Below are 55,187 nucleotides of genomic sequence, written 5' to 3'. Positions count from 1 at the left end.
GGGTATCATGCTACGTAGGAAGGCCTGGGACGCCTCCGCGCCGGGGCGGGGAAGCTCCGCCCCCCTGGGCGGGATGTGCAGGACGGGCGTGCCGAGGGTCGTTGTGGGGAGAGCGAGCATGGCTTCCACGGGGTGCGCGACGCGCCTTGCGCAATCCCGCCGCCACCGGACTGGGGCGGCCTATCTCGTAAGGCTGCCCAAGCTAGACCATACTGGTTGAACCATAGCTGAAGGGAGCCGGTGGCCTTGCCGCTTCATCGTGGTTCTGCCGTCCAACGAGGGCGAGCGGCTGAGATGAGGGGATGCCATTCCGGAATTCCGGGAACAGGACGACGGATTCCGCGAAGCTGCCGCCGATCCGGGATCAGGATCAGATGTAGTGGCGGAAGACGACCTGACTCTGAGCATCCTTCGCCTTGCCGCGTTCACATCCGTCGACCGGAGGCCGAGCCTGGATCAGCGATGCCGGCAGGACCAGCGTGACGAGGGCGAGCAGCCAGCGGAAGGGACGTGCAACTGTCATGTCGGATTCCTGGGGCTGCGTCGCGGTCGGATCGTCACCTTGAGATCATGCGCCTATGGCGGCTGAATGGTTCATAGCTGGCCGCGATCCGTTTCGCTGTGCCGGCGCGCACATCGGCTTGGCCGTTCTAAGACAGAAACGGCTTCAGCAGCGGTGCGGTCGCCGCGCCCAAGGCGCCGAGCGCGATGAAGAGCCGCCAGACGTGAAGATCCGTGATCATGGAAGCCTCGATCTTGCCGCCGTTCGGCGCGTGAATGCCACATCATGGCGGCGATACGTTGCGGCGTGGTTTCGAGACAGGGTGAACGATGTCTTCTACCGTTCCGAGGCCATGGCGCCTCGGTCCCCGCCTCCCCGGGGAGCCCGGGGCAATCCCCAGACCGGGCAGTTTCATGCCGCCGGGTGTCGGCGCGTGGCTCTTATGAAATCGGGCTCCCGCCCCGTTCCGCGTGACCCCGATCGTCAGCGGGAGGCCCGTCAGGTGTCCTAGACCATGAGGATATCTTGGAATGTCAGGACTGGGCGCGAGGTGAGGAGGGCGAACTGGAGGGCGTCGGCCGATCCGCTGCCGTCCACGTCGTAGGAGACGGCGCCCGTCCGCGAATCGTAGAGGATCCGGTCGTCCGCATCGAGGATGGCACCGGCCGCGCCGAGATCCTTGAAGGCACCCGTCGCCAGGGTTCCGGTCTTGGTCAGTGCCGTGAAGATTCCGTTCTCGAGTCGGAGCGTGTCGTCGATGGCGGCGAAGTCGACGATGCTGTCGACATTGCCCGAGCCGAGCGCCGTTTTGAAGAAGAAGATGTCGGCACCGGCTCCGCCCTTCAGGATGTCGTCGCCCAGACCGCCATTGAGCATGTTGGCACCGCTATTGCCGGTGAGCGTGTTGGCGAGGGCGTTGCCATTCCCGATGATGTCCGCGCTGCCGGTGAGGAGAAGGCTCTCGAGCTCGTTGCCGAGGCTGAACGCCACCGAACTCCGCACGAGATCGATGCCGCCCCCCGCCACCTCGAAGATCTTGTCGCCACCATCGGTGATGTAGGTGTCGTTGCCCAATCCACCGGTGAGCCTGTCGGTACCGGTCCCGCCATTGAGGACGCTGGCGGCATCGTTGCCCAAAAGCACGTTGTCGAGGGCGTTGCCCGTCGCCTTGATCGCCCCCGTTCCGGTGAGGGTGAGGTTCTCCAGATTTCCGCCAAGGGTCAGGGTCGCCGAACTCCGAACGAGATCGGTTCCGGCGCCGAGCGCCTCGACGATCGTGTCGCCGCCATCGGTGACGTAGATGTCGTTGCCGAGGCCACCGATGAGGGTATCGCGGCCAGTGCCGCCGTCGAGGACGTTGGCGGCGGCATTGCCGGTGATCCGGTTGGCCAGGGCGTTGCCGGTGCCGTCGAGGGCGATCGCGCCCGTCAGGGTCAGGTTTTCGACATTGTCGCCGAGGGTTAGGGAGACCGAGCTCAGGACGAGGTCGGTGCCGCCGTCCAGGGCCTCGGTGACGTAGGTGTCGTTGCCGAGGCCACCGATGAGGGTGTCGTTCCTGGCCGATCCGATGGTGGTGACACCAGCGGTCAGGCCGGCATTGGAAACCAGCACCGAATCCGTGCCGGTAACGCTGGAGGGGGAGCTGAAACGAAGGTCGTCGACCGTCACGGTAGCCGTCTCATTCCCGCCATATGCAGCGGAGGCCGCGATCGTATCTCCGGGATCCGAAGCCGCGATGGCATCGGCGATCGTTGCGTAGGTGCCCGGAACGTTGCGCGTCGCCGTGATGGTCATCTTCCCCTGGAAAGGCGTCGTGACCGTCTCGAATCTCGAACATCACGACGGTCATTCGTTTGCCCGGCGCGGTTAGAGCACCCGATTGCATGCCGCACATCCCCCAAACGGAGTATGTCGAGTCAACGATTCGCTTGTGGACTGTGCTGGTGGGCTCAAGCCATGATAAGCCATGCCTTAAAATCAAGCATTTCGGCATTCATGCGGAGTCCGCCGCGGCCGGCCCATCGATGCGGACTACATAATGATGTCGATCTTCATCATAACGTGTGCTGGATCTGGTTTAGACGATGCCAATGATCGTCAGTTCCGAAGTCCTGATCGACCATATCTACGAAGCCGCCGTCATTCCGGAGATGTGGCCTAGTGTACTGGCCGAACTGGTGCGGGTCGGCGAGGGACAAGGCGCGCTTTTGTTCACGACGGTGGGCAGCGAGTTCAGATACGTCACGTCCCCGGGCTTCGAGGCGGGGATCGCCGAATATGTCGCCGGGGGCTGGCCGGCGCGGACCGACAGGCCGGCGCGGTTGTTCGCCAGGGAACATGCCGGCTTCCTCACCGACCTCGACGTCTACACCGCCGCCGAGATGGAGGTGGAGCCGGTCTTTCGGGACTTTCTGCGGTCGAGGGGCCTGGGTTGGGGCGTCGCCAGCGCCATCGCGGTGCCGAGCGGGGATCGGCTCATCCTCAACGTGGAGCGGGAATTCGCGCGCGGTCCCGTCCCCGGCGAGATCGTCGCCCGCCTCGATGCCCTGCGCCCTCACCTCGCCCGGGCAGCCACCATGTCGGCGAGGCTGCGGCTGCAGACCGTCAGGGTGGCGGCTCAGGCGCTCGATGTCGTCGACATTCCCGCCGCGATCCTCGGCAGGCAATCCCAGATCCTGGCCATCAATGCCGGCTGCGCGGCGTTCCTCGGAAGCACCATCCGGGAGGCGCATCGCCTGACCCTGTCCAACCCGGAGGCGGACCGCCTGCTGGAGCGGGCCCTCGAAGGACTGGCGACGGAGCGGCGGACCTCGACCCGGTCCATCCCGATCCCGGCCACGGACGAGCGCGGCCCGGTGATCCTGCATCTCCTGACGATCCGGCGGGCGGCGGCGGACCTGTTCAACGCCGCCTCCGCCATCGCGATCTTCACGCCCGTGGCGCAAGGCGCCGCGCCCGACCTCACTGTTTTGTCCGGCCTGTTCGACCTGACCGTGGCCGAAGCGCGGGTGGCGCGCGAGATCGCCCTGTGCAGGACGGTGGAGGACATCGCCCTGCGGACCGGCGTCGCCACCAGCACGGTCCGGACGCAGCTGCGATCCGTCCTGTCCAAGACCGGAACCAACCGCCAAGCCGAACTCGTCGGGCTCCTCGCGGGAACGACCCCGCCGGACTGGCGGACATCGTAAGACGATCGGACGAGCCGATCCGTGTCCTGTTGTCCCGTGGAGTTGCCTGTATGAAAAGCGCCGCCCACTCGGGTTCGTCGGATCGCCATGACCAATCCTGACCCGCTGCGTCTCGTCGATGCCTGCTACGCGGCCGCCCTCGATGCCTCGCTCTGGCCGGGTGTTCTCGAGCAGGTGAGCGCCTGCCTCGGAGCGCGGGGGACGGTGATCGTCTCCTACGATCCTCGCCGGACGGCGGACACACTCCATTCGGACAGCCTGCGGGAGGTGCACGACGCGTATAGCGGCGGGTGGTGGGAGCATGACAGCCGTATCGCCCGCGCGCGGGGGCTCGGGATGCGGCCCGGCCTCGTCGTGGCGGATGCGATGCTGTTCACGCCGGAGGACAAGCGCAAGGATCCCTTCTTTCAGGATTTCTGCGCCAAGCACGGGCTCGACGAACTCGTGGCCTTCTTCGCCCCCGATCCCGGCGGCGGGCTGATGACGGTGAGCGCCCTGCGCGAGGCCGGCAAAGGGTATTTCGAAGCCGGGGAGATCGCCCTGCTCACGCTGTTGGGGCCGCATGTCGCGCGGGCCTTCGACCTCACGGCGCGGCTCGGCGTCGCCCACCGGCAGGCGGCCGATCTCGGCTCGGCCCTGGCGCGGGCAGAGATCGGCGTCGTCCTGCTCGATCGGGGTGGCGCCGTGCGGTTCGTCAATCCCGGTTCCGAGAGGATGGTTGCCGGCTGTCTCAAGATCGCCCCGGGCCAGCCCGTGAGGACCGTCGTGGCGGCCGATGGCCCGAGACTCGACCGCCTCGTCGCCTCCGCCCTGGCGGAGAACAGGCCCTGCGCGGCCGAACCCATCATCCTGCGTTCGTCGGATGGGTCCCCCCGGCTGCTGGCGGAGGCGATGCCCCTGCGCACCGGTGAGCCCGGTCTCGAATTGATCGGCTCGGCCAAGGGCGGGGTCCTGCTCCTGCTCCATCCCGTCACGCCGCCGGTGTTGGTTTCCGTCGCCCCGCAGCTCGAGCAACTGGGCCTGACGCGGATGCAGGCTCTTGTGGCGATGGAGATCGGCCGGGGAAGCTCGCCCCGGGAGGCGGCGGAATTGCTCGCGGTCCGGGAGGGCACGGTGCGGGTTCACCTGAAAGCGATCTTCGGCAAGCTCGGCGTCAGGCGTCAGAGCGAACTCGCCATTATCGTCGCGCGCCTCGATGCCATCCTGAGCCGACGGCGCGAGCGCGAAACCGATACCAAACCCTGAACGGTGCAGGCGTCACCCAGTATCATGAACGCAAAAAGCCGCCCGAAGGCGGCTTCTCGCGGAGACCTTGGTCTCGCTCTATCAGTGGGAAGCGTAGACGCTTCCGGCCGACTTAGTTGAAGGTGTCGATCTCAGCCGACTCGTAGCTGGTGACTTCCATGCCGACACACACTTCCTGAACGACGGGGGCAGTCCAAGCCATGATGTTTCTCCTGCGTTGCAAGTCTTCTTTAGAAGACATCTCAGATGCGCGGCACGACCGCGCTTGAGCAATACCTATTGTCCGCCCTGCCCCATAGCAAGCAGAAAGACGGAAATATTCTGCAGGATTCCCTTAGTTTTCTCTCATGGAACAGAGGGGGAAGCCGCATGCGGACGGACCGTTTCCGTCATGTCCGGGCGAAGGCCGCGGCCTCGGCCACTTGATCCTCGCCGGGAGTTCGGCCCGTATAGAGAACGAACTGCTCGAGAGCCTGCAGTACCACCACGTCGTGGCCGGTGATGACGCGCTTTCCCATGCTTTCGGCCGCCCGTAGGAAGGGCGTCGTCGAGGGCAGCGCCACCACGTCGAAGGCGACGGCGCAGGCAGCGATCTGAGGGGGCGGAAAGGCGAGGGCTTCGGCCTCCGGCCCTTCCATGCCGAGGGGCGTGACGTTGACGAGGAGCGGGGCCTGCGCCTCGCCGATCTCGGGGCGCCAGCCATAGCCATGGCTTTCCGCCAGGGCGCGCCCGGCCGGTTCATTACGGGCGACGACCGTACCATCCACGAAGCCCGCATCGCGCAGGGCCGCGACGACGGCCTTGGCCATGCCGCCAGACCCGCGCAGGAGGAACGGTGTCTGCGGATCGATGCCGTGCTTCTCGAGGAGCAGGCGGACCGCGATGTAATCGGTGTTGTAGCCGGTGAGGCAGCCGGCCTCGTTCACCACCGTGTTGACGCTGTCGATGGCCGCGGCCGAAGCTTCGAGGCGATCGAGAAGCGGGATCACGGTCTCCTTGAACGGCATCGAGACGGCGCAGCCACGAATGCCCAGAGCCCGTATGCCGCCGATCGCAGCCGGCAGGTCGGTCGTGGTGAAGGCCTTGTAGACGTAGTCGAGCCCCATGAGCTCGTAGAGCCGGTTGTGGAAACGCGACCCGAAATGACCCGGCCGTCCCGACAGGGACATGCAGAGCGTGGTCTCGCGTCCGATCGGGGGCTTCATCGCGGTCTCCGGTCGCTCGGAGACGCGGCATGCCCCGCACTCCGGCACCGGAGCGATATCACGTCCCGCGATACGTCGCGCCCGTCAGGCCTTGCGGTTGCGCCCGTCGTCCAGGATCGCCTCGGCGTGGTACCAGCCGTCGCAGAAATCCATCCTCGGCAGTTCCATGGGGCGCGAGATGCGTGAAGCGAGGTCCACCACGGCGTTGCTGCCCATGCGTGTGCCTGTCGAATGGGCACGCGCCGATGCTGCAACCTTCCTGGGCACGAAAGCAAAGATTTCGGCTGAATTCCGAGGTGAGCTCAAAGTCATGATCCAACGTCTCCAAAAGCTGCTGGGCCTTCATGCCCCCGACGTCTCGTTATGATATGAGCGGTATCTGATATTTGCACTGGCTAAACGTGAGAAAGGCACGCCATGCCGGTAATTCGAGCATGCCTGAATTTGTTTCATGAGTGAATGTATGGTGCGCTGCCGCGGCCGGACTCCTCTTTCGCTCCTGCTCATGCCGATGACGGACGGCTTTGTGGCGATTGTGCTTCGTCATCGGCGCGCTGCCCTCGAGCAGCCGAGCGTATCGTCTTGCTCCCATGTGAGGACGGATCAAATCCAGACCTCCCGCGCATCAGGTTGTTCGGAACCATGACGGCGTAAATATCTTGATCAAGCCTAGCAAGCGCACGCCGATATCATCGCTTAACTTTGGTCAAGCTTTGCCGTGTGCGCATGGATGCGGGAGAACGATCCGGTTCATATTGTGTCCGCCGGATCGATCCCGTTTGGCCTGTCACGACGTCATTCAAACTAAGGAGGAACGAGCCATGGGTCTTTTCAGCAAGGACATCCAGACTCTCGACGATCTGTTCGTCCATACCCTGCAGGACATTTATTACGCCGAGAACCAGATCACCAAGGCGCTGCCGAAGATGATCGCCAAGGCGACCGATCCCGAACTCAAGAGCGGGTTCGAGAAGCACCTTTCGGAGACCGAGGGTCAGATCAAGCGCCTGGAGCAGGTGTTTCAGATGCATGGTCATACGCCGAAGGCGGTGACTTGCCCGGCCATCGACGGGATCATCAAGGAGACCAACGAGGTCTCCGGAGAGATCGGCGACAAGCAGGTCCTCGATGCCGCCCTCATCGCCTCCGCGCAGGCGGTGGAGCATTATGAGATCACGCGCTATGGCACCCTCGTGGCCTGGGCCAAGCAGCTCGGCCGGGACGATTGCGCCAGCGTGCTGCAGCAGACCCTGGACGAGGAGCGCGCCACCGACGAGCGCCTGACGCGGATGGCCGAGAGCCAGGTCAACCGCCGCGCCGCCTGACCCGAGAAAGCCGCCCTCCCCGGTCGGAGGGCGGCCCGTTCGTCAGGTTGGGAAGAATTGGTTGGCCGGGCGCGGCAGGCCGAGATGGTCGCGTAGGGTCGTGCCTTCGTATTCGGTGCGGAACAGGCCCCGGCGCTGGAGTTCCGGCACCAGGGTGTCGACCACGTCGTCGAGACCTTCCGGCACGTAGGGGAACATGACGTTGAACCCGTCGCAGGCCCGCGTCACGAGCCATTCCTCCATCTGGTCGGCCACCTCGGCCGGCGTCCCCACCATGGTGAGGCCGCCATAGCCGCCGACCCGCTGGGCGAGCGCGCGCACCGTGGCCCCGGTCTTCCGGGCATAGCCGACGATCTGGGCCTGGGCGCTCTTGCTGGCATTGGTCTCCGGGAGATCGGGCAGGGGCGCGTCGAGGTCGAACTCCGAAGCATCGACGCCGAGGCGCACCGAGAGGTTGGCGATGCCGCTGTCCGTGGGCACGAGCGCATCGAGCCGGGCCTTCTTGGCCTCGGCTTCGTCGCGCGTCTCGCCGAGGACGATGAAGGCGCCGGGCAGGATCTTGAGATGGTCGGGGTCGCGGCCGGCGACGGGCATCCTGCCTTTCACGTCGGCGTAGAAGTCCTGGGCGGCGGCGAGTTTCGAGCCGGCGCCGAACACCATCTCGGCGGTCTCGGCGGCGATCTGGCGTCCGGCCTCCGATGCCCCCGCCTGCACGATCACCGGCCAGCCCTGGACGGGGCGGGCGATGTTGAGGGGGCCCTTCACCTTCAGGAATTCGCCGGAATGGTCGAGGACATGGAGTTTGTCGGGGTCGAAATAGACCCCCTCCTCCACGTCGCGGATGAAGGCGTCGTCGGCCCAGGAATCCCACAGGCCGGTGACCACATCGAAGAACTCGCGGGCGCGGGCATACCGGACCGCGTGGTCGAGATGAGCGTCCCGGCCGAAATTCAGGGCCTCGTCCGGGTTGCCGGAGGTGACGAGGTTCCAGCCGGCGCGGCCGTTCGAGATATGGTCGAGGGAGGCGAACTTCCGGGCCACATGGTACGGCTCGTTATAGGTCGTGGAGGCCGTGGCGATGAGCCCGATCCGTTCGGTAACGGCAGCGAGCGCTGGCAGCAGGGTCATCGGGTCGAAGGACGTCACGGTGGCGCTGCGTTTCAGCGCGGCCATGGGCATGTTCATCACCGCCAGATGGTCGGCCATGAAGAATGCATCGAACTTGGCCGCCTCCAGTCGCTGGGCGAAGCGCTTGAGATGGGGAAAGCTGAAATTCGCATCCGGATATCCACCGGGATAGCGCCACCAGGCGGTGTGGATGCCGATCGGCCGCATGAAGGCGCCGAGATGGAGGCGACGAGGCTGGGTCATCCGAGGCTATCTCCGTCCGGTGCGTGAAAGTACGACTTCGGAATAGAGCAGCGGGCAGAAAAAAGGCTCCCGGATTTCGAGGGAAATGGCCGGGAAAATCTCAGAGACGGCTCGCCGTCACGGGCGTCGTTCTCGCCACAGGATGGCGGCCCGGCGTGCGACGTCCCGCATCCGCCGGTCGAGGGCGGGATAGCGGCGGAGGGTCGAGACCAGCCGTGCCCGCGCCGCGCTCTTCAGGCCACGCCAGCCGAGGGAAACGGTGAAATCGACCAGCGGCAGGGGCTCGACGTTGAAACGGCGCTTGTAATCGTAATCGCCGATGCTGAAGTCGAACGAGCGGCAACCCTCTTGATGAAGTGCCTCCATGGTCTTGTCGATGACGAGGCGCCCGGGCGAGCAATGGGACCATTCCCCCCCGGCATTGCTGATGCGGATCATGACGTAGGTGTCGGCATTGCGGATGCCGAGCAACGCCGCGACGACCTCGTCGCCCGATGTCAGGGCGCTAACGACGGCGTAGCCGTGGCCGAGGCCCCGTCCGACGAGGCGACGGTAGAAGGCGTCGAACTCGGCCTCGTCGAGGCGGTAATCGGCGCCGATGCTGCGCATGCGCGCCTCCTGCTGGCGCGCCATCACCTCGAGAACCCGCTGGGCCTCGCCCTGGTCGGTGACGATGCGGAAGGCCGTCTCGGACTCGCGGGAAAACACCCTCCAGCTTCGCTCCAGCTCCTTGCGCACGGTCTTGGCGAGGCTGCGATGATAGGCCTCCCAATCCTCGCCCGTCCTGACCTCGTTGCCGTTGAGCGGGCACGGGGACACACCTCTGAGGAGGGACAGCGGATTGGGCCCGTCGGCGAAGGTCGCCGGCATTTTGCGCAGGGAGAGAAGGTCGGCGCGCGGCAGCGCGGAGCGGATCGCCTGCCATAGCTCCAGGGCGCCGGCATGGTCTCTCGGAGCCGCTGGGCCGAGGAGCGGCGCGTTGTAATCGGTGAGGCCGAGATCGGCGAAGGCGATGATGCGGCGGGTCCCCGTCTCGTCGATCACGAGGGGAAGATGCAGCGCGAGCGCGCCCGTCGCCCTGTCCCGCGCCGTCACCAGGAGGGGCGTCAGCCCCACGCGGTCTTGGAGCGATTCATACCAGGTCTCGATCCAGACCGGATCCTGAAACGGCGTCGGCGCACCCGTCCATCCGGGCACGCACTCCGTCCAGTCAAATGCGATCGCCACTTCGTAGCTCCGCGCTCCGGAGGCTCCCTTTCCCGATGGCGCGATGCTCCGGCGATGGGCCGGCAGCGCCGTCCCGCTCACGCCGGAGCGGAGAGTTCGAGGATCTGGCCCGGTCGGGCCGCATCGAGGCGGAAATCGACGGCACGGCGGGCCGCGCGCTCCTTCTTCACCCAATCACTGTTGCGCAGCAGCTTCTGCATCACCGCCTTGGACCAGTAGCCCGGCCCGGTGATGGCGTGGCTCGCCGGCTCGCGGCCGAAGCGATGGCGCAGCATGCCGTTGGCGAGGTTGACGATCTGCTTGCGGCGGATCGGCTCGTCCACGAAGGAGACCGTCATCGACACGTTGAGGCAGTCGAGATTCTCGACCCGGTGCGGGGCATTGAGCGGCCAGCTCAGCATCTGGCCGGGCGACAGCTCCATCACCTGGGCATGGGAATCGTACCAGGGCGCATAGGGCATATCGACCTCAACATCGAAGAGGGCGATGTCCTCGAGATGCTTCGGCGTCACGAAGGGCGGGGTCGAGGGATAGACGTAGACTCGCTTGGCGCCGATGATCTGCCACAGGTGCTGCCCCGGCAGGTCGGCATGATAATAGACCTGGGCGTTGGGCGACGAGATCAGGATGCCGCAGGTGGATTTCGCCGGAGAGAAGCCGGGTACTCGCTGGGCCAACTCCTCGAACATGGCGTCGAGCGTGTCGCGGTAGCGCCGGTCCACGGTCTCGATATTGCGCAGGTTGAGCCACATCCGCCCCTGGGCGATGGACTCGATCACCTGCGCGCCGGGAAGTCCCCCGGTCTCGCCCTCGCGCCAGAACTTGCGCTGTCCGGCGGCGCCCATATGGACGAGGCTGTACTGGCCGCTTGGATAGGTGTCGATCAGATCGGCCAAGGCCTCCCGCGAGAACAGGGGAGACTGGTGCAGCCGATGCTCGAGCCGCAGCGGCTGATGCCCCCAAAGGGCGCTGTGGGGCTCGTCCCAGGAGGTGAAGATCGGGTCGTTCATGGCTACGGTCAATCCGTATCGTGTCCCGCTGTTCTTCAGATGAGGTGGGTCGGTCCCCCTGCGGGACAGGGCCGATCCATTTCCGGACATCATATCCGACGTTGATAAAATCTTTGCATTCGCGGTGCCGACTGAAAAAGATTCCTGCGTGGGCCGCGTGAATACGGTGTCATGCTCTTCGTAGAAGGGCCGTTGGCGGGTGGATCGAGCGTTTTAAACTGCTCGGCCGAAAGTCTTTCGCAAGCGACGGCCTGCTAGGACGGGCCGGTTACATCCTTCTCCGGAACCTCACCGCATGACGCAACGCCCTGGACCGGGAGAGACGCGGGTACCCTCCCCCTGGCTGCATCTCGTCGGTACGGGGCATCCGCCCTGCGGAGTCGGCGATTTCGCCGGACAGTTGATCGAGGCCCTCAGGCGTCAGGGTCAGCCACAGGAGACCCTCCCCTTGGAGCCGGGCCGCGTGCCGCTCGGCGAAATCTGGCGCGCCGTGGGGAATGCCCGCGCCGTCATCGCCAATCTGCCGCTGGTGCCCTGGAAGCGGGCGCTGATCGGCCCCCCTTCGGCCTTCGCCATCGCGTTCCTGCGGCGTCGGCGACGGGTCGCGATCCTGCATGAATGGGGCAGCATGCACCGCCTGCGCCGGCTCGTCCTCCGGCCGCTTCTCCTCTTCGCGGACACAATCGTCCTGCTGTCGCCCCAGGTCCGGGACGAGCTCGCCGCCGATCCCGTGATCGGCCGTCTCGCGCGGCGGGCGGTGATGATGCCCCTGCCCCCGAACATCACGCGGCCCGAAACCACCGTGCCGAGCGCCCTGTCCGCGCGGATGCGCGCCGCCCGCGAGGGAGGGCGTCTCGTGGTCGGTCATTTCGGCTCGATCTATCCGGGCAAGCAGCCGGAGGCGATCCTCGACATTGCCGCCAGCCTGAAGGCGCGCGGCGCCGACCCGCTCGTCGTCTTCATCGGTTCGTTCATCCGCGCCTCCGACGGGATCGAAGAGATATTCCGGGCCAAGGTCGCGGCGCTCGACCTCTCCGAGACGGTGGTGGTCTCCGGCTATGTCGCCTCGCCGGAGGAGCTGTTCGGCCTGTTCGACGAAGTGGACGCCTTCGTCTACGTCCTCCCCGAGGGGCTCACCGCGCGCCGCGCCAGCATCCTGGCCTGCGTCCAGGCCGGCCGGCCGGTCATCGTTACCGAGCCGGTGCGCGCGGACGAATTCGATCACCATCCGCGCTTCCAGGCGCTCCTGTCCGGTGGGGCCATCGTCCTCGCCCCGGGCGGAGCCGGACCCGAGGCCTATGTCGACCTCGCCCTTGCAGCGTCGACACGGCCGACGCTGCCCCCCGCCATCGATCGCCACGTCTGGTTCGCCGATGCCGCCGGCAGCCTGAGGGACGCCCTCGGCCGAGGCGCGACCAAGCTTGGGAGGTACGACGCTTGGGAGGTGTGAACTTTGGGAGGTGTGAACTTTGCCCTCTCCCTGGGATCGAAGGGCTGAAGAGGCATGCCATGACCCAATCTGATCCAGGCACCGTGCCGTATGAGAACAAGACCGGCTGGTCCGCGCATTGGGCGGTCGGAGGGCTGGTCGTCGGCTGCGTCGCGACCCTGCTCTGGTTCGGCGCGCTGATGACTCTCGGCGGCTGGGCCGTCGGCATCATCGAGTTCTGAGACTGCCGGACAGGGCGTCCCACTTTCGGGATGAGACGCCTCCGGGGCGTCTCACGCGCTGCGGAAACGGGCGAGGTAGCGCAGACCGAAGACGGAGATCAGGAAGGTGACCCAGACCGGGTCTCCTCCATCGAAGAAGAAGCTCTCCATGCAGGAGAGCAGCAGGCCGAAGAGCCAGACCTGCACGAACATCGTCACCAGCGGGTCGGCCCGGCCGTTCGCCTCGATCCTCATCACGTCCCGCAGGGGGGCGGCGACGAAGATCGCGAGAACGAGAACGAGGCCGGGCAGGCCCAGGGTGACGGCGGTGTCGAGGTAGCTGTTGTGGCTGTGCGAGGCGTATCCGGCCCAGCTCGACCCGTCATCGGACGCGGCGCGCACGGTGACGTTGTTCCAGAATGCCGAGAAGCCGTAGCCGGTGAGCGGACGCGCCGTGAGGGCCTCGATGGCGAACTGCCACACATCGGTCCGGCCGGTGAAGGTGGAATCCACGGGCAGAGCCCGCACGATGGCGGCCAGGGGCTCGCTCACCACCGTGCCGACGCTGAACAGGTTGATCGTGAAGATCGGAACCAGCGTGAGGAGGATTCGGCCCGCGAGGGAACGGATGACGCCGAACAGGCCCGTGATCGCCAGCGAAGCCACCAGGAGCGCCGTCGCGCTCTTGCCTTCCGAGCCGAGGAGGAACAGCCCCGACAGGGCGACGATGACGAGGCCCACCGTCACGAGCCCCGAACGCGCCACGGCGATGCCGATGAAGACCAGCATGGCCATGACCGCCGCCGCACTGTTCTTATGGCCGAACACGCCGCGCCAATTGCCCGCGAGCATGGGCTCGCCCACGTCCTTCGCCTGATGGATGGCAAGGTCCGGCGCGAGCAGCATGCCGAGATAGCATGCGCCCAGCAGCAGCAGGGAGGCGATGGCGAGGAGGTTGCGCAGATCGTTCCGCGACCGCGCCAGCAAGGGCAGGCAGGCGGCCGCCAGCATCACGGAGCCCGCCAGGGTCAGGCGCTTGACCGACGTCACGGGATCCTGTGACAGAACGACATTGACGGCGAGCCAGGCTCCGAGCGCCAGGAACCAGGGCGAGGCGAAGCCGCGCAAGGCTTTGGCGTGAGCCGGGAGAGTCAGGGCGAGGCACAGCAGCGCGAAAAGGCCGAAGCTCGCATAGGTGAGCCCCTCCCGCCCCGTGGCGAGTTCCAGAACGTCCGGATTGCTGAGATCCTGGAACGGTTTGAGAGAGATCCAGCTGAGCAGCAGGACAGCGAGGAAGACGACCTTGCGTGCGATGAGGATGGCGGGCGTGTCGGCGAGTACCGCCTGCAGGCGGCGCCATCCCCCGGGCGCTGCCTCCGATGCCGGCACTCCGATCGCCCCCGTCTTCATCGATCCGCCTCCTTCATCTCCCGCGAGTCCGCAGGCGCGGGGTGCTGGCACGGTAGGGCTGCGGTTCGATGCCCAGGGCCGCGAAGCAGCGCCCGAGGGCCACGAGGATCGGGTGCAGGGCGATGGTGGGCTCCCGTGTCCGGACCAGATTGAGGATGGCGCGTCCGAACGAGACCCCGAGGATGGCAAAGGATTTGCCGGCCAGGGTCACGAGACCAAGACTGCCCTGCGCATGCTTGCGCTCGATCCGGTAATTGACGGCCCCGATCCGCAGGCCGCGTGCGGCGAGCCATCCCGTCCGCGTGCGGGCGAGAGGCACCGTCTCGGTGATGACCGCATCCGCCTCCCAGTAGAAGGTCACACCGGAGCGGCGGGCACGGGTGAAGAAGTCGGTGTCGCCGCCGCCGAGGAAATTGTAGCTCGTGTCGAAGGGTGGAGCTCCCATCAGCGCGAAGGTGCGCCGCGTAATCACGCAATTGCCGCTGCCGTAGATCACCGGAACCGGCCCGCTCTTGTCGTAGGCGGGGGCGAAGGCGGGGTGGTTGTCGAGGCCGGGCCGTGTTCCCGGTTCGAAGCGCGGGATCACCGGGCCGCCGACGATGCCGACCCCCGTGCGCTGCGCCGTGGCCACCATGCGCTCCAGCCAGTCGGGCTGTGCCAGCTCGTCGTCGTCGATCATCAGGAAATAACGGGTGTCGGGATAGGCCGCGAGGGCAGTGGTGAAGGCCCGGTTGATCGCCGAGCAATTGCCCTGGCGCTGCTCGACCACGCATTGGCCCTGGAGCGGTCCCTTCGCGAACACCGCCTCGGCGGCCGCCAAGCCGGCCTGCGACGCGCCGTCGTTGTCCACCACCACGACGGCGAAGCGGAAGCCGGTCCGCTGACGCGCCAGGGAGGCGAGGGTCTGGACGAGGTGCTCCGGCCGTTTGAAGGTCGGGACGCAGACCACCGCGTCGAATGGATTGGCGCGCGCCTTCACGACGCGCTTCCGGTGAAGCGCTCAATCACGGTCATCAGCGGCTTGGGCCTCAGGTCGGAATCCAGTGGGAGCGGCCGGTTCGCCGTGCCGTCGGGTCGGGTGAAGTATATCGGTACCCAGGTATAACGATCCGTAATACCCCAGGTAAGGACCGCGCTCGGCGGCGTCACCTCGTCCACCGCGTGGAGGAAATCGGCCGCCTTGCGCGCGATCATCGCATCTCGGGTGGCGGCGTCGGTCGGCAGTCCCACGTCGATCACATCGAGTTCGGTGACCAGAACGTCGAGCTTCAGCGCCTTGATCTCCCGCAGGAAAGCCTGGAGGCCGTCGCGGTCGATCTCCCGATCCGCGAACAGATGGGCCTGCAATCCGATGGCATGAATCGGGATACCTCGATCGACGAGGGAGCGTGCGATGGCGAGGATGCCGGCTCGGCGCATGGCGAAGCGCGGTCCGACGAATTCGATGTCGTATTCGTTGAGGACGAGCTGGGCGGCCGGATCGGCGGCATGAGCCGCCTTGAAGGCGATGGGGATGTACTCGGCGCCGAGGGTTTTCGTCCAGACGAAGGAGCGCAAGTCCCGTGGCGAGACCGGATTTTCGGGCATCGGCTCGTTCACCACATCCCAGGATCCGATGAAGCCGCGATAGCGGGAGACCACCGCTTCGATATGGCTGGTCAGCACCCATTCGGCCTCGACGGGGCTCGTGATCGCCTCCGCCCAGGCGGGCATGCCGCCGTACCAGGCCAGGGTGTGACCCCGCAGGCCGAGTCCGTTGCTACGGGCGAAGGCGGCGATCGTGTCGGCATCCCCGAAATCGAACGTTTCCCGGTTGGGCCGCAGGACCGGCCATTTCAGGCTGCCCTCCGGGACCAGCAAGCGGCACCTCTCCGCCAGGGCGGCGCGATAGCTCGCATCCGCCGCGAGAGCGTCCCCGCGAACCGCCGCCCCGAATGGGATTTTGCGCGGAGAGGCGACGGCGGCGCGATGGGCGAGCGCGCCTCCCAGCCCAAGGATGCCGCCCAGCGCTCCCTTGAGGACGGACCGGCGATGGGGAGGGCCCTGTTTCATGCCGAGATCCTGGGAAGAGTGAGAAGTCGCCCAAAACGGCACATCCCGCCGGGAGATAGTGGGGAGTTCTGCAAGTTCAGGTCCGTACACAGGTTCTGAGCCGAACAGGGAATGGTATCCGTCACGGATGACCCTGCGATGCATCCATCCTTGTGGGATGCCTCCCGCGATCCGACAGCCGAGACCTATGGGTCCATCAGGACGTGGTGTTCACCAGGACTTGTGCCCTCGGCAGGAATACGCCGATCACCAGGGTATGACGGCGCCCCGTTCTCCAGGATAGGACATCTCTCCAGCCCGACCGCTCCGGACGGAGCCTGCCCTTCTCTTTCCCGCGCCATGGCACGGGCCCTGCGGAAGCCTCGGCCATGACCGCCCAACTGTCCCGAAATCCGACGCCCGTCGCGCCGGCGCTCCCTGCCGGGCGACCCGGTGTGGGACGCCGCATCGGAGAGTTGCATCGCACGCCCATGCGTCTCGTCGCCGGCGCGTGGGCGACCCACCGCACCGTGCTGATCGGTTACGGCCAGCTTCTGGCCGGGGCGGGTGGGCGCCTCGTGCTTCAGATGGTCTATTTCCTTGTTCTCGCCAACACCTTGAGCCTCGCCGAAATGGGGGTCTTCGCCTCCGTCTCGGCGGCGGGCGTGATGATCGGCTGTCTGGCGGGGTTCGGCTTCCAATCCTTCGTGATGCGGTCGGCGGCCGGAAGGCGTTCGTCGATGGGGGGATATCTCGCCGTCTACTATGCCTGTTTCGGACTCGCCCTGCCGATCATGTTCGGCCTCTCGCTGGCTCTCTACGCGTTTCTGTTCCGGGACGTGATCGCCCTGCCCGGCTACCTGGCGATCATCGTGGTCGAGGTGGCGCTCTGGCGCCAGATCGAGCTCCTAGTCCAGGTCAATAACGGGCTCGGCCGCTACGCCGCGGCGGCGACGGTGATGTCGCTTCCCATCGGCTTCCGCGCCGCCGCCGCCGTGGCGTTCTGGGCTGCGGGCGGCGGCAACGCCGAAACCTGGGCCGTATACTATCTCGTCGGTAACGCGGTCTCGGTCGTCGTCCTCGCCATCCGCTTCCATCCGCGCACGCGGATGCGGTTCCGCGCGGCGCTGCTCAAGGGCCGGCTGCGCGACGGGCTGCTCTTTGCCGCCTCCTATTTCATGTTCCTCGCTCAGGGCGAGATCGACAAACTCATCGTCCTGACGCTGGCCGGCGAGCGCATGGCGGGTATCTACGCGATCTCGATGCGGCTCATCGATTTCACCGGTGTGCCATTGCGGCCGATGTTCATGATGTATTCGCGTAAGCTCATCCAGGCCGGCCGCGCCACCCGGGCGAGCCTGCGCGAATCTCTGAAGGTGGAAGCGATGGTGGCGGTCGTCTCGACCGGTGCCCTCGTCTTCATGGTCGCGGTCCTGCACATCCGCCCCGACCTTCTCGGTCCTAACGTATCGGCGGCCTACGGCATGCTCGCCGTCATCGTCGCCGTGCCGGCGGTGCGCAATCTTCTGGAATTTCATGGCGAGTTGTTCTTCGCCTTCGGTCGGATGGGGTTGCGCGCGGGCGTCACCGCGACCCTCATCGCCCTCAAGGCCCTGGGCTTCGCCCTGCTTCTCACGGCACTTCCCGATCCGGCGCAGTGGAGCCTGTGGCTGAACGCGATCTATGTCGCGATCTACGCGTTCTCCTTCTTTACCCTCTACGGTCTTTTGTGGCGGAACACGGCACCGTGATCGCGACATCCCATGACAGGCGCGGTCCGATGACGGAAGCCTTCACCCTTCCCGGCGCATCGGTCCCCCCGATGAAGGGCGGCGGATCGGAGGAGGTGCGCATGAAGGCCGAGACCGGAGATCGTGCCTTCGCAGCCGCGGAGCAGGGCCGGGCCGAGCAGGACCGAGCCGAGACGGTGGGCCTGATCACCCTCAGCCACCGGGGCGATCTGGAACGATGCGCCCTGCTGTTCGAGAGCATCGATCGGCACGCGGCGTCGCGCGGCTGCCATTACGTCCTCGTCGACGACAGGGACGTGGCGCTGTTTGCGCGCTTTGCCCGTCCCGACCGGCGGATCCTGCCGCAGTCGCAGTTCCTGCCCTGGTGGATCAGGCCGATCCCGTTCCTGCGTCGGCGCCGGCTCCGCTACTGGCTCACGCCGTTCGGTAAGCCGGTCAGCGGCTGGCACATCCAGCAGTTCGTCAAGATCGAGGCCACGCGCAGGCTGCCGGAGGCACGCTACTGCCTGATCGATTCCGACGTCTGCTTCTTCCGGGACTTCGACCTCGCCGCCTTGGCCGAGCCCAATCCGACGCCGTTCCACGTCCATCCCGGCGGTGTCGGAGCCAACCGGCCACGCCACATCCAATGGCTCGGCACCGCGAGCCGGCTCCTCGCCACCAAGCCGCAAAGCGTACCCGCCGACGATTACATCGACCAGATCATCATCTGGGACCAGGCAACGACACGGGCGATGACCGACCGGATCGAGGCGGTGACCGGCCGTGGCTGGGTCGCCGCCCTGTGCCGGGACCGCCACTTTTCAGAATACATGATCTACGGCACCTTCGTCACCAACACGCCCTCGGTGATGGCGCGGCATGCGGTGACGACGCAGAGCTTCTGCCGGACCCATTGGGACGACGACGCCCTGAGCGAGGCCGATATCCTGGCGATGCTGGACGTCGCCACGCCGACGGAGCGAGCCTTCTGCATCCAGTCCTTCGGATCGACGCCGCTCTCCACCATCCGCGCCAGTATCGACGCGTTCCGTGCCGAGGGTGGAGAAGAGCGTTCCAAGCTGCGGACGGAAGCGGCCTGAGGCTTCATTCCGCCTGCGCCTCGACTTGCTGAGGCATATCGCACGCCGAGGCAAATCCCTCGCGGGTGATGAATGATGAAAGGGACCGACAGGCGCGCGAACACGTTTCCCCGCGCCCGGTACTTGGAAAAGTAAGATTTGCCGTGTCATGTGCGAGAGCACGGTCGACGCACTTTCCGGAAGGCGGATTCTCTCCCATGCCCTCGCAGAAGTCTTCGCTTCCGTCTCGCCCCATCACGACGGAATAGAGACGGAGCATGAAGGCCACGGCACAGGACGACACCGCCTCCATGGCGGGGCAGGTCGGGCGGGAGGACCTCCACCAGGACACGGAGATGCCGGCGGGCGAGGCCGGGTTCAGCCTCGCGAAGGTCCACGAAATTCTCGAGGAACTGCTTCCGGCGGGCGAGGTCTCGGTCTACGAGGCCGGCGGCGGAGCATCCTCCTATCTTCCGGTCTCGGTGCTGCGCCGCTCCCGCGTGACCGTGGTCGATATCGACCCGACCCAGGTGAGCAACAACGGCTATGCCGATACGGTGATCTGCGGCGACGTCCAGACCCACCGTTTCACGCCCCTGACCTTCGACCTCGTGACGAGCTACAACGTCATCGAGCATCTGCCCGATGTCGGCGCGGCGATGGAGCGCTTCGCCGAATGCCTGAAGCCCGGCGGTCTCCTGCTGATCGGCGCACCGCATCCGCGGTCGCTCTCCGGCCTCGTGACGAAATATTCGCCGCATTGGTTCCACGTCTGGTTTTATCGCCATATCCGCGGTCACGAGCGGGCGGGCGAGCCGGGCGAACCTCCATTTCCAGTCCATTATCACCCGCTCGTCCTGCCGGCCCGGCTGAAGCCGTTCCTCGATCGCCTCGGGCTCGAGCCGATCTACGAACATGTCTACGAGAGCCCGCGCTATGCGGAGATGCGGATATGCCGTCCGCGCCTCGCCGCCTTCACCGACGGCGTGACCGATGTGGTGAACAGGGTGACGGGGCGGCGCTTCAACCTGCAGCGCGGTGATTATCACCTGATGCTGCGCAAGCGGTCCGGGCATCCGACACCGCAATGACCCCCGACGCCATCCTCGATCGCGACGTGACCGAACTCAAGGCGCAGCTCTCCTTCCGGGCGCGGCTCTCGCATCGTCTGTCGCGGCATATCCCGACCGCTCCCTTACTTCCCCGCCTGCCTGGCCCGATGGTGAGCGTCACGTTCGACGACGTGCCGGACAGTGCCTGCGAGACGGGCGCTGCCCTCCTCGACGCGCATGGCGTGAAAGGCACGTTCTACGTCTCCCGCACCCTCCTCGGCACCGCCACCGAGCATTGGCGGGTCGCAGGCGTCGAGGCCTTGGCGGAGATCCATCGCCGCGGGCACGAAATCGGTTGCCATACCCATGATCACCGCCTCGTGCCCACCCTCGACGCACCGCGCTTCGCCGCGGATCTCCGGCGTAACCGGGATGCGCTCGCTTCCCTCGTGCCGGGACTGGTGCTGGAGAATTTCGCCTTTCCCTACGGCTATGCGTCGCTGGCCGCAAAGCGCGTGCTGAGCCGGACCTATGGATCCGGCCGCAGCATCATGCCGGGCCTGAATGCCGGACGCATCGACCGCTATTTCCTGCGCGCCAACCCGCTCTTCGACCGCTGCCTCGACGCCGTTCTCCTCGCGCGTCTGATGGACGAGGCGGTGGCCCGTAACGGCTGGGTGATCTTTTTCGGCCATGACGTGACCGAGGGGGCAAGCCCCTACGGCTGCTCCCCCGCCTTGCTCGAGGCCACTCTCCTGGCCGCGAACCGGCGCGGCATCCCGGTGGTCTCGATGGCGGAGGGGATGGCGCGGGCCCTTGGCGTCGCTGGGGAACGGCGCCCGGTGGAAGAGGCATCCCGCCTTTCGGGCTAGACCTCGATGCAGCTCTCGAAGAACGGCCCACGCGACGCGTGAGCCCGCCCGCATCCGAGGCTTCTTGTCCTGTCCGGTGCCATGACGAAGGCGTGTCTTCAGGCGTCCCATCCAATTCCGGCGGGAGGTGTAAAGACGTGATTCATCATCGTTCCGCGTTGTTGCGCATTCGTTGAGGGCCGCCTGAGAATTTAATCTAATTTGGACTCGCAGTTGCTATTCCCTCGTGCATTCGGCCGCGCGCTCTACGGACTGTGCCGGCTCGGGACACGAACGGACCGAAGCGGGATCGTCACACCAGCAATCCCGGGGCGCGCCGGGGCTCGTGTCTTCTCGGAACTCCGTGATGGTGGGAGGCGATTGATGTTGGTCTACGACGATCCCCCTGCATCCGGCAGGCCCGGCCCGGCCGAGCCGGTACGCGACGGCTATCGCCTCTCCGTCGGGGGTGTCTTCTCGGCCTTGCGCCGACGCATCGTCTGGATCTTCGCCTGCGCGCTCGTCCTGGCCGGGATCGGCCTCGTCGGGGGAAAGCTGCTGAGCCCGCGCTACACCGCCGAGGCGCAGATCTATATCGACCCGCGCGACCTGAACCTCGTCTCCCGCGAACTGACCACCGGCGGCCAGGATTCCAACGCCTATCAGAGCGTGGTGGAGAGCCAGACCCGTCTCATCACCTCGAGCAGCGTGCTGCGCCGGGTCGTCGATGCCACCGGCCTCACCAGGGACGACGAATTCACGGCCGCGTCGGGCGGGATGGTCTCGAAGGTCGTCGCTGCCCTGGGGTTCGGAAGTCAGGATGCGCCTTCGGATGACGAGGGCGACGCGAATGCGGCGGTCGGGCTCCTGCAGCAGCGCATCTCCGTGCGCCGAACGGGGCGGACCTACGTGATCGACGTCTCGGTCTGGGCGCGGGATGCGGCGAAGGCTGCGCGCCTCGCCAACGCGGTGGTGGCCGCCTATCTCGCCGAGGATGCCGCCGCCCGGACGGAGGCCGCCAACCGCGCCAATTCCGGACTCACGGCGCGGCTCGGCGAATTGCGCACCGCGCTCAACGCCGCGGAGAATCGGGTTCAGGCCTATCGGGCCGAGACCGGGCTCGTCGGCACCCGCGACGCCCTCGTGAGCGATCAGCAGCTGACGCAGATCAACGCGCAACTCGCCGCCGCCCGCGCTCGGGTGGTCGAGGCGCAGGCCCGCGTCGAACAGAGCCAGCGCATTGCCCGCGCCGGGCTGGATGCCGGGGCGACGGACGATATCCTCTCCTCGCAGACCGTGGCTGCCCTGCGCAGCCAATACGCGGACCTCACCCGGCGTCAGGCCGAGCTCACCAACGAGCTCGGGCCGCGCCATCCTTCCGTCTCCTCCATGGTCAAGCAGGTCACCCAGGCACGCCGCTCCATCGATCAGGAGGTCTCCCGTTTCACACAGGCGGCGCAGACCGACCTCGCCAAGGCGCGCGCCACCGCATCGGCCCTGGAGAAGAACTTCGATCAAGCCAAGGGCCGAACGGTCGGTCTCGCCCAGGCGTCGATCCGCCTGCGGGAACTCGAACGGGAGGCCGAGGCCAGCCGCTCGGTCTACGAAGCCTTCCTCACCCGCTCGCGCGAGACCGGCCAGCAGGCCTATCTCGACATGGGCAATGCCCGGGTCGTCTCTCCGGCGACGAAGCCGATCATGCGCAGCTTCCCGCCCCCGGCGCGGACGCTGATTGCGATGGGTCTCCTGGCGGGGCTCGGGCTCGGCATTCTCCTCGCCCTGCTCGACGATTGGGCCCGGTTCGGCCGGTCGGACCCTGTCCGTGGGCCCAGGGTCGCTGAGCCCCCCATGGCGGTGAAGGCCGCCAGTCCGGCACGAGAGCCGGAGCCGGCTCCCAAGATGGCCCAGGCTTTCAAGCGGGCTCCCGTGTCGGAGCCGGTCCAAGCCTTCAATCCGGCGCAGGTTGCGGGGCCAGCCCCCGCTCCCATTCCCGCCCGGCCGCCCGAGCCGCGCCGCGAAACCGAGCCGCGCCGCGAATCCAAGCCGGTCGAGATGTCCCGTTCGGCCGATGCACCGGTTCCGGCGGGTATTCCGAAGGATAGACGCATCCCGGTGAGCCCGCCCGCCTTCCGCGCGCCAGATCTGCCAGATCCGCGGCGGTCGGCGATGGCTTTCATCCGTGGCAAAGCCAGGGACCCGGAGAACAGGCCGGCCATCGAGCCCCCCGTCCGAGTGGAGCCAAGGCGTCCGTCGGAGCCGGTGCCGCCGCCTAGAACCGTCTCCCGTCCCGAGCCCGAGCAGGCCCCGAAGAAGCCTTTCGACAAACCCGATCCGGGACAACGTCCATCGGTCAAGCGTGCCTCTGCCGCATCGTTCAGCGTGTCCGGCGCTGCCGCGCTGATCGGAGGGGCACGATGACGACACCGTCTCCGGTTCTGCCCGAACCGGTTCCCCTGACCTCTCTCGGCGGCGTATCGATCGCGGCTCTGGGAATGCGGGAGACCGTGAATCTGATGACCGAGGCCGTGCGCCGTCATCCGCGCCCCGGAACGCCCCTCTACTTCACCTCGGCCAATGGCGAGGTGATGTCACGGCACGCACGCGACATTGAGTTCGCCCGGCTGATGGACATGGCGGATGTCATCAGCGCCGACGGACAGCCGATGGTGACCATGTCCCGCTTCGTCGGGGACCGGGCCCTGCCCGAACGGGTCGCCACCACCGACCTCTATCACGAGGTCGCCCGCAAGGCCCTGGCGGAAGGCGTGACCTTCTATCTCTATGGCGCCACCGAGAACGAGAACCGCGCGGCGGTGGCGACGACACAGCGCCTGTATCCAGGGCTGCGCATCGTCGGTCACCACCATGGCTACCTCGTGGGCGACGCGTTGGCCGCAAAGGTCGCCGAAATCGACGCCCTGGCGCCGGACATTCTCTGGATCGCCCTCGGGGTACCGCGCGAGCAGGCCTTCGTGCGCGATCACGGTCCGCTCCTGCGGAACGTCGCCCTCATCAAGACGTCGGGCGGCCTGTTCAACTTTCTCTCCGGAAGCCGCAGCCGGGCGCCGGCCTGGGTCCAGCGGACCGGTTTCGAATGGCTCTGGCGGTTGCTGCAGGAGCCCCGGCGCCTGTTCTGGCGCTACTTCCTCACCAATCCGCACTCGCTCTACCTCATGCTCACACGCAGCGGCGACCGCTGGCGGACGCGTCGAGACAAGGCACGAGACAGCCGGGCGAGTGATGGCCAAGTCGATCACGGCCAGACGATCGTCCGGACTGCGACCGATGACGGCGATCGTGTCGCGACACGGGTGAAGGGGTCCTGACCCCCTTCGAGGTTCACTGCTGGGCGAAGCCCGCGGCCATGTTCACCGCCAGAGCCAGGACGCTGGTGTTGAACAGGTAGGCGTAGATCGTCTGCGCCGTCACGATCCGGCGGAACGCCTTACTGGTGATGTCGGTATCGGAGGTCTGTGAGGTCGCCCCGATGGTGACGGAGAAGTAGAGGAAGTCCCAGAAATCCGGCTCCTCTCCGCCGGGAAAGTCGATTCCGCCACGGTTCCGACCCTCGTCGACCTCACCGTAATAGAGATGGGCGTAATGCACGGTGAAGATCACCTGCACGAAGACCCAGGCGCAGAGCATCGTCATGATCGCCAGGGCAAGGTGGGCAAGGCGCGGAGCGTCTGGCTCCCGTCCTCCGATCACCAGCATCGCCACGGCGCCGCAACTCGCGAGCCCTGCCAGGATGGCGAAGAGCGAGATCACCGGTGCGCTGTCGTCGAGCCGCGAGGCTTCCTGGCGCAGGGCGTCCCGCGACAGGGACGAGGTCCGCCAGATGACGAGGGCGGTGTAGACGACGACGCCGACGCACCAGCCGACGAGGAGGCGCGTCCAGAGCGACGCGAAGGGCAGGGCCACCGACAGCACCACTGCGAACACGATCGCCCCGAGAAGCCGCGGGCGCAGCAGGAAGGCCTGGATGGGGTTCTGCATCGATGGGACTCGCGCTACGGCACCCGGCTATAACGCCGGATCGCGCCAAGCGGTCATCGCATCCCCGTGAAGAGAGTTGCGCTCACCGAGGCCCGGCGGACGGCCGGGTATCACGCCTTGGGTGGGCGGCAGGCGGTGTCGCAGGAGGTCCCCGAGAACCGGGAGAACAGTTTGGCGAGATGAGGGCGCAGGGGCAGGAACCCGCGATAGGCGGCCTCGGCCAGGATCGGCATGCCGGGCAGACTCGCGAAGGCTGCGAGCCAGCCCCAGCCGGGCAACTCGCGCCAGAGCCGGATGAAGCCCGACGCCCCGGAGGCGAGACGCCCCTGATCGTCCCGGACGTGGAAACGTGCTTGCGCGGCTTCGCGGCTGAGATCGGGGCCGAGCGTGGCGGGGGCGTCGTCGCCGCTGACATCGACGAAGGCGAGGCGTTCGGCCCCGCGACTACGCCGGTAGGTCCGGATCTCGGCGGAACAGAGCGGACAGGCCCCGTCGTAATAGACGGTCAGTGCGGCGGGTGGGGTCATGGTGGGCGGTTATGTCCCTCTTCATCGGCTCCAGAGAGGGAGGCCGTGTCCGGGGACAACGCCGATACAAGCGAAACGGCCACACCCCCGATGGAAGCGGAGGTGTGGCCGTCTTTCAATGTGATGACGGAGGAGCACCCGTGTTTCGGGACGCCCCCCGCGCGTCAGCGGGAGGCGAAGGCCTTGAGGGCGGCCTTGCCGGCGTAGCGGCCCTGAGCGCCGAGGCCTTCCTCGATGCGGATGAGCTGGTTGTACTTGGCCAATCTGTCCGAGCGGGCGAGCGAGCCGGTCTTGATCTGCCCGCAATTGGTGGCGACGGCCAGATCCGCGATGGTGGAATCCTCGGTCTCGCCTGAACGATGCGACATCACGGCGGTGTAGCCGGCGCGTTGCGCCATATCGACGGCGGCCAGCGTCTCGGTGAGGGTGCCGATCTGGTTGACCTTCACGAGGATCGAATTGGCGGTGTTCTCGGCGATGCCGCGCGACAGGCGGGTGACGTTGGTGACGAAGAGATCGTCGCCCACGAGCTGGCAGCGGTTGCCGACCTTCTCGGTCAGGAGCTTCCAGCCGGCCCAGTCGTCTTCCGACATCCCGTCCTCGATGGAGAGGATCGGGTAGGAATCCACGAGCTTGGCGAGGTAATCGACCTGGGCCTCGATCGAGCGGGTCTGGCCCTCGCCTTCGTAATGGTAGGCACCGTCCTTGAAGAACTCGGTGGCGGCGCAGTCCAGGGCGAGCACGATGTCGGTGCCGGGCTTGAAGCCCGCCGCCTGGATCGATTCCATCACGAAGTCGAGCCCGGCCTCGGCCGAGGGGAGGTTGGGGGCGAAACCACCCTCATCGCCGACATTGGTGTTGTGACCGGCCTTCTTGAGGGCGCTCTTAAGGGTGTGGAACACTTCGGCGCCCATGCGGACGGCCTCGGCCAGCGAGGACGCACCCACCGGCATGATCATGAATTCTTGGAAGTCGATCGGGTTGTCGGCATGCGCGCCGCCGTTGATGATGTTCATCATCGGCACCGGCAGCACCCGCCCCTGGGTTCCGCCGACATAGCGGTAGAGCGGCAGGCCGGCGGTCTCGGCCGCTGCCTTGGCGACCGCCAGGGATACGCCGAGGATGGCGTTGGCACCCAGCCGCGCCTTGTTGGGGGTACCGTCGAGCTCGATCATCGCCTCGTCGACGGCGATCTGATCCTCGGCATCCATGCCGCCGATGGCGTCGAGGATATCGCCACGGACCGCGGCCACCGCCTTGCGCACGCCCTTGCCGCTGTAGCGACCCTTGTCACCGTCACGCAGCTCCACCGCCTCGTGGGCACCGGTGGAGGCGCCGGACGGCACGGCGGCTCGGCCGAAGGAGCCGTCTTCGAGGAGGACGTCCACTTCGACGGTCGGGTTGCCCCGGCTATCGAGGATCTCGCGGGCGGCGATGTTGGTGATCGCGGTCATGCGTGCCCCTGCTCTCAAGATGTTGCGGCCGGTATCCGGCCATGTCGTCATCGTCCCGCGGGCGTGCGCCGTCGGCGAGCGCGCCCTATGGACCGGTCTGATACAGGGCAGGCTTATCCGTCAACGTGCCGCATCCGGCAAGCGCCCCTCGCCGATGAAGCTCGCCGGTCGGTCAGAAATCTTTGCTTAGGTTACGAGACGTTCCGCTTCACGGGTTGTGGTCCCCCACCCCGCTTCTCTCACCGAGGTCGGGGCGGACCTTGCAGCCAGGAGACTAGGCCGTTGATTTCATGAAGCATTCCGGGGTGGAGGTTTCCCTGGCACGCAGCCTGCGCTATAGCGGCGGACATGACCAACCCACCCTCCTCCGACGAATCTCTTCAGCTCGGCCAGCCGACCCCCCTGCCCGCCTCCCCCGAGACGGCGCGCCTGGACCGGGTGCCGAACCCTCATCCGGGAACGGATTATCTGGCACGGTTCACCGCCCCCGAATTCACCTCGATCTGTCCCGTGACCGGCCAGCCCGATTTCGGCATCCTGATGATCGACTACGTGCCGGATCTTTGGCTCGTGGAATCCAAATCTCTGAAGCTCTATCTCGGCTCGTTTCGCAATCACGGCGCATTCCATGAGGATTGCACGGTCGGGATCGGCATGACGCTCGTCGATCTCCTCATGCCCCGGTATTTCCGCATCGGTGGCTATTGGAATGCGCGGGGCGGTATCCCCATCGACGTGTTCTGGCAGACCGGCGAGCCGCCGAAAACGCTCTGGCTCCCGGACCAGGGGATCGCGCCATATCGCGGGCGCGGCTGATTAGCCCGTGCCCGTTTCGACGATCTTCCGGCTCTAGCTTGAGCATCGAGGCAGCTTCTCACGCTGGCGTGGCATCGTAGCGGCCAAGAAAAAAGGCGGCCGGTCAAAACCGGCCGCCCTTCGAGAACGCGTGACTTAGCTCGGTTCAGTAGCCGTAGCCGTAAGCGGGTCGCCCATAGGCCGGACGGCCATAGCCATTGTTGTAGTAGGAATCGCGGGCGGCGCCGGCTGCGATGGCGCCAGCCGCCAAGCCAGCGATGCCAAGGCCGACGGCAGCGCCGGTCCCGATGCCACGGCGATGCCCGCCACCGTAGGCGTAGCCGCGATTGCCGTATCCACGGTTTCCGTAGCCACGATGGCCGTAGCCGCCGTGGGCATAACCGCCATGGCCGCCGCGACCGTAGCCGTGACCATGTCCGGGGCGGGCTTCCGCTGCCGTCCCGGCAGCCATGGCGCCGAGGGAAAGGGTGACGGCTGTGATCAGTGCGAACTTGCGCATGGAGCTCCTCAAATCGTCGCTGTGCTTAAGCCAAAACAACGAAGTATGGGCAGGTCGGTTCCATTGTCACGTCTGGTCGAACGATTCCGAGGGGCGTGACTCGGTCAGCCGCTCGACTTTGCCAAGCGATCGAAAGCCTGCAGGGTCTCCAGTAACGCCGGCATCGCCCGGAGAGGGACCATGTTGGGACCGTCCGACGGGGCATGATCCGGATCGGGATGCGTCTCGATGAACAGGCCAGCGACGCCCACCGCCACGGCGGCACGGGCCAGCACCGCCACGAACTCGCGCTGCCCGCCGGAAGTGGCGCCCTGCCCGCCCGGCTGCTGCACCGAATGGGTCGCGTCGAACACCACCGGCGCACCGTGCGTCACCTGGGCCATGATCGGCAGGCTGCGCATGTCGGAGACGAGGGTGTTGTAGCCGAACGAGGCTCCCCGTTCGGTGACCAGCACGTTGGGATTACCGGCATTCGTGACCTTGGCGGCGACATGAGCCATGTCCCAGGGGGCGAGGAACTGGCCCTTCTTCACGTTCACCACGCGGCCGGTGGCGGCGGCCGCCAGGAGCAGGTCGGTCTGCCTGCACAGGAAGGCCGGGATCTGGAGGACGTCGATGATCTCCGCCGCCGGCGCGCATTGCGATGCTTCGTGGACGTCGGTGAGGACCGGGAGACCGAACCTTTCCTTGATGTCGGCGAAGATCGGCAATGCCCCGGCGAGGCCGAGACCGCGCGCGGTGGAGCCGGAGGTCCGGTTGGCCTTGTCGAACGAGCCCTTGAAGACGAGGCCGATCCCGAGACGGTCGGTCATGCCCTTGAGCGCGTCGGCAATTTCGATGGCGTGGTCGCGGCTCTCGAGCTGGCATGGGCCGGCAATGAGCGCGAAGGGCAGGTGGTTGGCGAAGGCGGTGGACCCCGCCATCACGACGGGACCGGCGGGTGAGCGAGCGGGTTCAGACATGGCGCCCGGTCTAGCCCAACTGAGCCCCGTCGAAAAGGCCTGCGCGACGGCGAAGGATCGTCCGACGATGCCGGGTGAGCATGCAGCGCGTGAGGTCGGGCGCCGCGCCGCCCAGGCCGAGGGTATCGGCGAGCCCCTGCCCGCTCGTCTCGCATCGCACGGCCGCGTTCCCCGCCTGTCCCGCCTGCGGCACCCCCGTAAGGCGAGACTCCCGATGGAGGGTGCGGGCCAGGGCCTCGACCTTGCCGGCCTTCGCACCCACCAGCCCTTCCGCCGCCAGGCCGATTAGGACGAAAAAGGCTCCGGCCGGCGCCTGATCCCGTGCCCCGAACGCCATCCGCGCCGGCGCCCGGCAATCGAGGCTCATGCGATCGGCATCCTCGGCGCGGAACACGGCGAGGGACGCCTCGCGCCCGGCCAGAGACGCGCCGGTGGCCCGGATCATCCGTGCGGTGAGTCGATCGCAGGAATCGCCCGCTGTCGCCGGATCCGGTGTCGAGGACAAGGCGATGGCGGTCAGGAGGCAGGCGATGGATGGGAAGGATCGGGCTTTCATGGGCCCGATCCTAAAGCAGGCCGCCGCTCGAGCCCAACGATCTCAGCGTGGCGTTCCGATCGATCCCGTGACATCGGCGGGACAGGGCTCGTGGGCGTGCGAGCGAAGGACCCGGCGCAGTCGCAACGGATAGGCGCCGGTCTCGTCTTCCACCGTGCCCACCAGCGCATCCGTTGCCAGGGTTCCGTGGAAGGCGACATGGCCTCGTTCGCCACCGACCAGGAACGACAAGCCCTTGGTGTCGTCATCGAGGGTGAGGCTTTCGGCCTGCGCCGATTGGAATGGGGTTTCGTAAACCAGCACGTTGCCGGTGGGAGAACGCTTGAGCGTGATCCGCCGCCCTGCCCGCTCGCCACTTTCGGGCGTCGTGCAGAGATCCGCAAAAACGAAGGTGCCCGTGGCCCAGACCGGCTTCGCCGCCACCGACTTGGCATGGGCAGGCCCTGTCGGAGCGATCGTCGAGGAGAGAGCGACGAGGGGCAGGCCAGCCACCAGGATCCGCTTCAGAACAGGCATCGGATTCTCCCCCCTCCCATGTTCGCAACAGCAGACCCGTAGCTTCGCTTCGTCATGTCTCTGGATTGCGACAGGATCCGGCATCGGCGTGCGCGAAGGCACCTTCGTGACCGAGGCAAGATTCGGTCCTGTCGGCTGAGGGGACAGTCACGCGAAGAGCCGGTCCGAAGGAACGGGCCGGCTCTGGTCGAGACCTCGTCTGCGAAGAGGCCGGGGGCTCATCGCGCCCCCGGCTGGGTGTTCAGCCGGCCTTGTTGAGGGCCACGGCGACGAAGCGGGTCACGCCCTTGGTGCTCTTGACCCGCATCAGCACCGCCTTGCGGCCGCTGGCCTCGGCCGCCTTGATGCGCTCGGCGATCTCCGAAGGCTTCGAGACGCTGGAGCCGGCCACATCGAGGATGATGTCGCCCTGCTCGATGCCCTTGGCCGCGGCCGGACCGTCGGGATCGACATCCATCACCGCGACGCCCTCGTCGCCGGCGCCGACCTGCGAGGCCGGGGCGAGGCTGAGGCCGAGGCGCGGCTGGCCGTCGCTCGACGAGCTGCTGCGGTTGTCGTTGCCTGCCTTCGGGTCGTTCGGCAGGGCGCCGAGCTCCACCGTGGCGGTGTCGGACTTGCCGCCGCGCAGATAGGCGAGCTCCACCTTGGCGCCGGGCTTCAGGCCGGCGATGCGGCGGGACAATTCACGGGCATCGTTCACCGGCGCGCCATTGACCGATTCGATCACGTCGCCGGATTTGAGGCCGGCCTTGGCCGCCGGGGTGCCGGGTTCGGCGTGGTCGACGAGGGCGCCCTTGGCCTTGTCGAGGCCGAGGCCGTCGGCGATGTCCTTCGTCACCGGCTGGACCTGCACGCCGAGATAGCCGCGGGCCACCTTGCCGTCCGCCCGGAGCTGGTCGACCACCGCCTGCACGGTCTCGGCCGGGATAGCGAAGGCCAGGCCCACGCTGCCGCCCGAGGGGGAGGCGATGGCGGTGTTCACGCCCACCACTTCGCCGCCGACATTGAAGGTCGGGCCGCCGGAATTGCCCTTGTTGATGGGCGCATCGATCTGCAGGAAGTCGTCATAGGGGCCGGCGCCGATATCGCGGCCACGGGCCGAGACGATGCCGGCCGTCACCGTGCCGCCGAGGCCGAACGGGTTGCCGATGGCCACCACCCAATCGCCGACACGGGGTGCGGTCTTGCCCAGCGAGACGTAGGGGAAAGTGCCGCCTTCGGTGATCTTGAGCAGCGCCAGATCGGTCTTGGGGTCCTTGCCGATGACCTTGGCGTCGAGGGTGCGGTTGTCGTCGAGCGTGACCTGCACGGTCTTGGCCTTGTCGACCACGTGATTGTTGGTGACGACGTAGCCATCGGCCGAGATGATGAAGCCCGAACCCATGGCGCCACGCTGGCCCTGGCGCTTGGGCGACGGGCCGCCGAAGCCCTGGCCCTGCCCCGGGCCGCCCTGGCCGAAGCGCTTGAAGAACTCGCGCAGCTGCGGCGGAACCTGCTGGCCCTGGCCCTGCCCGGGGCCGTCATCGTCGTCCATGCCGGCGCTGTCGTCGAGCTTCACCTTCACGGCGACCACGCCGGGCTTCACCTTGTCGACCACGCTGGCGAAGGAGCCGGGCGGATGGTCCGGCACGTCGATGGGGTTCTTGGACAGGGCCTGGGCATAGGCCGGGGTGGAGGGCTGAGTCAGGCTGATGCCCGCGGCTCCCGTCGCAGCGATGGCGATGGCGGCGACGGAGGCGAGGGCGTTGCGGCGCAGGCGAGAGGTGGACGACGTCATGGACAGGTCTCTCCGGAAAGGTCGTGTCCCCGCTGAGCGGGGCCATGACCCTCCATGTAGAGACCTCAGCCTGACCCGGCCGTGTCGCCGAGATTACGGTTTGGACAGGTTGGGAGCCGGGAGCGCCCTCACCCTCGCCCGCCATCTCAGATCCAGCAGCAATCCCGCCGGGTGCGTGTCTAGGACGGGCGTGATCGGCAGGCCGGCGGCGTGGAGGAGGCGGGCGGCCCAGTGGTTGCAGACGTTGGCGGCGCTGAAGCGGCCCTGCCCTTCGTAGAACAGGCTCGGCCCGTAGAGGCCGGGACCGCCCTCGATGGGGACGTTGTCGGCGAAGCGGAAGCTCGCGTCGAGGCGGGCGAGCAGACGGGCGAGGCCGGCCTTCGAGACCCGGATGGGGACGATGTCCGAATGCGGGAAGCTCGTCCGGGTATCGTCTTCGAGGCCCACCACCTGGACGACGCCGTCGCGGCCGCCGGGGGTGAACAGGGCTTCGAGGGCGAGGCGCAGGTCGAACTGAGCCAGTGTCGGCGTCGCCCGGTAGAAGCGGGCCTCGCCCCAGCCGAACTCGATCCCAGGATAGGCCCGGAAGCGCGTGGCGATGTGGCGGAGCGCCGTACCGGCGCCCTCCCCGGTGAGGGCCTCGCGTGGGATCACCAGCCCCGAATGCCAGCCGTGGCTGACGAGTTCGATGTTTTGTGAGTCGTCGTCCGGAGCGGGATAGAGCGCCGGGTCGCCGGACCTCGCCGTGACGATCGCGGCGAGGACGAGGAGGGCCAACAGGCCGGCGAGGCCCTTGCCCAGCCGGCGCAGGATCACGCGTCGGACAACCGCGCCAGGGCTTCCCGGATCTTCTCCAGACGTGCCGCTTCCGCGTCGCGGCGCTCGCGCTGCTCGTCCACCACCTCGTCGGGCGCGCGGGCGAGGAAGTCGGCATTGCCGAGCTTGGCCTCGATCTTTCCGATCTCGGAGGCCGCCTTCACCGCCTCCTTGTTCAGGCGGGCGACCTCGGCCTTGAGGTCGACGATGCCCTCCAGGGGCAGCGCCGCCACCGAGCCGCGCACCAGCAGCTGGACCGCGTTCTTCGGCGCGGTCTCGGCGAAGGAAATCTCCGACAGGCGGGCGAGGCGCAGGAGCGTGTCCTGCCACTGCGCTGCCCGCGCCAGCAGGGCCTCGTCGGCGCCGACGATGACCAGGGGAATCTGGGCACCGGCCGGCACGTTGGTCTCCGAACGGGCGGAGCGGATCTCGGAGACGAGGTCCACCACCCAGCCGATCTCGGCTTCGGCCCGAGCATCCGCCAGCCCCGACAGGTCGGGCCACGGCGCCAGCGCCAGGAGCCCACGCTCGGCGATGCCCTCGCCCTTGATCGCCCAGAGTTCCTCGGTGAGGAACGGCATGAACGGGTGCAGCAGCTTGGCGATCTGGTCGATCAGGAACGCCACCGTGGCCTGCGTCTCGGCCTTGAGGCCGGCATCGACGCTCTCGCCCTGAAGCACCGGCTTGGCGAGTTCGAGATACCAATCACAAAAAATATTCCAGACGAAGCGGTAGGCGGCCGCCGCCGCGTCGTTGAAGCGGTAGGCGTCGAGCGCCGTCGACACCTCGGCCACGGCGCGCGCGGCCTCGCCCAGCGCCCAGCGGTTCAGGGTCTCGGTGGCGGCTTCCGGGCGGTAATCGGCGCGGAGCACGCAGCCGTTCATCTCGGCGAAGCGCGAGGCGTTCCAGAGCTTGGTCGCGAAGTTGCGGTAGCCTTCGACACGGTTCACCGCGAGCTTGATGTCCCTGCCCTGCGCGGCCATGGCGGCCAGGGTGAAGCGGAGGGCATCGGCGCCGTACTGGTCGATGAGGCCGAGCGGATCGACGACATTGCCCTTCGACTTCGACATCTTGGCGCCCGAGGCGTCGCGCACCAGGGTGTGGAGATAGACCGTATCGAACGGCACCCTGTCGGTGACGTGGAGGCCGAGCATCATCATCCGGGCGACCCAGAAGAAGATGATGTCCTTGCCGGTGACCAGGGTGTTGGTCGGATAGTAGCGGTCGAGCTCCGGCGTCGCGTCGGGCCAGCCGAGCGTCGAGAACGGCCACAGGGCGGAGGAGAACCACGTGTCGAGGACATCCTCGTCGCGACGCAGGGCCACGGCGCGGCCGTGCTTGGCCGTCGCCTGCTCCAGGGCTTCCGTCTCGCTGGAGGCCACGAAGATGCCGCCCTCGTCATCGTACCAGACCGGGATCTGGTGGCCCCACCAGAGCTGGCGCGAGATGCACCAGGGCTCGATATTCTCAAGCCACTGGAAGAAGGTCCGCTCGTAATTCTCCGGAACGAAACGGGTTTTCCCATCGCGCACGGCCTGTAGCGCACGCTCGGCCAGAGGCTTCACGTTCACGTACCATTGGTCGGTGAGGTAGGGCTCGATGACCACGTTCGAACGGTCGCCATGCGGGACCGCATGGGTGTTGGGCTCGGTGAGCCGCAGGCGCTCGCGCGCCTCCATCAGGGCGACGACGCGCTTCCGCGCCTCGAACCGGTCGAGGCCGTGCAGGGCCAGAGCCTCGGGCTCAGGGTTCGAGTCCTTCAGGAAAGCCGCGTTTCCGTCGAGGGTTATGCGCGCTTCCGGATCCAGGATGTTAATCGGCGTGCAGCCGGCTCGCTTGCCCACCTCGAAATCGTTGAAGTCGTGCGCCGGGGTAATCTTGACGGCGCCGGTGCCCTTCTCCGGGTCCGAATAGGTATCGGCGACGATGGGGATCAGACGGCCGACCAGCGGCAGGCGCACATGCTTGCCGACGAGATGCGTATAGCGCTCGTCGTCGGGATGGACCGCGACCGCCGTGTCGCCGAGCATGGTCTCGGGGCGGGTGGTGGCCACGGTGATGACCTCGCCGGTCTCGGAGCCTGCCTCGTCGACGATCGGATAATCGAAGTGCCAGAGATGGCCCTTCACCTCGACCTGCAGGACTTCGAGATCCGAGATCGCGGTCTGGAACTTCGGATCCCAGTTCACCAGGCGCTTGTCGCGGTAGATCAGCCCCTGAGCGTGGAGATCGACGAAGGTCTTGGTGACGGCGCGGACCATCTGGTCGTCGGGCTGGCCGGACAGGCCCATGGTGAAGCGCTCGCGCGACCAGTCGCAGGAGGCGCCCAGCCGCTTCAGCTGGTTGACGATGGCCCCGCCGGACTCGGCCTTCCAGGCCCAGACCTTCTCGACGAAGGCCTCGCGGCCGAGCTCCCGCCGGCCCGGCTGCTTCGCCTCGGCGAGGCGGCGCTCCACCACCATCTGGGTCGCGATGCCGGCATGGTCCGTGCCCGGCTGCCACAGCACGTCGCGCCCGCGCATGCGTTCGAAGCGGCAGAGGATGTCCTGCAGAGTGTTGTTGAGGGCGTGACCCATATGCAGGCTGCCGGTGACGTTCGGCGGTGGGATCACCATGGTGAAGGGCTTGGCGCCCGCGCGCTCCGGCCGTCCGGCCTTGAATGCGTCACCCGCCTCCCAGGCGGACGCGATGCGCGCCTCGACGGCGGCGGGATCGAAGGTCTTGTCCATCATGGGCGAAGTCGGGCCAGTTCGTGCGGGGCGGCCGTGAGACCGCATGTTGGCCCGCTTTCACCCCGTCACGTCCCCCGCGTCAACATCGCAGGGCGGTCAGCGGCCCCGCGCCACGCGCTCGATCTCGGCGCGGACGAGGCGTTCGACCATGCCCGGCAGGTTGTCGTCGAGCCAGGATTGCAGCATCGGCCGGAGCATGTCCTGCACCATGTCCTCGATGGTCCGGGCATTCTGGCTCACCCTCGTGCCGGCAAGAAGCTGGAACGCATGGCCGACGCTGGCATCGGTCAGGTCGGAAACGAGGCGCTGCTTCAGGCTCTCGCGCGGGGCCTCCACCGGTTCCTGGCGGGGGGCGGCGCGGGGCGGCTCGGGCTGACGCACCACCGGTGGCGGCAGGGGCTCCGGTTCGGGCTCGTCGTCGTCGAAGGAAATCGAGTCGAAGTCGATCTGCCCGCTCTCGGCGAAGTCGATCTCCGGCTCCTCCATGGGGGCGGGCTGGGGCTTGCGGGGCTGCGCGACCTCGGCGAGGTCGAGCACGTCGTCGTTCTCCGGCAGCGGCGGAGTGGAGCGAACCGGCGAGACCACCTCCGCCTTGGCGTTCTGGTCGTCGGCGATGATCCGGCGAATGGACGCCAGGATCTCCTCCATGGAGGGTTCCTGGCCCTTTTCCGGCGTCTTGGGGCTCGCTGCACTCATCCGGACGACGCTCGGGTCACATGGTTAAAGAAGTATTTCGATCGCTCTGAGTATTTCACCACGGGCGCCGGAAACAAGGACCGGCAGGGCGCAAGGCACAGGATAACACCGACGCCCTGCGAGTTCCTCGCGACCCTCAGCGTCCGTCAGGCGTACGCACGCCGTACCAGAGATCCTTGATCTGGTCGAAATGCTCCTTCGGGCTGTAAGCCACCACCGGGATCGACGTGAAGCGCACGGTGAGGCGGCCTACCGCCTGGACCACGCCGTAGGAATTCACCACGCGGTCGCGCTGGGCGAGAATGAGGTTCACGCGCGAGTTCAGCAGTTCCTGCTGAGCGTTCAGCACGTCGAGCGTGGTGCGCTGGCCGACACGGGCCTCCTCGCGCACGCCGTTCAACGCCACTTCGTTGGCCTGCACCTGGGCCTGCGATGCGATGACCTGGGCCTTAGCTGCCTCGAGACGACCCCAGGCCGTGACGATGGCCGACCGGACCTGGTCGCGGATATCCTCGACGTTGATCCGCGCCTGACCCACCAGTTCCTTGGCCTGGCGGATCTGCGAATAGGTCTGGCCGCCCTCGTAGAGAGGGACCGAGATGCGGCCGACGATGGAGGCGGTCACGCCGTTATCGCCCGGGAACTGCGTATCGTAGCGCTGCTGGACGCTGCCTTGCAGGGCGGCGGTCGGATAGAGCGCGCCTTCGAAAATCTTCACCTGCGCTTCGGCCACATCCACCGCATGAAGCGAGGACATGATCTGCGGATGCTCCTTCAGGCCGATGGAGATGGCGTTGTCGAGGTTCGGCGGCACGAACCGGTCGAGGGGACGTCCCGGCGCCAGCTGCCGCGGCTCGACGCCGATGATGCGCCGGTACGTGCCGATGCTGGCGCGCAGGTTCGCCTCCGCGCCGCTGACGTCGGAGCGCGCGCCGGCGAGACGCGCCTCGGCCTGGGCGACGTCTGTCCGGGTGACCTCGCCGACATTGAAGCGGTCGCGGGTCTGGCGCAGCTGCTCCTCGAGCACCTCGACGTTGTTGCGGCGCAGTTCCAGGGTCGCCGTGTCGCTGAGGACCGACATGTAGATCTGGGCGGCGTTGAACAGGGTCGTCATCTCGGTGGCGCGCAGCGATTCGCGCGTGCCGAGCACGTCCGACTGGGCCCGACGGGTCTGGTTGTCGGTCTGAAAGCCGTTGAACAGGGTCTGGTTGATCGTCAGCCCGGCGCCGCCGGGCTTCGTCACCTGATTGAGAGAGATGCCGCTCACACGGCCCTGACTCTGGGTCAGGCCGATATCGGCGTCGAGACTCACGGTGGGGCGGTAGCCGGACTTGGCCTGCGCGACGTTCTCATCGGTAGCGCGCAATCCCGCACGCGAGGCGTTCAGCGCCGGGTTGGCGCCATAGGCACGGGCCAGCGCGCTATCCAGCGTCTCGGCCACGGCCGGAGAGGCGGCGGCGAGCGTCAGCGCGGCGAAGCCACCCAGCCGTAGCCGGAAGCTTTTCGCAAGTTTGCGTTGTCTCACGTCCATCTGCCCTTGCGGTTTCTCGATGAACCGGTCGGCTGTTCGTCACAGCCATAGCGCCTAGGGTGCCATCCGGATTGCCCGCCTCACAGGTCAGCTTAGCGGAGGTTGTGCTTCAGGGCATCGGCGGAGAGGGATTAGGCGCGAGATTGATGGCGCAGTGCCGCATAAAAGCGACACCTGCTCCCGCGGCTAGAACGAAAAATGCGAATCCGCGCTGAACGCCGAGAGGGCCGGAAGCGAGGCGTCGAAGAGCGGCCGCGCTCCGAAAGCATCCCCGGTCCTGATGAACAGGGTGGCCTTCGCGGCCCTGTCGCGACCCATCACGCAGACGAGGCGTCCGCCATCCTTCAACTGATCGAGGAGGGATTGAGGCCTCGTCTCGACGCGGCCGTTCACGAGGATCGCGTCGAACGGCCCCGCCTTCGCCGCCCCCTCCTGCAAAGGACCGTGAACGATCTCGATACCGTCCGTGCCCGACAGGCGGCTCTCGGCCTCGGCGGCGAGGGTCTCGTCGGATTCGAGGGCGACGACCCGCACTCCGAGCTGCCGCATGATGGCGGCGGCGTAACCGTAGCCGGTGGCGACATCGAGGGCGACCTGGCCCGGCGCGAGCTGCAGCGCCTGGATCATGCGGGCCAGAATCATCGGGGCCGGGACGGCGCGATCCGATGTCGCCGGATCCTGTCCGGTGATGCGGAGGGATTGGTCGATATAGGCGAAGTCCTCACGGCCCTGCGGCACGAAGCGCTCGCGCGGCACGGCTTCGAAAGCGTCGAGGACGGGGATGTCGTTGACATCGAAAGTCCGCAACTGACAATCCACCATGAGGCGTCGCGCCTGCGCGTAATCGAGCATGGGTTTCGTCTTCCCTCGCCGCATCGACCGTAGGCGCCCCTCCGCCTCATCCGGATATTCGGAAGAGGCCGGACGCCAGCGCCGAAGCTTGCCGGGTTGTCGTGGATCGGCCCTCAAAACGCAAGGTTCGAGGCGTGGTCGGGTCGACGGAAGACGGCTCCGCTTCCGGCCTGATGGAATGGGCGGAGGTTTCAGCAGCCGGTGGTGTCGAGCAGCGTCTCGACCATGGAGCGGTAACCCGATCCGAACAGGCGCAGATGCACCAGCGCCGGCCACAACTGATAGATCGCCCGACGCTCGGGCATGCCCGATTCGGCCGCACCATACGCCTCCCGGAAGGCGGGACCGGGCGCACCGAACAGCGACAGCATCGCGAGGTCCACTTCGGCATGGCCGTAGTAGCAGGCGGGGTCGATGAGCCCGGAGATGCGGTCGCCGTCGATCAGGACGTTGCCGCTCCACAGGTCGCCATGCAGCAGGGCCGGGCGGGGTCGGGCCGGGAGACGCTCGGGGAGCGTCCTTGCCAGGGCCTCGATTCTTCGCCGGAGCGTGGGGTCGAGATGAGGAGCGTGGCAGAGCAGGCGGCGCTCGGCCCAGAAGTCAGGCCAATCCTCGCTCCGGCGATTGTCGATCCGCACCGTCCCGAAGGCGTAATCAGGGGTCCAGCCGTAATTGTCGCCGGTCACGGCATGGAGGCGCGCCATCACGCGGCCGAGATCCGCATCCGCGTTGCCGCCTCGGGCCGGCAGGGGCTCGATCACGAGGGTCCGGGCATCGGCCGCGAACACTTCCGGCGCGGGAATTCCGGCGGCGCGGATCGCGCGGAGCATCTCGGCTTCCGCCAGTGGATCAGGTCCATCCTTGACGATCGCCGCGCTTCCGTCGTCGAGCGCGATCCGCACGAGGCCGGAGAGGTTGCCGCCGCTCATGGGCTCGACCCGCACGAGACGGCGCCCGAGCAATGCCGCTCCACGCTCTGCCAGTGGCATCATGGCTCGGCCAGAGGCGTCATGCCTTGAGCGCACGCACGAGGTGACGGGCGCCCAGGGTCACGTCGGCCCAGGTGGCGTCGAACCCCGTATCGGCGCCGTAATAGGGGTCGGCGACCGCCTCGCCCCTGCGCCCGGGCACATGGTCGAGGAGAAGCGACAACGCGGCGCCCTCTTTCGGTCGAAGCCGACGCAGCACGGCGAGATTGTCGCCATCGAGGGCGACGATGTGGCTGCAGCGGGCAAAATCCGCCGGCTCGACCTGACGGGCGCGGTAGCCGGAGATGTCGACGCCGTTGCGCCGGGCGACGGCCAGGGCACGCGGATCTGGTGGTTCGCCCGCATGCCAGCCGCCGGTGCCGGCCGAATCGACCTCCACGTCGAGACCCGCCCGCTCGGCCTCGACGCGGAACGCCGCCTCCGCCAGGGGCGAACGACAGATGTTGCCCAGGCACACGAACAGGACGGCTGGCTTGCCTGCGGACATAACGGCTCCTCGAATGTCGATGTCAGCGGTCGCGCGACGGCCCGGTCGCCCGATCCTTGCCGGAGCCTTCCGCTTCTTCCATCGCGACCCGCCTCGCCTCCTGCCGACGGCCGAGCCAGAGGCTGTTCAGGAGCCAGGCCGCCGAGAGTGGCACTGCCGTGACCGCCACGGCCGTCGAACCGAGGCCGAGGGCCGCGATCCCCGCGAAGGACCATGCGCCGATCTGGTCGCCGGTGCGGTAGACCACGGTGTCGATGAAGTTCTTCGCCTTGTAGCGGTCCTCACGCGGGACCACCGTGAACAGCACCTCGCGGATCGGCCGGGCGATGGCGAAGTTGCCGGCCCGCCGGAAAACCTGGAACGCCACGATGGCCGTGATCGTGGGAGAGAGGGCGAGCGCCGCGAATCCCAGGATGCTGGCCGCCGGCAGAAGCGCGAGGGCGGGGCCGACCCCGATGCGCCGCACGATCCGGCCGGTGAGGAAGAATTGCACGCCGAGGGTGAGCAGGTTCACCAGCAGATCGACGCTGGCGAAGAAGGCCGTCTGCGACCCACGGTCGGGGAAGCTGCGCTTGGCGATGCCGGCCTGCTCGAAATACAGGAAGGTCGAGGTCACCGAGAACAGCAGCAGGAACAGCCCGATATTGAGCAGGTAGGGCGACTTGAACGTGCGGGTGATGCCCGCGAAGGCACTGCCGCCGATGGCCTCCGACGGGGCGGCGTCGCCCGTGACGGGAGCCCGGTTCAAGCGGTCGGACAGGCGCGCGAGGCCACGCATGCTGAACACCGCCACCTCGAGGAGCAGGGCCGCGCCGATGAGGAGCACCCAGGTCGGCACGTCGCGGGCGAGGATCGCCGTCGTCGCCGATCCGGCGATCGCCCCGAGAGTCGCGCCGGCGGCGATGAAGCCGAACAGGCGCTTGCCCTGCTCGGTGGAGAACACATCGACGATGGTGGCCCAGAACACCGAGACCACGAACAGGTTGAAGATCGAGAGCCAGACGAAGAAGGCCCGGCCGATCCAGACGTCGCCCTCCGGCCCGGCGAAATAGAGCGCCCCAGCGAACAGCACGATGTTGGCGGCGAAGAACCGATAGGTCAGCGGCACGAACCGGGCGCGTGGCAATGTCTTCACGAGCCAGGCGAAGGGGACGTTCAGCGCCAGCATGCCCACGAGGGTGCCGGTGAACAACCAGGGCAGGTTCTCGATCCCGCCGGCGACACCCATCTGGTCGCGGATCGGCCGGAGGACGTAGTAGGCGGCCAGGATCGAGAAGATGTAGGCCCAGGACCATGCAAGGGCCGGCACCTCCTCCGCCCGTACGTCGATGAGCCGACGCAGCCAGGGCGGGACGTAGCCACCGCTACCGGCGGTCAGCGGCTTTGCCAGCCCTGGCCCGTCGCTCAACGGGTGACCCCGAAGCGCGCCCGCGATTCCTCCGCATTCAGGTCGAGGCCGAAGCCGGGAGAGCCCATGGCGAAGCTGTCCGCCTTGGCCAGCGGCCCGACCTCCACCGGATCGAAGCCCGCATCCTTGACGAGTTGGGAAGCGATCGCGAGCGCCGCGGGATCGTCGCCGGCGATGGGGATCGCCATGCGTCCGCCTTGGCGATGGGCGTTCTTGGCGAAGATCTTGTAATTGGCCGCGTTGAAGGCCCGGACGATCTTCGCCCCGTTCAGATATTTGGCCGAGACCGCCGCGATGCCGTTGGCCTGGACCTCGCCATAGACCTCGCCGTCACGGGCCTGGGTCGCGTTGCCGGCATCGATCACCACCTTGCCCTTGAGCGCTGCGGCATGGTCCTGCGCCAGCTGCGGATAAGCCTTGTAGGGCACCGCGATGAGGATGACGTCGCCGAACGCGATGGCCTCGGCCGGGCTGCCCGCCCTCGCCTTCGGTCCGAGCGCCTCGACGAGACCCTTCAGCTCCTCGGGGTGGCGCGACGACAGCATCACCTCGTGGCCGGCTTTCGCCCAGAGGCCACCGATCGTGCCGCCGATATTACCGGCCCCGACAATGCCGATGCGGACCGGCTGCGGTGCAGCCTGGGCCGAGGCGGGACAGGGTGATGCCAGCAGGCTCGAAGCGGCGAGAAAGCCGCCTGCGAGAGCGATGACGGCACGGCGGTTGAGGACATCAGAGCGCGTCGACATAGGCCTCCATTCGGGTTCGCTGGGCGGCATCGGGCAACCGGCCGCGTGCCGCGCCGAGATTGTCCTCGACATAGGCCGTCTTGGCCATGCCGGGGATCGGGCAGGTGACGGCCTCGTGGGCGAGAACGTATTTCAGGAAGAATTGCGGCCAGCTCGCGCAGTCGAACTCCGCCGTCCAGGGCGGCAGGTCTCGTCCCTGCACGGCCTTGAACAGGCGGTCGCGCCCGAAGGGCACGTTCACCATCACCGCCATGCCGCGCTCTTTCGCCAGCGGCAGGATGCGTTCGGCGGCGCGGCGGTCGTCGAGGGCGTAATTGACCTGGATGAAATCCATCCTCTCGCGGCGCATCACCGCCTCGAGATCCGCGAACTGGCTGTCTCGCCAGACCGTGACGCCGATGTAGCGGATCTTCTTTTCGGCCTTGAGCTCACGCAACGTGGCGAGGTTCATTGCCGTATCGCTGAGGTTGTGGACCGCCACGAGGTCGATCCTGTCGGTCGCCATGCGGCGGAAGGATCGTGCGATCTCGGCCGCGCCGGCCTCGCGGCCCGGTGTCCCGACCTTGCTGCAGAGGAACACTTTCTCGCGCAGACCGTCCTGGGACAGGATCTTGCCGAGGACGTCCTCGGCCGTGCCGTAGCTCGGCGCCGTGTCGATGACCGAGCCGCCGAGCGCCACGAACCGCTGCACCGCCTCACGCAGGGGCGCGATCTTTTCGGGGACCGGCTCGACCTCGTAGCGGCGCGAGGTGCCGATCCCCATGGCGGGGAGCGTTTCGCCGGAGGACGGGATGGCGCGGCGGATGAGACCGCCCTCCTCCGCATGGGCCGGGGACGTGGCGCGCTGCAGCAGCGGCACGATCAGGGGAGCCAGGCCGGCACCGGCCAGGAACGCACGTCGGGATGGATGCATGCGGGCTCGGTCCTCATCCGGGGAACGGGGAGGGTCAACTCTGCTGCGCCGCCAAGGTGCCAACGGATCAGGAAACAGCCGTCAGCTTGTCGGCCATGGACTGTTCCTTGTCCCGCCGCGACGAGAAGGCCATGGTAAAGAAGACCCGCTGAACGCCGAGCTGGCTCAGCTTCTCTTCGCAGAGTTCGATGAGCCGGCAGATGTCGGCGAGCTCGCCCTCGATATTCGTGCCGTTGGCATGCATCTCGGCGTTGAGGTGGCTGGTCTCGAGGATGGTCTTGATCTCCTTCACGTAGGAGGAGACCGAGGGGCCGACCCCCATGGGGACGATGCACAGATCCGCGACGACTTTCATGACGGTTCTCCTTGGCAATGCGGGCAAACGGGATGGCCGATCCCAATGGTCCTAGAGGCGTCTCGACGGCCTGCGTCGCCAGCGCCCAGGGGGGCGATGGGAACGGCCGGGCGCCCGGTCCGTTGATGGGCATACCTCACAACAGGATGTTTCGAATGCGCAAGCTCGCACTCCTCTCGGCCGCGGCCGTCAGCCTCGGTGCCCTCCTCGCGGCGGCACCTGCGGAAGCCCGTGGTTGGGGCCATGGCGGCGGATACGGTCATGGTGGCTTCGGCGGCCACGGTGGATACGGTCATCGCGGCGGTTATGGCCGTTACAGCGGTGGTTACGGTCGCTACGGCGGCGGCTACGGTCGTGGTTACGGATATGGCCGTCGCGGCATCGGTCCTGGTGCCGCCATCGGCCTCGGCGTCGCTGGCTTGGCTGCCGGAGCCATCGCGGCCGGAGCCTATAACGGTGGTTACGGCTACGACGGTTACGGCTATGGCCGCCCCGTCGGCTATTACGGCGGTTACGCTCCCGCGCCGGCCTATGGCTACGGATACGGTGGTTACTACGGCTACTGAGCCGAAACCGTATGAGGAAACGAAGGGGTCGCCGCGAGGCGGCCCTTTTTGCATGCGCTTATCGCTGTCGCCTGTTCCGAGCCATTCCGGCTCATGAAACAGCGACGGATCTGAAGCACACCGTCTCCGCCCCGATGCGGCGCGATCAGGGTGGTGCGAAGATCGTGATGTTGCTGTTGATCTGGTAGGCCGCCGTCGGCGGCGTATTGACGAAGCGCAGGCGGATGGGGCTTTCGCCCAGGATGGCTCCGAAGGACGGCGTCACCGTCATGGGAAAACAACGGTTCACGGCATCCCTCGCTGCCTCCTCGAACCGTTTTCTGGCGTCCTGATCGCCCTGGAGGCGGCGCGCCGTGACGAGAGGTGCACCACGTAGCTCACCCGTCTTGCTGATGCCGAACAGGAACGCGATCAGCGATCCCCTGGTATCCGGCGGGACCGACCAGCAGGACGCAAGCGTCGCGCGAAGGTCCGCCCAGTTGTTTACCGCAACTGCCGGTGACGGAGACTGAGCGAAGACGGTGGTCGTCATCGTCATGGACAATCCGCCGAGCATCGCCGCGCCGAAACGGCACGCGATGACAAACCGGCGGATCGGTTCATGTTTCATGGTGGTCAGTCTAACCGCCACTTCGGCCCGGAGCAAAACGGCGCCCATCTGCCCGCTTTGCGACTACCGGGCTCGCCCTTTCGTTGGCGCGTTCGGCCTCACCGCCTCTTCGAGACGTGGAAGATGGCAAAGCCCGCCAGTGCCGCGAGGCCCAGCGCGAGCGGCCGGTTGTTGTGGAAGGCGCCGAGCGCACGTGAGCCCGCATCGCGAAGATCGCCGACCACGGGGTTGCCCTGAAGGATGTTCTGAGCGCGCTCCAGATTCTCAGTCCTCGTGCTGATGGACACTTCGAATTCGTCGCCGTGGCGTTCGATATCCACGCTGTTGCGGGCGAACCCGGCACGTGCCAACCGCTCCCTTGCCGAGCGAGCCGCCCGGAGAGACGGGACGATAACCGAAGCTAAAGCGCTGTCAGACATTCATTTCCTCCAATTTGGATGGACGAACATCTTTGAAGGCTCATCGGTTCCTTGACGAAGACCGCATTCGTTTTGCGCTCCCGGCGTACGACGTCAGTGCACTGCTTGACCCGAGGGCAAGTTCAGGCTGCGTCCGTCGTGCCGGCACAGATTCCGAGGCCGTGGGCGAAGCCGGACACAGGGGCCCGGCTCGCTGTGGACGGCGTCAGGCCATAGTCCAAGTGAGGAGCATGATCCCACTGAGAAAGATTCCGTAGGTGATCGCGATGGCGGCGATCTCGCGGTGTTCGTTGACGATGTTGCGGGAAGCGAGGATCATGGCAATGACCGGCAAGGGTTGGATGCCGGCTCTATAGTCGAAGGATTTCTAACGTGTGGTCGTCATGAATGGTTAATATGATTTTAACCATTCGGTGTCGCCCGCCGGACACACCCTTCGATGTGCCGGTTCGCATCGATGACTTAGATCGGCCATGCAGGACGCATCGCCCCGGTTACGACGGGATCGACGGCTTCACCGGAGCCAGCCGGAGCAGAGCCTCCTTGTCGACCAGAAGGGCGGCGGCGATTTCATCGAGAGCGATGTGCTCGACGTCGCTGATCCCCTCGTGATCGGCGGCATCGGCCGCGATCAGGAACACCCCGTTTCGTTGATCGATGGACCTGTCGGCGATGGCGGCCACGCGGCTCAGATTGTCCGCCCGCCCGACGCGGGTCCGGGCCCGCGCGATCCCGTCGAACAGTTCCGCCTCCAGCATCAGCGTATCGTATCCCTTCTCGATGATGGGATTCGCCCGCATGGCCGCGAGTGCGACCTCGACCTCCGCCTCGTCCACCTCACTGTCGGCCACGATGACGTTCGAGGCTGCGGATACGGCCGCATACATCAGCGTCTTGTCGCCGACATAGGCGGTGACGCGTTCGAGCAGGTTCTGAAAAATGCCCATCAGGGACTCCTTGGGGCGGTCCGGCCGAGGGCCGCGAACGGGCAACGCTCGAACCTGCCATTCGGAATCGTATGCAAAGTTCGCACGCCGAACGCACGAGCTTTCTTAGGCCGGCAGGCGGTGACGTCATCGCATGGCAGTGCCTGTGTCATCGGTGCCGCCACTCATCGTCGGTGTCGTGGCACGGCAATGCGAGCGGTCGAGGGAATTCGCGACGCCGGTCGGTCTCGCCGAACCGGGCCCTCAGCCTCGATACGCCATGTCGGGCGATCCACGGCGTCGCCCGCTGCTGAGGTTTAGGCGAGGTTCGATCGACGGATGGGGATGATGCGGAACCGGAACTAACCTCCATCCGACCTCCGAACCGGCGGAGGCCATCCCCTTCGGTGAACGGCGCTCTACATTCCGCATCGCCGGCTCGGAACGCGCGGGAAGGCAAGGGCGGGACTCCGGGCATTTGGCCCTGGGCACCACGGCTTCGATATGTGCTCGCAGAACCGTCGAAGAAACGGATGGAGAAGAGATGAGTTTACAAGGCCAAGCGATCGCTGATCTCTGGGATCAGACCTTCAATAAGGGCGACACCGCCGCATTGGGAAAGCTCTACAGCGAAGAGGGAAAGGTGATCCCGGCGGGGGGCTCGCCCGTCCAGGGAGCGGACAAGATTTCCGCTTTCTTCGCCGACCTGCAGGCGAAGGGATTCAAGGACCATAAGATCACGGTCCAGGACACCACGCAGAGGGGCGAGACCGTCATCCTCACCGGGCTCTGGCAGCTGACCGGACCGGGAGAGGGAGGTCAGTCCCAGAGCTATGGGGGCAATTGGGTGAATGTTCTGGAGCCTCATGGCGATGGTTGGCGCGCTCTGCTCCACACTTGGAACTGAGTGACACCTGGAACTGAGCGACATCTGGAACTGAACCATCCTCGGTTCGCCGGGCCAGCATCCCGGCCCGGCCCACATCCCGTTTCGAGGGATGAGCCTATACGGACCCGCCGGGTCATAACCGGTCCCATCGCCTCTATCGGGGCAAAACGGAGGAACACGTCATGGACGAGGATCGCTTCAACATCGAACTGCGCAAGTTCCTGAAGGAAGTCGGAGTGACGTCGCAGCGTGAGATTGAGCGTGTGGCCCGTGAGGGTCAGGTGCCGGGCGGGTCTTTGAAGCTTCGCATGACTCTCACGGCCGAGAACGCGCGGCTGGAGCACGTGGTCGAGCGCACGATCTCACTGGGCGAAGATCCGGGCACGACACGCTGACCTGTCACGATCAGCGGCCTGCCTCCTTCGACACCTCCATGAACAGGCGGGTCGCGAGGTAGAGCCGCGGCGTGATGCTGGCGAGGACCGCGAACTCGTCCGTGCTGTGATAGCGGCCCCCGACGATGCCGAGGGATTCGAGGATAGCGGGTTTCGCCGGGCTGTCCGGCTGGAAGGCGTAGCCCGCATCCGTCCCCCCGCCGATCTCCGCCAGCATGAGCTCGGCACCCATTTCGGCATAGATGGCGCGCGCGCGTTCCCCGAGGGCCTTCGTCCCCGGATTGCTCGGCAGCGGCGGGCGGCCTTTGGCGAGATCGAAGGTCACCTGCGTATCGGGAACGCGATGCGATTCGGCGATCTTCCGTCCCTCGGACAGGACGCGGTCGTACTCGCTCGGCACGAAGTAGCGCATGTCGCCCTCCGCCTTGGCGTCATCGGGAATGATGTTCGGCTTGGTGCCGCCGTGGACCACGGTCCAGTGCAGGCTCGTCCCCTTGGCTGGGTCTCCGAGATCCTGAAGCTGGAGGACCTGGTGGGAGAGTTCGACCACCGCGTTGCGTCCGGCTTCCGGCGCGCCGCCGGCATGGGAGGCACGGCCTTTCACGGTGAGGCTCGCGTAGTTGATGCCCTTCGTCGCCACGGTGACGGCATCGACGCCGGCTTCGGCGAAGGAGGGTTCGAACGACAGGACCACGTCCTGATCGCGGGCGATCCTGGCGATCTCGTCGCGCGACCCACGCGAGCCGCGCTCCTCATCGGGATTGAAGACCACCGTGAGGGTACCATAACCGTCGAACCGCAAGGTCTCCAGGATGGAAAGGAGGTGCAGGATCATCGCGATGCCGCCCTTCGCATCGGCGACACCCGGTCCATAAGCGCGGCCGTCGCGCTCGGTATAGGGGCGCTTGGCAGCGTCGCCCGTGCCGAACACGGTGTCGTAATGCACCAGCAGCATGATCTTGCGCGTGCCGCTGCCCGATCGCGTACCGATCACCGTGTTTCCGCCGAAGACGGGGGCGTTGCGGGTGCTGACTGCGAGTCCCGAGGCTTCGAGGCGGGCCTTCAGGAGCACTTCGACCTTGGACAGGCCGGACACGTCGCCGGTGCCGCTATCGAGATCGACCAACCCCTTCAGCGTCTCGCGATACGGGCCGTCCTGCGCCTTCACCGCTGCGAGCACGGTGTCATCCGGAGCGGACCGGGCGGCGAGCGGCGCCAGCGCCATGAGGACGGCGAGGGCCAGAGACGCGGTCGTACGCATGGAAATCCTTCTCGTCGGAGGCCAACGCAGCGAGCCACGATCTATCCGGCTCGTGGCCTGCCCGTCCCGGAGTTTCTCGCATCGATCGTCACAGAACCGTAGAGACCGCTCCGACGCAAGGATCGCGCGGCTTGCGGGCGAACCGGCCGGGTTTGGGCCGGGTCGCCAGGCGTGCCCCTTGTTCGGACCGTCGTCGCGCGCTCCGGCTGATACGGCCTATGCGGACGGCACGTGAGCGATGCGGACGTTGTTCGTCGTACCGGCCACGGCGAAAGGGATGCCGGCGGTGATGACGACGAGATCCGTGGGCTTGGCGAAGCCCTCTTTCACGGCTTGGTCGATGGCGCCCGCCACCATCTCCTCGTAGGTGGTGACCTCCGCGGCCTGGACGCTGTGCGCGCCCCAGAGCAGGCAGAGCCGGCGCGAGGTCTCGAGGTCCGGCGTGAGCGCCAGGATCGGCACCTCCGGGCGCCGGCGTGCGATGCGCGCGGCGGTGGTTCCGCTGAGCGTGTAGGCCACGATGGCGGCGGCGTTCACCGCATCGGCGAGGCTGGCCGTCGCAGAGGCGATGGCATGAGGTGGCGTTTCCTCCTCTTCGGGGTCCGAGGCGGTGATGAGCGAGCGGTAGAGCTTGTGCGTCTCAGTGCGATGGATGATCCGGGCCATCATTTCCACGGTCTCCACGGGAAATTTTCCCGTGGCGGATTCCGCCGAGAGCATCACCGCATCCGCCCCGTCATAGATCGCGGTGGCGACGTCCGAGGCTTCGGCCCGGGTCGGTGTCGGGGCCGAGACCATCGAATCGAGCATCTGGGTCGCCACCACCACGGGCTTCACCGCGAGGCGGCAGGCGCGGATCAGCTCCTTCTGGCGCCCCGGAACGTCCTCCTGCGGGATCTCCACGCCAAGGTCGCCGCGCGCCACCATCACGGCGTCCGAGAGGCGGATGATGTCGTCGATGCGCTCCAGGGCCTGGGGCTTCTCCACCTTGGTCATGATGCCGGCCCGGTCGCCGATCAGCCCGCGCGCCTCGATCACGTCGGAGGGCTTCTGCACGAAGGAGAGCGCGACCCAGTCGACGCCGAGCTCCAGCCCGAAGGCGAGGTCGGCCCGGTCCTTGGCGGTGAGCGGCGAGACGTCCAGCAGCGTGCCGGGGAGGTTGACGCCCTTGCGGTTCGAGAGGGTGCCGCCGATCACTACCTCGGCGATGATGCTGTCGCGGGTGAGGCCGGTGACACGCACCCGCACGCGACCGTCGTCGATGAGCAGGTCCTGCCCCGGCGCGACGGCGGCGAAGATCTCCGGGTGCGGAAGGGGGATGGCGTCGCGCCCGCCTTCGGCGCCATCGAGGACGAAGCGGAGGCTCTCACCCGGGACCACGTCGAGGCGGCCGCCGGCGAGTGTTCCCAGGCGGATCTTGGGGCCCTGGAGATCCTGCAGAATGCCGATGGGCCGGCCCACCTCGTGCTCGAGCGCGCGGATCGCGGCATGGACCACCGCGTGGTCGGCCTGCGTGCCGTGGCTGAAATTGAGGCGGAAGGTGTCGACGCCCGCCAGGAACAGCCGGCGCAGCATCTCGGGCGACGCGCTGGCGGGGCCGACGGTGGCGACGATCTTGGCGTGACGGAAGCGGCGCATGAACGATTCGGCCGCGAGCGACCGCCTTCTCGGAACGGGGTTCGGACGCTCAGGATCGCATGGAAACCGCCTGGGTCGAGAGTGGGGCCGGGCCATTGCCTCGGCGGACGGTGGACCTCATGCGGCCAGCCCCATGAAGGCGCGCATCGGCGAGGGGTCGCGGCGAAGGTCGGCTGCCGATCCTTCATAGACGACGTGGCCGTTGTTGAAGCCGTAGACCCGCTGGGCGAAGCTGAGCACCGCGGCCACGTTCTGCTCCACCACGACGATCGTCCGGCCCTCCTGGGCGAGGCGGCGCGTGAGGGCGATCAGGTCCTGCACGATCAGCGGCGCGAGGCCCTCGAACGGTTCGTCGAGGAGGATGATCCGGGGGTCGCGGATGAGTGCTCGGGCGATCGACAGCATCTGCTGCTCGCCGCCCGACAAGGTCCGGCCCCGCGACGTCCGGCGCTCCTTCAGGCGCGGGAAGACTTCCCAGACCCGGTCGAGGGACCAGCCCTTCGGTGCGGTGAGGCGGGCGACGCGCAGGTTCTCCTCCACCGTGAGGGTGCCGAAGATGGCGCGTTCTTCGGGCACGAGCTGCATGCCGACCCGCGCGATCTTCTCGGGTGGTAATCCCTGGATCTGTTTGCCATCGAGGCGGATCGTGCCGCTACGTGGGGAGAGGGCGCCCATCAGGGTCCGGAGCGTCGTGGTCTTGCCGGCCCCGTTGCGGCCGAGCAGGGCCACGACCTCGTTCTCCTCGACCCGGAGCGAGACGTCGAAGAGGACGTGCGAATCCCCATAGAGGGTGTTGATGCCCTCGACCTCAAGCAGGCTCATGCGTGGCTCCCAGGATCGTGGTCCCCTCGCCGGAGGCTTCATCCGGGGCAGCACCCAGATAGGCCTTCTGCACCGCCGGGTCGCGGCGCACGGTCTCGGCGGGCCCGTCCGCGAGAAGGCGCCCTTCGCTCAGGACGGTGATTCGCTCGGCGAGATCGAAGACGGCATCGAGGTCGTGCTCGACGAGGAGGATCGTGCAGGAACGACCGATCCGCCTGATGAGTGCGCAGGTCGCGACGCGTTCCGAGGGGCTCATGCCGGCCAGTGGCTCGTCGAGGAGGAGAACGTTGGGGCTGGTGGCCAAGGCCATGCCGATCTCGAGCCGGCGCTTCTCGCCATAGGCGAGGATGCCGACGCGCGTCTCGGCCCGCATCCCGAGATCGAGGATGCTCAGCATGGTCTCGACCTGCGCCTCCACCTCCGCCCGGCTCGTGGCTGGGGCGAGAAGGTCGAGACGGAATCGCCCGCGAGCCCTGGCGAGGGCCGCCACCCGCAGGTTCTCCCGTACGGAGAGGTTGAGAAAGAGCTGGTTGAGCTGGTTGCTCTTGGCGACGCCGCGCTGCGTCGCCTCCGTCACGCCCGCCCCCGTGAGCCGCTCGCCGAACAGCAGGACCGATCCCGCGCTTGGGGTCACCTCGTCGGAGAGCATCTTGAAGAGCGTGCTCTTGCCGGCGCCGTTCGGGCCGATCACCGCATGGATCGAGCCGCGCCGGACCTGGAAACTCACGCCGTCCACGGCCTTGAGGCCCCCGTAATGTCGGGCGAGCCCTCGAGCTTCCAATGCGATCTCCGCATGGGCGGTGCGACCGTTCACTGCCGGTCGTGGCATGGGCAGCGCGACCTCGGCCGGGATTTCCGGCGCGACGATACCTCCCGAAGCGATGGCGTCCTCGATCGCCTCCGTGCGTGCCTTCGCGGCGCGGAGGCGGATCGCCTCGCCGCGCTGTTGCCAGCGATGCAGGATCTCTCCGCAGATGCCGCGCCGCAGGCCCATCACCAAGCCGATGAAGGCTACGCCCAGGATCAGCTTCCAGAGGGAGCCGAAGCCCGGAATGAGCTGGAGGTTGTCGCGCAGCCACAGCCAGAGCACGGCGCCCACGAGGGGCCCCACGAGCGTTCCGACCCCGCCCACGATGGTCTGCACCACCAGCTGGCCCGAGGTCTCCAGCGCGAAGGCGTCCGGCGGCATGTAGCTCTGGAAGGAACCCAGCATCGCGCCGGCAAGGCCCGCATAGAGGGCCGCGATGGTGAAGGCCGCGAGCTTGTAGGCCGGCACGTCGTGGCCGAGCATGGCCACGCGCGGGGTGTTCTCCTTGATCGCTTTCAGGATGAGCCCGACCGGCGAGTGCACGATGCGCCGGGCCAGAATGAAGCCGAGGAAGAAGGTCGCCGCGAGGAGCGCGTACATGGGTAGGCCGGCGGTGATCCTGACGGCCCCTGCCCCGAAGCCGAGCACCGGCACGGGAACCCCCGCGATGCCGTTCTCACCGCCGGTATAGTCGGAGAGCGGCGAGTTCTGGATGAAATAGGCCATCTGCCCGAAGGCCAGGGTGATCATGGCAAAGTAGATGCCGATGCGTCGCACGGCGAGCCAGCCGACCGCGAGGCCGAACAGGCCGGCCGCCAGCGTGCCGATCAGGAAGGCGAGCCAGACACTCTGGATCAGACCCGAGACCAGCAGATAGGCGGCGACGAACCCGCCTGCCCCGTAGAAGGCCGCTTGGCCGAAGGAGAGCAGGCCGGCGAGCCCGAACAGGATGTCGAGGCCAAGGCCGAACAGCGCCCAGTTGAGCGCCCGCGACAGCAGGTCGTGCGAGAAGCCGAGCGGCGGCAGGAGGATCGGCGCGGTGAGGAGGACGACGAGGAGGGCGAGTTCGGGCCAGGCTCTCTGCAGCGGACGGACGCCCATCAGACCCGGCCCTCCGTGCCGAACAGCCCTTGCGGCCGCGCCACCAGGACGAGGGCCATCAGGCCGTAGAGCATCACCTCCGAATAGGCGGAGTTGAAGGCACTGGTCAGGCTGATGATTTCGCCGGCGATCAGGCCGCCGACGATGGCGCCGGGGAAGGAGCCGAGGCCCCCCAGCACGATCACCACGAAGGACTGAACCATGAAGCTCGCGCCCATGTCGGGCGTGACCGCGACGACGGGGGCGTAGAGCATGCCGGCGAGGCCGACGGCGACGATGCCCACCGCGAAGACGAACAGGAAGGTGCGTCGCACGTCGATGCCGAGGATGCCGACCATGCCGGCATTCTCGATGCCGGCCCGCACGACCAGTCCCACCGAGGTTCGGTACAGGACGAGGTAGAGGCCCACCAGCAGCGCCGCGATGATGCCGATCAGCTGGAGACGGTAGGTCGGGTAGACCAGAAAGCCGAGCTTCGTCGCGCCGGTACCCCAGGAGGGGACCGGCACCCGCTGGCTGTTGCCGCCGAACCAGGTCCGCAAGGCTTCCACCAGCACCATGCCGATCCCGTAGGTGACGAGGATCTGGTCCTCGTCCGGCCGGGCATAGAAATGGCGGATGATGAGCCGCTCCATGGCAAAGCCGATGATGAGCATCACGGCGCAGCCGCCGAGCAGGGCGAGCACGAAGGAGTGCGTCGCCTGCATCATCACGAAGGCGGTGTAGGCGCCCACCGCGAACAATGCGCCATGGGCGAAGTTGAGCACGCCCAGCGTGCCCAGGATGATGGTGAGCCCGCTGGAGACCAGCGCCAGCAGGCTGCCGAGGGCGAGGCCGTTGAAGGCCTGGGAAAGGAGGACGGCGGTGCTCGGCATGGTCGTGTGCCTCAGGTGTAGGGGCCGAGCTTGCACCCGAACAGGTCGGGCGGGTTCATCACCGTCTCGCCGTCGACGAGATCGACGACTTCGTAGAAATCTTCCGGGCCCTTCATGGCCGAAGGCGCCTTGCCGCGCAGGATCGGGATCGGCCGGACCATCTGGTGGTCCTCTGCCCTGTAATAGACGCGGCCGATCGTGGTCTCGTAGGGCTGGGACTTCGAGCCCTCCATCACCTTGATGATGTCGACAGGGTTGAACCCCCCTGCCCGCTCCACCGAGAGTGCCCAGAGGTAGGTCTGCATGTAGGCGATGTGGGCGCCCCAGCGCGGACGGTACTTGTTTCGGGCAAAGAACGCCTCCACGAAGGTCTTGGCCAGGGGATAGCGGTCCTCCAGCGTCCACCAGAAGTCGCAGGAACCGTAGACGCCCTGCATCAGCTCGGGCCCCACCTCCTTGTCCTGGAAGGAGGAGAGGTTGGGCACCACGAGCTTCATGCTGGAGAGGACGCCGAACTGTTCGGCCTGCTTCGTGGAGGCCACCGCGTCGGACCCGAAGCAGATGTTGACGAAGACATCGGCGCCGCTGTTGGCGATGTTGAGAAGCGCCGAGCTGTAATCGGCCGTGCCCAGGGGCACCGTCTCCTTCAGCACCTGTGTCCAGCCCTGCTCCTTCGAGAATTTTGAGAAGGAATCGTAGACCGTCTGGCCATAGGTATAGTCGGGGACGAGGAAGGCGGCCTTGAGGTTCTTGCCCAATGCCTTCGCGACGACGGGCGCGAGGGCCTTGGCGGCCATGTAGGCGTTCTGCTGCGAGCGGAAGCCGTAGCGTTGGCAGTTCTTGCCGGTGACGTCGTTCGAGCCGGCGATGCCGACCATGTAGAGGACCTTGTCGCGGCTCGCGAGCTCTTCCAGGGCGATGGCCTCGGCGCTGCTGACGGAGCCCTGAAACATGATGGCTTTGTCGCGCTGGATGAACTGGGTCGCGGCCTGGACCGCGACGTTGGGCTTGCCCTCGGTGTCGGCGATCTTGTGGCGGATCTGGCGCCCGAGGACGCCCTTGCCCTTGAGGCCCCAGGCAGCGGGGATCTCGCCGCCCGCGTTGATCTGCGCGATGGCCAGCTCATAGCCGAGCTTGAGGTCGCTGCCGTCGCCGGAGAACACCCCGGTCAACGGCATGTTGAGGCCCACGAACACCGAATCCGTGCCCACCCCCTCCGGAAAGGTGCCGATCTGGGCGGGGCTCTGGGCGCGGGCACCGCGCAGGTCCGGCAGCATCAGGCCGGCGGCACCGGCGAGGAGGAGCGTGCGACGATCGAGCATCAGGGGTCTCTCCGGTCTGGCTTCGAGGGGGCTGTTCGGGTGCTCTAA

Annotated in this window: 55 protein-coding genes (1 of these 55 only partly in view); 15 read left to right on the top strand and 40 right to left on the bottom strand. The window is 67.0% G+C overall.

Annotated elements, in window-relative coordinates:
* The 3 genes from AC0IXR_RS13970 to AC0IXR_RS13960 form a co-directional block, all read right to left on the bottom strand.
* Positions 1 to 120: the start of a hypothetical protein gene (locus AC0IXR_RS13970; protein ID WP_471761149.1), read on the bottom strand. Its footprint begins 159 nt before the window's first position; the window shows 120 of its 279 coding nt (coding positions 1-120); the start codon lies at positions 118 to 120; its stop codon lies beyond the left edge, outside the window.
* Positions 121 to 370: 250 nt separating this feature from the next.
* Positions 371 to 523, bottom strand: coding sequence for a hypothetical protein (locus AC0IXR_RS13965; RefSeq protein WP_200919237.1), 153 nt, complete (start codon positions 521 to 523; stop codon positions 371 to 373).
* Between the two features lie 486 nt (positions 524 to 1,009).
* Positions 1,010 to 2,296 (bottom strand): calcium-binding protein, encoded by a 1,287-nt coding sequence (locus AC0IXR_RS13960; RefSeq protein WP_471761147.1) that lies wholly within the window; start codon positions 2,294 to 2,296, stop codon positions 1,010 to 1,012.
* Positions 2,297 to 2,586: 290 nt separating this feature from the next.
* Between AC0IXR_RS13960 and AC0IXR_RS13955 the strand changes: the two genes are divergently transcribed.
* Together AC0IXR_RS13955 and AC0IXR_RS13950 are read left to right on the top strand one after the other, a co-directional pair.
* Positions 2,587 to 3,690: a helix-turn-helix transcriptional regulator gene (locus AC0IXR_RS13955; protein WP_471761146.1), complete on the top strand. Its 1,104-nt coding sequence runs from the start codon at positions 2,587 to 2,589 to the stop codon at positions 3,688 to 3,690.
* Between the two features lie 87 nt (positions 3,691 to 3,777).
* On the top strand, positions 3,778 to 4,935 hold the full coding sequence (locus AC0IXR_RS13950; RefSeq protein WP_471761145.1) for a helix-turn-helix transcriptional regulator: 1,158 nt from the start codon (positions 3,778 to 3,780) through the stop codon (positions 4,933 to 4,935).
* Positions 4,936 to 5,047: 112 nt separating this feature from the next.
* Here the strand turns inward: AC0IXR_RS13950 and pqqA are convergent, their stop codons facing one another.
* From pqqA to AC0IXR_RS13935, 3 genes are all read right to left on the bottom strand, one after another.
* Positions 5,048 to 5,137, bottom strand: coding sequence for a pyrroloquinoline quinone precursor peptide PqqA (gene pqqA / locus AC0IXR_RS13945; RefSeq protein WP_018043773.1), 90 nt, complete (start codon positions 5,135 to 5,137; stop codon positions 5,048 to 5,050).
* Positions 5,138 to 5,324: 187 nt separating this feature from the next.
* Positions 5,325 to 6,140, bottom strand: a complete 816-nt coding sequence (locus AC0IXR_RS13940) for a shikimate 5-dehydrogenase (RefSeq protein WP_471761144.1) — start codon at positions 6,138 to 6,140, stop codon at positions 5,325 to 5,327.
* Positions 6,141 to 6,224: 84 nt separating this feature from the next.
* Positions 6,225 to 6,356, bottom strand: coding sequence for a DUF2735 domain-containing protein (locus tag AC0IXR_RS13935; RefSeq protein WP_244477938.1), 132 nt, complete (start codon positions 6,354 to 6,356; stop codon positions 6,225 to 6,227).
* Positions 6,357 to 6,961: 605 nt separating this feature from the next.
* Here AC0IXR_RS13935 and AC0IXR_RS13930 point away from each other — a divergent pair.
* Positions 6,962 to 7,465, top strand: a complete 504-nt coding sequence (locus AC0IXR_RS13930) for a YciE/YciF ferroxidase family protein (RefSeq protein ID WP_419951210.1) — start codon at positions 6,962 to 6,964, stop codon at positions 7,463 to 7,465.
* 42 nt (positions 7,466 to 7,507) lie between these two features.
* Here AC0IXR_RS13930 and AC0IXR_RS13925 read toward each other — a convergent pair whose 3' ends face one another.
* From AC0IXR_RS13925 to AC0IXR_RS13915, 3 genes are all read right to left on the bottom strand, one after another.
* A complete protein-coding gene (locus tag AC0IXR_RS13925) occupies positions 7,508 to 8,836 on the bottom strand; it encodes an LLM class flavin-dependent oxidoreductase (protein WP_471761143.1) in 1,329 nt (442 codons plus the stop codon).
* 117 nt (positions 8,837 to 8,953) lie between these two features.
* Entirely contained in the window at positions 8,954 to 10,063 is a 1,110-nt protein-coding gene (locus AC0IXR_RS13920) for a GNAT family N-acetyltransferase (protein WP_471761142.1), read from the bottom strand.
* A 77-nt stretch (positions 10,064 to 10,140) separates the two neighbouring features.
* Positions 10,141 to 11,073 carry a hypothetical protein gene (locus tag AC0IXR_RS13915; RefSeq protein WP_471761141.1) on the bottom strand — a complete coding sequence of 311 codons (933 nt, stop codon included), beginning with the start codon at positions 11,071 to 11,073 and terminating at the stop codon, positions 10,141 to 10,143.
* Between the two features lie 295 nt (positions 11,074 to 11,368).
* Between AC0IXR_RS13915 and AC0IXR_RS13910 the strand changes: the two genes are divergently transcribed.
* Entirely contained in the window at positions 11,369 to 12,523 is a 1,155-nt protein-coding gene (locus AC0IXR_RS13910) for a glycosyltransferase family protein (protein WP_471761140.1), read from the top strand.
* Positions 12,524 to 12,582: 59 nt separating this feature from the next.
* Positions 12,583 to 12,744: a hypothetical protein gene (locus AC0IXR_RS13905; protein WP_207411328.1), complete on the top strand. Its 162-nt coding sequence runs from the start codon at positions 12,583 to 12,585 to the stop codon at positions 12,742 to 12,744.
* A 51-nt stretch (positions 12,745 to 12,795) separates the two neighbouring features.
* Here AC0IXR_RS13905 and AC0IXR_RS13900 read toward each other — a convergent pair whose 3' ends face one another.
* The 3 genes from AC0IXR_RS13900 to AC0IXR_RS13890 are packed head-to-tail and all read right to left on the bottom strand — an operon-like array spanning position 12,796 to position 16,185.
* A complete protein-coding gene (locus tag AC0IXR_RS13900) occupies positions 12,796 to 14,133 on the bottom strand; it encodes an O-antigen ligase family protein (RefSeq protein WP_471761139.1) in 1,338 nt (445 codons plus the stop codon).
* Positions 14,134 to 14,146: 13 nt separating this feature from the next.
* Positions 14,147 to 15,112: a glycosyltransferase family 2 protein gene (locus tag AC0IXR_RS13895; RefSeq protein WP_471761138.1), complete on the bottom strand. Its 966-nt coding sequence runs from the start codon at positions 15,110 to 15,112 to the stop codon at positions 14,147 to 14,149.
* Complete coding sequence (locus AC0IXR_RS13890; RefSeq protein ID WP_471761137.1) at positions 15,109 to 16,185, bottom strand: endo-1,4-beta-xylanase; 1,077 nt, start codon at positions 16,183 to 16,185, stop codon at positions 15,109 to 15,111. The genes AC0IXR_RS13895 and AC0IXR_RS13890 overlap by 4 nt, the downstream gene beginning before the upstream one ends.
* 368 nt (positions 16,186 to 16,553) lie before the next feature.
* Between AC0IXR_RS13890 and AC0IXR_RS13885 the strand changes: the two genes are divergently transcribed.
* From AC0IXR_RS13885 to AC0IXR_RS13860, 6 genes are all read left to right on the top strand, one after another.
* Complete coding sequence (locus AC0IXR_RS13885; RefSeq protein ID WP_056434104.1) at positions 16,554 to 17,915, top strand: lipopolysaccharide biosynthesis protein; 1,362 nt, start codon at positions 16,554 to 16,556, stop codon at positions 17,913 to 17,915.
* Positions 17,912 to 18,997: a DUF6492 family protein gene (locus AC0IXR_RS13880; protein ID WP_471761136.1), complete on the top strand. Its 1,086-nt coding sequence runs from the start codon at positions 17,912 to 17,914 to the stop codon at positions 18,995 to 18,997. Before AC0IXR_RS13885 ends, AC0IXR_RS13880 begins: the two co-directional genes overlap by 4 nt.
* 257 nt (positions 18,998 to 19,254) lie before the next feature.
* Positions 19,255 to 20,067 (top strand): class I SAM-dependent methyltransferase, encoded by an 813-nt coding sequence (locus AC0IXR_RS13875; RefSeq protein ID WP_471761134.1) that lies wholly within the window; start codon positions 19,255 to 19,257, stop codon positions 20,065 to 20,067.
* On the top strand, positions 20,064 to 20,900 hold the full coding sequence (locus AC0IXR_RS13870; protein WP_471761133.1) for a polysaccharide deacetylase family protein: 837 nt from the start codon (positions 20,064 to 20,066) through the stop codon (positions 20,898 to 20,900). Before AC0IXR_RS13875 ends, AC0IXR_RS13870 begins: the two co-directional genes overlap by 4 nt.
* Before the next feature lie 363 nt (positions 20,901 to 21,263).
* On the top strand, positions 21,264 to 23,297 hold the full coding sequence (locus AC0IXR_RS13865; protein ID WP_471761132.1) for a GumC family protein: 2,034 nt from the start codon (positions 21,264 to 21,266) through the stop codon (positions 23,295 to 23,297).
* The gene (locus tag AC0IXR_RS13860) at positions 23,294 to 24,205 is read left to right on the top strand and encodes a WecB/TagA/CpsF family glycosyltransferase (RefSeq protein WP_471761130.1); all 912 of its coding nucleotides are present in this window, start codon (positions 23,294 to 23,296) and stop codon (positions 24,203 to 24,205) included. The genes AC0IXR_RS13865 and AC0IXR_RS13860 overlap by 4 nt, the downstream gene beginning before the upstream one ends.
* Before the next feature lie 13 nt (positions 24,206 to 24,218).
* Here the strand turns inward: AC0IXR_RS13860 and AC0IXR_RS13855 are convergent, their stop codons facing one another.
* The 3 genes from AC0IXR_RS13855 to eno all read right to left on the bottom strand — a co-directional run bounded on the left by AC0IXR_RS13855 (position 24,219) and on the right by eno (position 26,856).
* Positions 24,219 to 24,875 (bottom strand): DUF1345 domain-containing protein, encoded by a 657-nt coding sequence (locus AC0IXR_RS13855; RefSeq protein WP_471761129.1) that lies wholly within the window; start codon positions 24,873 to 24,875, stop codon positions 24,219 to 24,221.
* A 110-nt stretch (positions 24,876 to 24,985) separates the two neighbouring features.
* On the bottom strand, positions 24,986 to 25,402 hold the full coding sequence (locus AC0IXR_RS13850) for a thiol-disulfide oxidoreductase DCC family protein (RefSeq protein WP_056434091.1): 417 nt from the start codon (positions 25,400 to 25,402) through the stop codon (positions 24,986 to 24,988).
* Between the two features lie 164 nt (positions 25,403 to 25,566).
* Entirely contained in the window at positions 25,567 to 26,856 is a 1,290-nt protein-coding gene (gene eno / locus AC0IXR_RS13845) for a phosphopyruvate hydratase (protein ID WP_471761128.1), read from the bottom strand.
* A 348-nt stretch (positions 26,857 to 27,204) separates the two neighbouring features.
* Here eno and queF point away from each other — a divergent pair, with 348 nt between their 5' ends.
* Positions 27,205 to 27,672, top strand: a complete 468-nt coding sequence (gene queF, locus AC0IXR_RS13840; protein WP_471761127.1) for a preQ(1) synthase — start codon at positions 27,205 to 27,207, stop codon at positions 27,670 to 27,672.
* Between the two features lie 145 nt (positions 27,673 to 27,817).
* On the opposite strand, the gene AC0IXR_RS13835 is transcribed toward queF, so the two are convergent.
* From AC0IXR_RS13835 to AC0IXR_RS13760, 16 genes are all read right to left on the bottom strand, one after another.
* Positions 27,818 to 28,171, bottom strand: coding sequence for a hypothetical protein (locus AC0IXR_RS13835; protein ID WP_056434083.1), 354 nt, complete (start codon positions 28,169 to 28,171; stop codon positions 27,818 to 27,820).
* Between the two features lie 104 nt (positions 28,172 to 28,275).
* Positions 28,276 to 29,133 (bottom strand): 3-deoxy-8-phosphooctulonate synthase, encoded by an 858-nt coding sequence (gene kdsA / locus AC0IXR_RS13830; protein ID WP_311274458.1) that lies wholly within the window; start codon positions 29,131 to 29,133, stop codon positions 28,276 to 28,278.
* Positions 29,134 to 29,143: 10 nt separating this feature from the next.
* Positions 29,144 to 29,689 (bottom strand): hypothetical protein, encoded by a 546-nt coding sequence (locus AC0IXR_RS13825; protein WP_471761126.1) that lies wholly within the window; start codon positions 29,687 to 29,689, stop codon positions 29,144 to 29,146.
* A gap of 42 nt (positions 29,690 to 29,731) precedes the next feature.
* Positions 29,732 to 30,205, bottom strand: a complete 474-nt coding sequence (locus AC0IXR_RS13820) for a hypothetical protein (protein WP_311274456.1) — start codon at positions 30,203 to 30,205, stop codon at positions 29,732 to 29,734.
* 241 nt (positions 30,206 to 30,446) lie between these two features.
* Positions 30,447 to 31,982, bottom strand: coding sequence for a Do family serine endopeptidase (locus AC0IXR_RS13815; protein ID WP_056434075.1), 1,536 nt, complete (start codon positions 31,980 to 31,982; stop codon positions 30,447 to 30,449).
* A gap of 93 nt (positions 31,983 to 32,075) precedes the next feature.
* Positions 32,076 to 32,798, bottom strand: coding sequence for a DUF2459 domain-containing protein (locus tag AC0IXR_RS13810; protein ID WP_471761125.1), 723 nt, complete (start codon positions 32,796 to 32,798; stop codon positions 32,076 to 32,078).
* Positions 32,795 to 35,530: a valine--tRNA ligase gene (locus AC0IXR_RS13805; RefSeq protein WP_461233482.1), complete on the bottom strand. Its 2,736-nt coding sequence runs from the start codon at positions 35,528 to 35,530 to the stop codon at positions 32,795 to 32,797. Before AC0IXR_RS13805 ends, AC0IXR_RS13810 begins: the two co-directional genes overlap by 4 nt.
* Before the next feature lie 96 nt (positions 35,531 to 35,626).
* On the bottom strand, positions 35,627 to 36,178 hold the full coding sequence (locus AC0IXR_RS13800; protein WP_056434069.1) for a PopZ family protein: 552 nt from the start codon (positions 36,176 to 36,178) through the stop codon (positions 35,627 to 35,629).
* A gap of 184 nt (positions 36,179 to 36,362) precedes the next feature.
* Complete coding sequence (locus AC0IXR_RS13795) at positions 36,363 to 37,757, bottom strand: TolC family outer membrane protein (protein WP_056434067.1); 1,395 nt, start codon at positions 37,755 to 37,757, stop codon at positions 36,363 to 36,365.
* Positions 37,758 to 37,943: 186 nt separating this feature from the next.
* Positions 37,944 to 38,609, bottom strand: a complete 666-nt coding sequence (locus AC0IXR_RS13790) for a protein-L-isoaspartate O-methyltransferase family protein (RefSeq protein ID WP_471761124.1) — start codon at positions 38,607 to 38,609, stop codon at positions 37,944 to 37,946.
* A gap of 191 nt (positions 38,610 to 38,800) precedes the next feature.
* Complete coding sequence (locus tag AC0IXR_RS13785) at positions 38,801 to 39,601, bottom strand: fructosamine kinase family protein (RefSeq protein WP_471761123.1); 801 nt, start codon at positions 39,599 to 39,601, stop codon at positions 38,801 to 38,803.
* A gap of 16 nt (positions 39,602 to 39,617) precedes the next feature.
* Positions 39,618 to 40,085 (bottom strand): low molecular weight protein-tyrosine-phosphatase, encoded by a 468-nt coding sequence (locus AC0IXR_RS13780; RefSeq protein ID WP_471761121.1) that lies wholly within the window; start codon positions 40,083 to 40,085, stop codon positions 39,618 to 39,620.
* A 22-nt stretch (positions 40,086 to 40,107) separates the two neighbouring features.
* Positions 40,108 to 41,475: an NTP/NDP exchange transporter gene (locus tag AC0IXR_RS13775; RefSeq protein WP_471761300.1), complete on the bottom strand. Its 1,368-nt coding sequence runs from the start codon at positions 41,473 to 41,475 to the stop codon at positions 40,108 to 40,110.
* Positions 41,476 to 41,489: 14 nt separating this feature from the next.
* Positions 41,490 to 42,239, bottom strand: coding sequence for an NADPH-dependent F420 reductase (locus AC0IXR_RS13770; protein WP_471761120.1), 750 nt, complete (start codon positions 42,237 to 42,239; stop codon positions 41,490 to 41,492).
* Entirely contained in the window at positions 42,223 to 43,152 is a 930-nt protein-coding gene (locus AC0IXR_RS13765; RefSeq protein WP_471761119.1) for an aldo/keto reductase, read from the bottom strand. The genes AC0IXR_RS13770 and AC0IXR_RS13765 overlap by 17 nt, the downstream gene beginning before the upstream one ends.
* Before the next feature lie 67 nt (positions 43,153 to 43,219).
* Entirely contained in the window at positions 43,220 to 43,507 is a 288-nt protein-coding gene (locus tag AC0IXR_RS13760; RefSeq protein WP_056434053.1) for an MTH1187 family thiamine-binding protein, read from the bottom strand.
* Between the two features lie 155 nt (positions 43,508 to 43,662).
* On the opposite strand from AC0IXR_RS13760, the gene AC0IXR_RS13755 reads away from it, so the two are divergent.
* Positions 43,663 to 44,073, top strand: coding sequence for a hypothetical protein (locus AC0IXR_RS13755; RefSeq protein ID WP_056434050.1), 411 nt, complete (start codon positions 43,663 to 43,665; stop codon positions 44,071 to 44,073).
* Between the two features lie 145 nt (positions 44,074 to 44,218).
* Here the strand turns inward: AC0IXR_RS13755 and AC0IXR_RS13750 are convergent, their stop codons facing one another.
* The 3 genes from AC0IXR_RS13750 to AC0IXR_RS13740 all read right to left on the bottom strand — a co-directional run bounded on the left by AC0IXR_RS13750 (position 44,219) and on the right by AC0IXR_RS13740 (position 46,049).
* The gene (locus AC0IXR_RS13750) at positions 44,219 to 44,683 is read right to left on the bottom strand and encodes a hypothetical protein (RefSeq protein WP_461235745.1); all 465 of its coding nucleotides are present in this window, start codon (positions 44,681 to 44,683) and stop codon (positions 44,219 to 44,221) included.
* Positions 44,684 to 44,781: 98 nt separating this feature from the next.
* Positions 44,782 to 45,102, bottom strand: coding sequence for a hypothetical protein (locus AC0IXR_RS13745; RefSeq protein WP_471761118.1), 321 nt, complete (start codon positions 45,100 to 45,102; stop codon positions 44,782 to 44,784).
* A 494-nt stretch (positions 45,103 to 45,596) separates the two neighbouring features.
* A complete protein-coding gene (locus AC0IXR_RS13740; protein WP_056434039.1) occupies positions 45,597 to 46,049 on the bottom strand; it encodes a tellurite resistance TerB family protein in 453 nt (150 codons plus the stop codon).
* Positions 46,050 to 46,572: 523 nt separating this feature from the next.
* Here AC0IXR_RS13740 and AC0IXR_RS13735 point away from each other — a divergent pair.
* Both AC0IXR_RS13735 and AC0IXR_RS13730 read left to right on the top strand, forming a co-directional pair.
* Positions 46,573 to 46,935, top strand: a complete 363-nt coding sequence (locus AC0IXR_RS13735) for a YybH family protein (protein WP_471761117.1) — start codon at positions 46,573 to 46,575, stop codon at positions 46,933 to 46,935.
* A 164-nt stretch (positions 46,936 to 47,099) separates the two neighbouring features.
* Positions 47,100 to 47,312 carry a DUF6494 family protein gene (locus AC0IXR_RS13730; protein ID WP_471761116.1) on the top strand — a complete coding sequence of 71 codons (213 nt, stop codon included), beginning with the start codon at positions 47,100 to 47,102 and terminating at the stop codon, positions 47,310 to 47,312.
* Between the two features lie 10 nt (positions 47,313 to 47,322).
* Here the strand turns inward: AC0IXR_RS13730 and AC0IXR_RS13725 are convergent, their stop codons facing one another.
* The 6 genes from AC0IXR_RS13725 to AC0IXR_RS13700 form a co-directional block, all read right to left on the bottom strand.
* Positions 47,323 to 48,573: a glutamate carboxypeptidase gene (locus AC0IXR_RS13725; protein WP_471761114.1), complete on the bottom strand. Its 1,251-nt coding sequence runs from the start codon at positions 48,571 to 48,573 to the stop codon at positions 47,323 to 47,325.
* A 216-nt stretch (positions 48,574 to 48,789) separates the two neighbouring features.
* Complete coding sequence (pyk, locus tag AC0IXR_RS13720; protein WP_471761112.1) at positions 48,790 to 50,211, bottom strand: pyruvate kinase; 1,422 nt, start codon at positions 50,209 to 50,211, stop codon at positions 48,790 to 48,792.
* A 117-nt stretch (positions 50,212 to 50,328) separates the two neighbouring features.
* On the bottom strand, positions 50,329 to 51,033 hold the full coding sequence (locus AC0IXR_RS13715; RefSeq protein WP_056434019.1) for an ABC transporter ATP-binding protein: 705 nt from the start codon (positions 51,031 to 51,033) through the stop codon (positions 50,329 to 50,331).
* Positions 51,020 to 52,942: a branched-chain amino acid ABC transporter ATP-binding protein/permease gene (locus tag AC0IXR_RS13710; protein WP_471761111.1), complete on the bottom strand. Its 1,923-nt coding sequence runs from the start codon at positions 52,940 to 52,942 to the stop codon at positions 51,020 to 51,022. Before AC0IXR_RS13710 ends, AC0IXR_RS13715 begins: the two co-directional genes overlap by 14 nt.
* Positions 52,942 to 53,817 carry a branched-chain amino acid ABC transporter permease gene (locus AC0IXR_RS13705; protein ID WP_056434011.1) on the bottom strand — a complete coding sequence of 292 codons (876 nt, stop codon included), beginning with the start codon at positions 53,815 to 53,817 and terminating at the stop codon, positions 52,942 to 52,944. The genes AC0IXR_RS13710 and AC0IXR_RS13705 overlap by 1 nt, the downstream gene beginning before the upstream one ends.
* Before the next feature lie 11 nt (positions 53,818 to 53,828).
* Entirely contained in the window at positions 53,829 to 55,142 is a 1,314-nt protein-coding gene (locus AC0IXR_RS13700; RefSeq protein ID WP_156467937.1) for a substrate-binding protein, read from the bottom strand.
* Between the last annotated feature and the right edge of the window lie 45 nt (positions 55,143 to 55,187).

Source organism: Methylobacterium sp. AC832 (assembly GCF_979256025.1).
The sequence above is the reverse complement of the archived record's forward strand: the minus strand, read 5'-3'. Positions and strand labels throughout refer to the sequence as shown.

Bases quoted from the DNA above. Each gene is read 5' to 3' on its own strand.
- AC0IXR_RS13965 (WP_200919237.1), bottom strand. From the start codon at position 523: ATGACAGTTGCACGTCCCTTCCGCTGGCTGCTCGCCCTCGTCACGCTG.
- AC0IXR_RS13960 (WP_471761147.1), bottom strand. From the start codon at position 2,296: ATGACCATCACGGCGACGCGCAACGTTCCGGGCACCTACGCAACGATC.
- AC0IXR_RS13955 (WP_471761146.1), top strand. From the start codon at position 2,587: ATGCCAATGATCGTCAGTTCCGAAGTCCTGATCGACCATATCTACGAA.
- AC0IXR_RS13950 (WP_471761145.1), top strand. From the start codon at position 3,778: ATGACCAATCCTGACCCGCTGCGTCTCGTCGATGCCTGCTACGCGGCC.
- pqqA (WP_018043773.1), bottom strand. From the start codon at position 5,137: ATGGCTTGGACTGCCCCCGTCGTTCAGGAAGTGTGTGTCGGCATGGAA.
- AC0IXR_RS13940 (WP_471761144.1), bottom strand. From the start codon at position 6,140: ATGAAGCCCCCGATCGGACGCGAGACCACGCTCTGCATGTCCCTGTCG.
- AC0IXR_RS13935 (WP_244477938.1), bottom strand. From the start codon at position 6,356: ATGGGCAGCAACGCCGTGGTGGACCTCGCTTCACGCATCTCGCGCCCC.
- AC0IXR_RS13930 (WP_419951210.1), top strand. From the start codon at position 6,962: ATGGGTCTTTTCAGCAAGGACATCCAGACTCTCGACGATCTGTTCGTC.
- AC0IXR_RS13925 (WP_471761143.1), bottom strand. From the start codon at position 8,836: ATGACCCAGCCTCGTCGCCTCCATCTCGGCGCCTTCATGCGGCCGATC.
- AC0IXR_RS13915 (WP_471761141.1), bottom strand. From the start codon at position 11,073: ATGAACGACCCGATCTTCACCTCCTGGGACGAGCCCCACAGCGCCCTT.
- AC0IXR_RS13910 (WP_471761140.1), top strand. From the start codon at position 11,369: ATGACGCAACGCCCTGGACCGGGAGAGACGCGGGTACCCTCCCCCTGG.
- AC0IXR_RS13905 (WP_207411328.1), top strand. From the start codon at position 12,583: ATGACCCAATCTGATCCAGGCACCGTGCCGTATGAGAACAAGACCGGC.
- AC0IXR_RS13900 (WP_471761139.1), bottom strand. From the start codon at position 14,133: ATGAAGACGGGGGCGATCGGAGTGCCGGCATCGGAGGCAGCGCCCGGG.
- AC0IXR_RS13890 (WP_471761137.1), bottom strand. From the start codon at position 16,185: ATGAAACAGGGCCCTCCCCATCGCCGGTCCGTCCTCAAGGGAGCGCTG.
- AC0IXR_RS13885 (WP_056434104.1), top strand. From the start codon at position 16,554: ATGACCGCCCAACTGTCCCGAAATCCGACGCCCGTCGCGCCGGCGCTC.
- AC0IXR_RS13875 (WP_471761134.1), top strand. From the start codon at position 19,255: ATGAAGGCCACGGCACAGGACGACACCGCCTCCATGGCGGGGCAGGTC.
- AC0IXR_RS13870 (WP_471761133.1), top strand. From the start codon at position 20,064: ATGACCCCCGACGCCATCCTCGATCGCGACGTGACCGAACTCAAGGCG.
- AC0IXR_RS13865 (WP_471761132.1), top strand. From the start codon at position 21,264: ATGTTGGTCTACGACGATCCCCCTGCATCCGGCAGGCCCGGCCCGGCC.
- AC0IXR_RS13860 (WP_471761130.1), top strand. From the start codon at position 23,294: ATGACGACACCGTCTCCGGTTCTGCCCGAACCGGTTCCCCTGACCTCT.
- AC0IXR_RS13855 (WP_471761129.1), bottom strand. From the start codon at position 24,875: ATGCAGAACCCCATCCAGGCCTTCCTGCTGCGCCCGCGGCTTCTCGGG.
- AC0IXR_RS13850 (WP_056434091.1), bottom strand. From the start codon at position 25,402: ATGACCCCACCCGCCGCACTGACCGTCTATTACGACGGGGCCTGTCCG.
- eno (WP_471761128.1), bottom strand. From the start codon at position 26,856: ATGACCGCGATCACCAACATCGCCGCCCGCGAGATCCTCGATAGCCGG.
- queF (WP_471761127.1), top strand. From the start codon at position 27,205: ATGACCAACCCACCCTCCTCCGACGAATCTCTTCAGCTCGGCCAGCCG.
- AC0IXR_RS13835 (WP_056434083.1), bottom strand. From the start codon at position 28,171: ATGCGCAAGTTCGCACTGATCACAGCCGTCACCCTTTCCCTCGGCGCC.
- kdsA (WP_311274458.1), bottom strand. From the start codon at position 29,133: ATGTCTGAACCCGCTCGCTCACCCGCCGGTCCCGTCGTGATGGCGGGG.
- AC0IXR_RS13825 (WP_471761126.1), bottom strand. From the start codon at position 29,689: ATGAAAGCCCGATCCTTCCCATCCATCGCCTGCCTCCTGACCGCCATC.
- AC0IXR_RS13820 (WP_311274456.1), bottom strand. From the start codon at position 30,205: ATGCCTGTTCTGAAGCGGATCCTGGTGGCTGGCCTGCCCCTCGTCGCT.
- AC0IXR_RS13815 (WP_056434075.1), bottom strand. From the start codon at position 31,982: ATGACGTCGTCCACCTCTCGCCTGCGCCGCAACGCCCTCGCCTCCGTC.
- AC0IXR_RS13805 (WP_461233482.1), bottom strand. From the start codon at position 35,530: ATGATGGACAAGACCTTCGATCCCGCCGCCGTCGAGGCGCGCATCGCG.
- AC0IXR_RS13800 (WP_056434069.1), bottom strand. From the start codon at position 36,178: ATGGAGGAGATCCTGGCGTCCATTCGCCGGATCATCGCCGACGACCAG.
- AC0IXR_RS13795 (WP_056434067.1), bottom strand. From the start codon at position 37,757: ATGGACGTGAGACAACGCAAACTTGCGAAAAGCTTCCGGCTACGGCTG.
- AC0IXR_RS13790 (WP_471761124.1), bottom strand. From the start codon at position 38,609: ATGCTCGATTACGCGCAGGCGCGACGCCTCATGGTGGATTGTCAGTTG.
- AC0IXR_RS13785 (WP_471761123.1), bottom strand. From the start codon at position 39,601: ATGATGCCACTGGCAGAGCGTGGAGCGGCATTGCTCGGGCGCCGTCTC.
- AC0IXR_RS13780 (WP_471761121.1), bottom strand. From the start codon at position 40,085: ATGTCCGCAGGCAAGCCAGCCGTCCTGTTCGTGTGCCTGGGCAACATC.
- AC0IXR_RS13770 (WP_471761120.1), bottom strand. From the start codon at position 42,239: ATGTCGACGCGCTCTGATGTCCTCAACCGCCGTGCCGTCATCGCTCTC.
- AC0IXR_RS13765 (WP_471761119.1), bottom strand. From the start codon at position 43,152: ATGCATCCATCCCGACGTGCGTTCCTGGCCGGTGCCGGCCTGGCTCCC.
- AC0IXR_RS13760 (WP_056434053.1), bottom strand. From the start codon at position 43,507: ATGAAAGTCGTCGCGGATCTGTGCATCGTCCCCATGGGGGTCGGCCCC.
- AC0IXR_RS13755 (WP_056434050.1), top strand. From the start codon at position 43,663: ATGCGCAAGCTCGCACTCCTCTCGGCCGCGGCCGTCAGCCTCGGTGCC.
- AC0IXR_RS13750 (WP_461235745.1), bottom strand. From the start codon at position 44,683: ATGAAACATGAACCGATCCGCCGGTTTGTCATCGCGTGCCGTTTCGGC.
- AC0IXR_RS13745 (WP_471761118.1), bottom strand. From the start codon at position 45,102: ATGTCTGACAGCGCTTTAGCTTCGGTTATCGTCCCGTCTCTCCGGGCG.
- AC0IXR_RS13740 (WP_056434039.1), bottom strand. From the start codon at position 46,049: ATGGGCATTTTTCAGAACCTGCTCGAACGCGTCACCGCCTATGTCGGC.
- AC0IXR_RS13735 (WP_471761117.1), top strand. From the start codon at position 46,573: ATGAGTTTACAAGGCCAAGCGATCGCTGATCTCTGGGATCAGACCTTC.
- AC0IXR_RS13730 (WP_471761116.1), top strand. From the start codon at position 47,100: ATGGACGAGGATCGCTTCAACATCGAACTGCGCAAGTTCCTGAAGGAA.
- AC0IXR_RS13725 (WP_471761114.1), bottom strand. From the start codon at position 48,573: ATGCGTACGACCGCGTCTCTGGCCCTCGCCGTCCTCATGGCGCTGGCG.
- pyk (WP_471761112.1), bottom strand. From the start codon at position 50,211: ATGCGCCGCTTCCGTCACGCCAAGATCGTCGCCACCGTCGGCCCCGCC.
- AC0IXR_RS13715 (WP_056434019.1), bottom strand. From the start codon at position 51,033: ATGAGCCTGCTTGAGGTCGAGGGCATCAACACCCTCTATGGGGATTCG.
- AC0IXR_RS13710 (WP_471761111.1), bottom strand. From the start codon at position 52,942: ATGGGCGTCCGTCCGCTGCAGAGAGCCTGGCCCGAACTCGCCCTCCTC.
- AC0IXR_RS13705 (WP_056434011.1), bottom strand. From the start codon at position 53,817: ATGCCGAGCACCGCCGTCCTCCTTTCCCAGGCCTTCAACGGCCTCGCC.